Below are 56,701 nucleotides of genomic sequence, written 5' to 3' on the forward strand. Positions count from 1 at the left end.
ACGATTGGTGAGCGTATTTGGAATATGGAGCGCGACTTTAATAATCGTGCCGGCTTCACCAGCAAAGACGATAAATTACCGAAGCGCTTGATGACGGAAGCTGCAAAAACTGGGCCAGGCAAGGGCACTGTGAGCGGTTTGGATAAGATGCTGCCCGAGTACTATAAGATCCGTGGCTGGGATCCTGAGGGTCGTCCGAGTGCGGAAACACTTAAGCGTCTTGGACTGTAAGATCTTTTAGATGAAGCACGTTATTTTAGGAAATGGTCCTGCGGGCGTGATTGCCGCAGAGACTATTCGCAAACGCGCACCCTCTGATCAAATTATCATGATCGGCTCTGAGGATGTGCCGCCTTATTCGCGGATGGCAATTCCTTATTTATTAATGGGAAACATTCAAGAGTCAGGGACTTATTTACGCAAAGATCCTCACCATTTTGATAAGCTGAAGATTGAGCAGTTATATGGTCGCGTAGATGCTGTGGATTGCAAGACCAAGGAACTCATCATCCAAGGCGGAACTCGGATTTCTTTTGACAAGCTACTGATTGCAACTGGCTCTGTGCCAGTGCAGCCGCCTATTCCAGGCATTCAATTACCGGGAGTGCACTCTTGTTGGACTATGGCGGATGCCCGATCTATTGCATCTATTGCCAAGCCAGGAACCCGCGTATTACAGATGGGCGCCGGTTTTATTGGTTGCATTATTTTGGAGGCCTTAGCTAGTCGTGATGTGCAGTTGACAGTAGTAGAAATGGGTGACCGAATGGTGCCCAGAATGATGACTGAGCTTGCTGGCGGCATGATTAAGGAGTGGGTTCAGTCTCAAGGGATTGATGTGTTTACTGGCACCCGAGTAGAGGAAATTAGCTCATCTGGATCTGCTCTGAGCGTTAAGCTTTCGAATGGAAAAGTCCTAGAGGTAGATCTTGTCATTTCGGCAACGGGAGTAAAACCAAATATTGAATGCCTTCAAAATTCAGGACTCGAGATTCATAATGGCGTTCTGGTAAATGAGCATATGCAAACATCACATCCAGATATTTATGCCGCAGGTGATGTTGCTGAGGGGATTGATTTTTCAACTGGGAATCGAATTGTGAATGCAATTCAGCCCAATGCTGCCGATCAAGCTCGAATTGCAGGTATTGCGATGATGGGTGGTGATGCCCAAAGTCTTGGAGCCCTTCAAATCAATGTACTAGATACGCTAGGATTGATTTCGTCCTCATTCGGTTTATGGTCTGGTGCCAAAGACGGTGATCATGTGGAGATTGTTGATCGAGAGCATTTCAAGTATCTCCGTTTGGAATTCTTGGGTGATATTTTGATTGGGGCTACTTGCGTTGGGACGACCGATCATATTGGGGTATTACGAGGCCTTATTCAATCCAAGACCCGATTAGGCGAATGGAAGTCGCATTTATTACGTGATCCGACACAAGCAATGGAAGCTTACCTGGCAAAAGGGCAAGCACAATCTGCTTGGATGAATTAAGCTTTAAGTATGCAAATTACCTTGAAGTTGTTTGCCAGTCTGGCAAGTTATCTTCCGCCCTCAAAAAAGAATGGGATTGAAGCTGATATCGTGGTTCCTGAAGGAAGTACTATTGGGGACATGATTGAGCTGTACAAAATTCCTAGTAAGTCAGCCCACTTGGTGATGGTTAATGGGGTTTATGTAAATCCAGATCAGCGTCTCTCTTATATCCTTAAGGAGAACGACGCCTTAGCCATCTGCCCCCCAGTTGCAGGTGGTTAATTCTTTGTTAGGCGGTGCTGTTTTTGAGGTCAAGCGAGTGATGGGGTGCACTCCGGAAGATCTAGTTCGCTGGCTACCAGAAGCTTTGAGTGATCTATACCAGCAAACCTCCCTCGTAATTGACGATCGCGAACTTCTTCTTGGAACCCATTCTCGGATTACGATGTGTGGGACTACTTTAAAAAGTCGCAAAATTGCACTTTTAAGCATCCCAGTGCTGGAGTTGGTTATCACGTTTGATGCATTTTTTTCTGCCGAGCAAATTCAGGCCATCTTAGATCGCTTTGATCTTTATACTCGGAGAGGCGGCGGATAGCCCTTTCCTATTAATCCCCTTGTTTTAGAAGCATATATGACTGTCAACTTACCACTCCCTCAAAAAGACCAACTAAAGCCTGTGAAGGGTTTTCAGATGGGTATCGCTGAAGCTGGAATCAAAAAAGCTAATCGCAAAGACTTATTGGTAATGACCTTAGCACCTGGCTCCCAAGTTGCTGGTGTTTTTACTTTAAATCGATTTTGTGCTGCACCAGTTCAAGTTTGCAAAGAGCATTTAGCCTTGGATAGTGCAAAGGGTGGGATTCGCGCTTTGGTAGTGAATACAGGTAATGCGAATGCGGGAACTGGTGAGCGGGGCATGAAGGATGCCCTATCCACTTGTGCTGAATTAGCAAAAGAACTTAAGCTCAATCCAGAACAAATTTTGCCGTTTTCAACTGGTGTGATTCTGGAACCACTGCCGATCGACAGATTAATTGCTGGATTGCCTAAAGCAGTTGCTAGCCTAGGCGAAGACCATTGGCTTGATGCTGCAGAAGCCATCATGACTACAGATACTCAACCTAAAGCTGCGTCCATGACAGTAGAAACTCCATCTGGGCTGGTAACCATTACCGGTATTTGTAAGGGTGCCGGCATGATTCATCCTAATATGGCAACAATGTTGGGGTTTATTGCAACTGATGCTGGTTTTGCTCCAGGTCTACTTAATCAACTGACGCGTGAGATTGCTGATCTTTCATTTAATGCGATCACAATTGATGGCGATACTTCTACCAATGACTCATTCATCATCATGGCGACTGGCCAGTCAGCGGTACAGATTCAATCAACTAGTGATGCTAGTTATAACTTAGTTCGAGCCGCATTAATCGATCTCGCCCGTAAGCTTGCCCAAATGATTGTGAGAGATGGTGAAGGGGCGACTAAATTTATTACGATTGATGTGCAAGGTGGTAAGACGGAGGAGGAGTGCCGTTTAGTAGCAGAGGCGGTCGCCCATTCACCATTAGTAAAGACGGCTTTCTTTGCTAGCGACCCCAATCTAGGTCGCATTCTTGCGGCGATTGGTTACGCTGGAATCACTGACCTCGACGTGAACCAAGTGCAAATGTGGCTTGGAGATGTTTGGGTTGCTAAGAATGGTGGCCGACATCCTGATTACCAAGAAGCTGATGGTCAGAGAGTGATGCAGGCTGAAGAAATTACCGTCAAGATTGACTTGGGTCGTGGATCGGCACAGCAGACGATGTGGACTTGTGATTTGTCACATGACTACGTTTCCATTAATGCTGATTACCGCTCATAGGAATTCGTGAAATGAATGAAAAATTGGAGCAACTCCTCAGTCATCTCGAAACGTTTTTGCCTAAAGCATTGACGGAAGAGCAGTGGAAATCTTCAACTGCTTTTAGGTGGCGTCGTCGCGATAGTATCTTTGGAAGTATTGGTTTTTTGCAGCCAGTCAAGCATGTTTCGGACATCACCTTTGAAGATCTAAAAAATATCGATCGTCAACGTGATGCAATTCGTGACAACACCAAAAACTTTATTCAGGGCAAGCCTGCTAATAATATTTTATTAACGGGTGCACGTGGCACAGGAAAGTCCTCACTCATTAAAGCAAGCTTGCATGAGTTTGCTAGCCAGGGCTTACGTTTGGTCGAAGTTGAAAAAGAGCATTTAGCGGACTTAGCTGACATTACGGATTTATTAGCTGACCGCCCAGAGCGCTTCATTATTTTTTGCGATGACCTCTCATTTGAAGATGGGGAATCTGGCTATAAGGCTATGAAGTCTGCTTTGGATGGCTCTGTATCAGCACAAGTCGACAATATTTTGATTTATGCCACCTCTAACCGACGCCACCTCTTGCCTGAATATATGAAGGACAACGAAGGTTACGTTCATGGGGATGATGGAGAAATTCATCCGGGTGAAGTGGTTGAGGAAAAGATTTCTCTCTCGGAGCGTTTTGGTTTATGGCTTTCTTTCTACCCACCAAAGCAAGATGAGTATCTAGAAATTGTTGCCCATTGGTTGCGCCATTTTGGTTTAAGTGACGCGCAGATTGAGGGTGCTAGAGCTGAAGCATTAGTTTGGGCATTAGAGCGGGGTTCGCGTTCTGGTCGTGTTGCTTGGCAGTTTGCTAAGCATTGGGCTGGCTCGCACGCTGCTTAATCATTCCATGAGTGACTCTAACCGCCCTGTGACGGAAGTTGCTGCTGGGATTTTATTGGATCCAGAGGGACGCTATCTTTTGGGTCAGCGTCCAGAAGGCAAGCCTTATGCTGGCTACTGGGAAGTTCCCGGTGGAAAAATTGAAGCTGGCGAATCAGTATTCACAGCACTAAAACGTGAATTACAAGAAGAGCTCGGGATTAATATTGAGTCTAGCGAAGAGCTGGTTGTCTTGGAGCATGACTATCCACATGCTTATGTTCGTTTGCATGTCAGCATTATTCGAAAATGGAGTGGAACGCCTAGGGGGTGTGAGGGTCAAGCGCTCTCTTGGCAATTGGTTGGCAATGCGCTTCCGACGGTAGAGCCTTTATTGCCAGCTGCCTGGCCCATGCTGGAAAAGTTAAAGCTACTAAAGACTTAGAGCTGGCAGAGGGTCAGCCTAAAAGACACATCCTCATTCAGGATCTGCGGTTTTTTATCTTGATCAATTTTCAGAAAGCGAATCGATAAAAGATATTTATTGGCGCTGATTTCTGAAAAGAGGCTGTCATCTTCTACAGCGATACGCATCAATTGATAAACCTTACCAGAAGGTGCTTGTTGATATGCGCCTTGATGTGCAACAACATCTTTTGCTTCTCCAGATTGACGGAGCAATCTTAAGAAAATTTGGCAAGCTTCATGCCATGGCAAAAGTGGGTGAATATATTTTTCTAATAACTCCCTGCGCTGAGTCGAGGGGGTATTTTTCCAAGCATGGTAACTTGGCAAATCAATCGGACTTGTTCCACCTGGAATATTTAATCGGGTACGAATAGCATTTAGCCATTCACTCTCAGTAATTGCAGAATTTGGCTTACCCATCGATTGATTGATATTCAGTGCAGCTTTATCAATCTCTGAAAGCGTTTGCGTTAACGCTTCTTGATCTACCTTTTGCGAAGACTTTAGACCATTTAGGGCATATTTTTGACGCTCAAATTCTTTTAGCAATAAGGATTTGATATCACCTCGTGAACCAATATCGCCCAAGTCAAACAACATCGCAATTGCATTGTGATGTAGCTCTGGATCATCAGAACGGAGGAAGTGATTGAAGCGGGCGAATAAATACTCCAGCCGAAGCATGCTTCGAACTAATTCATTGAAAGGGTATTCGTAGACAATCACAAGCCTATATTCTATGACGAACTTAGAGGCTTCTTCTTAAATTTTGAGCAATTCTTGGTGCAATCTCAGAACCTCTGATTTGAGCTCATCTAGACTGCCTTGATTTTCAATAACGGCGTTAGCTGCTGCTAGACGGACTTTGCGGCTTGTTTGCGCTTTGAGAATACTCTCCACATCTAAGCGGGTCATATTGCTGCGGTGCATCACTCTTTGGATTTGGGTCTCTTCTGGACAATCAACTACGATGAGGTAGTCAATCAGATTTACCCAAGACCCTGACTCAATGAGCAGTGGGACTACAAAAACAAGATAGGGGGCTCCAGATTTGGCCAACTCAAATGCTTGTTTGGCGGTTTCTTGCTGAATTAAGGGGTGGGTTATTTTCTCCAAAGCTTGACGGGCATTTGAATCTGCAAAGACTAGGGCCCGCATTTTGGGTCGATCCAGGGCTCCCTGGGGGTCTATGAAGTCAGCCCCAAATTCTTTGGTAATCAATGGAATCGCTTTTCCGCCGGGTGCAGTAATTTGATGAGAAATCAAGTCTGTATCAATCACCCCGGCCCCGAGCTTATCTAGCAAATCGCTCACCGCCGTCTTGCCAGAACCAATGCCGCCGGTTAAGCCAATGCAAGGTATTTCCCCCTTTAAGGCTTTTAGATCAGCTTGGGCAGAATCAAAGTTGGAATGAGTTGAGGCCATAACAGCTCAATGATGCCAGCAATAACTAAAAAAGGGCCAAAAGGAAAGGCTTGCTGCAACTGATGTCCGCGTAACTGAAGCCAGACGAGGCCGCCCACAATTCCAGTGGCAGAGGCAATAAGAAGAACGCTAGGCAGAGCACCCCAGCCCAACCAGGCACCCAGCGCTGCTAAGAGTTTGGCATCACCCATACCAATTCCATTGCGGTTTTTCAGAAGACGATAGCCAGCATTTAAAGCCCAAAGTGAGGTATATCCTAGAAGTGCTCCGATTAATGCCGAGCTTAGAGTGGTCAGGTATAGGCCTGAGATTGAGTTAAAAGTAATACCTAAAAAAATTAAGGGCAATGTGATGGCATTCGGTAGACGCAAGGTCCGCCAATCAATATAGGCCAAGTAAAGCAAAGCCAGTGCTAGTAGGGATTTGACTATCCAGATGCTTACCATGGGATCCACTAAACAATTTGCCCTAAATTAAATATGGGTAGATAAAGGATTATGACCAAACTGCCAATAATGGCGCCAACAAAAAGAATGAGTGCTGGTTCCAAGCTTTGGCTCAGTGTGTTTAGTTGACTACTTAGCTGAGATCCTAATGTAGTGGCACGCTTATTTAGCATCTCGGCTAATGCGCCACTTTCAGCCCCGATATGAAGTAGTAGTAATGTCTCTATATCTAGAAGTCGTGATTTAGGGTCTGCTCTTTTGAGCGATTCCCCCAATGGCCAGCCACGAGTGAGGTGTTTAAATATCTCGGCACTAAAGTCATGGCTCACCCAATGATTTGAAGATTGTGCGGTGACTCTCAGAGCATCTGGAAGTGGTAAACCAGTTTCTAGTAAATGCCCCAAGGTTCGACACCAATGACTGAGTGTTGCCAGTCTAAATAGATTGCCAAAAAATGGTATGTGTAATAAGAGGCCGTCACAATATTTTTGGAGGGCACTAGATTTGAGCCAGGCATACATAAAGCCTGTGGCTATTAAGAGTGCGCTGAGCAAGATTTCCAGAAAGTAATTTTGGATCTCTGTGGAAATAGAAATCAGAATTTTGGTTGGTGCCGGTAGCTCAGCCTGAAAGTTCGCAAAGACCTCTTTAAATACAGGTACAACCCAAATCATCATCACTAGCACCAATAGGAAGGAGGTAGCAAGGGTAATTACAGGATAAGTCAGTGATTGCTGAACTTTTCTTCTCAGCTCAATCTGGGCTTCTAGTTGCTGTGAAATTGTCCTGAGCGCCAAGCTGAGATCACCTGTTCTCTCGCTAACTCTAATAAGATTAAAAAACTCTGGAGAAAATTTGCCACCTTGTGCGCTTAAGCAAAAAGAAAAGCTATTCCCTTTCTGTAGTAGGGCACGGATATTCTCTAACCAAATTTTCCAAGATGCGGGTGCAGACTGAATCAATAGCTGTATGGCATTGAGTAAGGGAAGGCCGGCCTGAAGAAGAGCGAGCATCTGTTGTGCAAAATGCAGTTGTTCAGATTGGCTGAGTTTTCTAGTTAAAAGTTTTTGCACTAATGCCAAGACCCAAGCTCCGCATCTAGGGATGCCTGATCTACTATGCCAGACTTCAGTAGTTGCGTACCTGCTGAGTAGATGTCCAGAACTTGGGCTGATGCAAATAATTGTTCACTTCCCAAAACTTCATGAACGCCAATGCGGCCGAAATAACCCGATCCTTTGCATAGATTGCAGGGCGTTTTGCTTTGCATTGAATTACATTCTTTGCAGCGTTTTCGAATTAACCTTTGAGAACTGACACAACGAAGACAGGATTCAATAGACTCTTGATCTATGCCTAGGCTTTTGAGTCTTGCTAAAGCACCAATAGCATTGCGCGTATGTAGCGTGCTTAAAACTAAATGACCTGTTTGGGCTGCCTGGATGGCAAGTTGTGCGCTGGCCGAATCACGTATTTCACCAATCATGATGACATCCGGATCTTGGCGTAGAAGGGCGCGAATAATGCTTGGAAAGTCTAAGCCTGCTTTTGGGTGGTAGGCCACCTGATTTACTCCTGGAAGCCGAATTTCAATAGGATCTTCAACAGAGCAAATATTGCGTTGCACTTGGTTCAGTGCGCTCAAGCAGCTATATAAAGTACGTGTCTTGCCACTCCCTGTGGGGCCTGTTACCAGAATCAATCCATTGGTTTGATTAATTGCACCTCGGACTATTTCAAGTTGTCCTGGCAGTAAGCCAAGTTGATCTAGCGCTAACTCCTCTAGACAACTAGGTAAGATGCGAACAACAGCTTTTTCACCATGTAGGGTCGGAAGAATAGATACCCGGCAATCAATGTTCGGATAGCTAAAGTCATGGCCAATCAGGAGGCGTCCATCTTGAGGTAAACGCTTTTCTGCGATATCTAGACGCGACAAGATTTTGATCCGCGTGATTAATCGCTCATGCAAATCAATAGGGTATTGGTTTTGTAGAGTGAGGCGACCATCTATTCTCGTGCGTATGATGGTTTCTTGAGATCTCGCCTCAATATGAATATCCGTTGCCCGATTATTTAATGCATTAACAGCAATGTCATGCCAGGTCCGAATAATGTGGGAGTCATGCAGTAGCTCGCTCAATCTTGGGTCGGTTGGATGAGTGGTTGGTATAGCTTGACTGTTTTTACTCCATGCTCATCAAACTGAACAATTTCCATTACTACGCCAGCAATCCGAATGCTGACATCGTAGTCCGGAATTGCTTCAAGCTTTTCTAAAATGAGACCATTTAAAGTGCGCGGTCCGTCAAGTGGCAACTCTAGTTTTAGAAGACGATTTAAATCTCGCAATGATGCGCCACCGCTAGCAAGATAAGTTCCATCGGCTAACCAATGAGGATCATTAGAAAGATTTGAGAATGAAGTGGTGAACTCACCAATCAGCTCTTCAACTATGTCTTCAAAGGTTACTAGACCGAGCACTTCACCATATTCGTTTACAACCAAACTCAAGCGCTGTTGATTGTCCTGAAAAAATTTCATCTGTTGAAGAACGGGCGTCCCGCTTGGGATGAAATAAGGCTCATTTAGTAATGACCTAAAGTCTTCATGGTGAAGCTCTGCATTACCTAGCAAGGAGAGTGCTTTTTTAACCGAGAGAATCCCAACGATGCGCTCAGAGTCGCCATCACAAACTGGGAGCTTGTTGTGATAACAAGTTTCTAATTGCTCAATCACCTCATCAATCGGTCTTGAGAGATCTAATATCTCAATCTTAGATCGGGGCGTCATCACATCATCAACCAAGATATTTTCAAGGTTAAAAAGATTAAGCAAGATATTACGATGGTGAGCTGAAACAAAACGATTGGATTCGAGTACTAGGCTGCGTAACTCTTCTTTACTCATTACTCGATTTTCATTCGAAGTTTGAAGGCCAAAAACCTTCATCAAGCTAGACACAAAACTATTGATAAACCAGAGCAGGGGTTTAAGTATGAAAGTGAGGGGCAGAATAAACCAGCCAACATTGCTGGCAATTTTCTCTGGGAAGGCTGCACCAATAACTTTTGGGGTGATTTCGCTAAAAATAATGATTAGTAGCGCAACGACTAAGGTAGCTATCGACAGCACTAGGCCGCTATCACCAAAAATATGTAGAGCAATGCCGGTAACTAAGATTGGCAGGATGGTATTGATGAGGTTGTTGGAAATCAACAGCACTGATAGCAGAGAATCAATACGCTTTAATAATCTTTCAGCAAGAGCTGCTCCAGCATTGCCACTGTTGGCCATGGCGCGTAGGCGATGGCGATTGGAAGAGAGCATGCTAGTTTCGGCCATGGAAAATAAGCCAGAGAGGGCAAGCAGGAAGATGACTAATGCGACTTGACCAATAAAAGGCCAATCATCAAAAAAAGTGTCCATCAGTGATGTCCGCAAAGAATAAGGAATATCCAATATAGCAAAGTGCTACTTCACTAGCTACAGCCTTATTGGAATCCTGCGTGAATTTTTACCTCAATGTGTGTCAGAATCTTCAGCATGGCCATCTCTACATCAGCCGATTATTGCGTGATATCTGCCCCTTTTGGGTGCCTGGGGGTGCAAACAGAGTTGGTAGACGGTAGTTTGATGATCTCCAAAATTGATTATTTGCCTCCAGGTACTGCGCTCATTTCCCCCAAAAATGCTTTGGCTAAGTCATTTTCAAAACAATGCACACAGTATTTCAAGCATGCCTCCTCAGTGTTTGACGTTCCCCTAAAACCTACGGGAACACCACATCAGCAAAAGGTGTGGAATGCGACACTAGGTATTGGAGTGGGAAAGACTAGCACTTATGGTGAGATTGCCAAAAAGATTAAAAGTGGACCTCGTGCCGTCGGGACTGCTTGCGGTGCTAATCCCTATCCTTTGGTCACTCCTTGTCATAGAGTAGTTTCTGCCAAAGGTCTTGGAGGTTTTATGAAAGAAGATACTCCAGGTTTTTATCGCCAGATCAAAATTTGGCTTTTAAAGCATGAGGGTGTGCTCTAAGGTTTCTTTGCAGACAGTTTCCTGAGTTGGCTAGATGCTGCAAAAAAGAATGCTTTCATCAAGAAGGTATTACTAGCGGCAAGCTTGGTAAATGCATAAAAAATCCAAACGGAATTTCTAGACAACTTGACTTCCGATTTGTTGCTAAATTCTTTTCTGTTAGCAATTTTTTCAAGCGTCATGACTGCAAGACCGAAAGCAAGAAAGCAGAAGCGTCTGATACCAACTTCATTTTCTGGAATCAGGAGAATATAGCTCATGGAGTCTTGCAGTTTTTTGTAAGCAATATTCAGTAGCGCTGTTTGACTCATGCCTACTGGTTTCCAAGAAACGCCACGTGCACGATCTTCTGGTGAGTCCTTCAAAATATTGGTCATTTGTAAAGCCTGACCAAAGGCGATAGCCAATTGCTCATGCCCTTCGATCTGCTTCGTAAATCCGGAAGAGTAGTTGCTAAAGATGGTTGTCAGTAGCTCTCCTACGACACCAGCCACTACATAGCAATACTCCTCAAATTCTGCGAGATCTTTTAGCCCTTCTTGCGTTTGCCTTCCATGGAAATGGGACATGCCATCGGACATGATTGAAACGCAACGGCTAATCGCAGCCTGATCTATATCGGGAAAGGTGTGCAGAATTCTGAGGACGGTTGGGGTGTGTGCGATTAAATCGAGCTCATCAACATTGGAGTAGCCTTTTAATGCCTCTAGGCAGGGGCTTACAAATGCCTCCACCGAAATAGTGCCCAAAACTGCTTCTAAAAATAGCCTAGATAAGCGCTGCTTCTCTGTTGGACTCAGTTCAGTCGCATCCTCAATTGTGTCGACAATCCGACACAGTAAGTAGGTGTTTCCGACCACTACCTCAATTGCTGGGGGGAGTAGGGGGATAGTGAGTGCAAAAGTGCGCGATACGGAACCCAAAATCGCCTTTTGATAGGCTAGATCGCTATTGGGGTTCTCTGTCGGTTGTATGGCGGAATTCACCCATGAATTATGTCAGACCAGCTGACTCAAATTTGGCTCTGATTGATTAAATGTCATAAGTGACAAGGCCATATAATTTGAGCAAATTCTGAAGGAGTAATTGGGCGATGTTGATTTGGTTTGTCATCATCTACTGGGTGGTATCTGTAGGTATCGGTCTTTGGGCTGCGCTACGGGTCAAAAACACAGCTGACTTTGCTGCAGCAGGCCATAGCCTTCCTTTGCCTATCGTCACCGCTACAGTCTTTGCTACCTGGTTTGGCTCCGAAGCAGTATTAGGCATCCCAGCCACCTTCCTTAAGGAGGGGCTTGGCGGAATTGTTTCCGATCCTTTCGGATCTTCCCTGTGTCTGATCTTAGTCGGACTTTTTTTTGCTCGCCATCTCTACAACCGCCGCATGCTCACTATTGGTGATTTCTTTCGAGAAAAATATGGCCGCACTGTAGAGGTTTTGGTAACGCTCTGTATTGTGGTTTCTTATTTGGGATGGGTAGCCGCGCAGATTAAAGCGCTGGGCCTTGTTTTTAATGTTGTGTCTGAAGGTGGCATTACACAAACAGCCGGCATGTTAATTGGCGCTGGTAGCGTTCTGATTTATACACTTTTTGGTGGCATGTGGTCGGTGGCAATTACCGACTTCATTCAGATGATCATCATTGTGGTGGGCATGCTTTATATCGGTGGCGAGATAACAGCCCAAACTGGTGGTGTTGGTGTAGTTTTTGAGCATGCAGTTGCTGCCGGCCAGTTTTCCAATTTCTGGCCTGATATGAATCTCGCTTCTATCCTTGGCTTTACAGCCGCCTTATGCACAATGATGTTGGGCTCTATTCCACAGCAAGATGTGTTTCAGCGAATTACATCGTCTAAGAATGTGAACATTGCAGTTCAAGCCGCTTTGTTAGGAGGAGTGCTGTACTTTGTCTTCGCGTTTGTTCCGCTGTATTTGGCTTACTCTGCAACCATTATTAGTCCAGATCTAGTGAAGCAGTATTTATATACAGATCCACAAATGATCTTGCCAAAACTGATTTTGAACCATGCCCCACTGATCGCGCAGGTGATGTTTTTTGGTGCCCTACTGTCAGCTATCAAGAGTTGTGCCAGCGCTACATTGCTCGCGCCATCCGTCACTTTTGCGGAGAACATTGTGCGTGGCTTTTTTAAGCATCTATCAGATCAGGATTTGCTAAAAGTCATGCGCATTACGGTTCTCTGTTTTACAGCGGTAGTTACCTTTTTTGCTATCAACTCGAATTTATCAATTTTTAAGATGGTTGAGAATGCCTACAAAGTGACTTTAGTTGCGGCTTTTGTACCACTGGCTTTTGGGGTCTACTGGTCCAGGGCAAATTCTTTAGGTGGTTTGTTATCAGTGGTCTGCGGTCTTGTTGTTTGGATCAGCTGCGAAGTACTTGCCCCTGAAGCTATTCTCCCCCCTCAATTAGCAGGGCTTTTAGCTAGTATTGTCGGCATGCTTTTGGGTGGAATGGTTCCCAGGGCTAAATTGATTGCAAGTTGACCTAAGTTGCTTAAATATTAGGCACAATATCCTGTTGCACCGCAAAATGTTCACCTCTAAAATGGCACCAATTCAAAATTTTTTATCTTTATGGAGTTTTTATGAAAATCTGTGTGATCGGTGGAGGGGGCGCGATTGGCGGTTACCTTGCTGTCATGTTGGCGCGAGCCGGCAATGATGTCACGGTAGTTGCGCGTGGCGCCACTTTGGCGGCAATTAAAGAGCGTGGCCTTGCATTAATTATGGATGACCAACCTGAGCCTTTGGTGGCACAGGTGAAAGCGGTTGAAAAAATTCGTGATGCAGAGGCTCCAGATGTTGTGATTTTGGCAGTGAAGGCGCACCAAGTTGAGCCGATCATCGATGATCTCGCGGCAATCATGGGCCCAGAAACGATTTTGATTCCAATGCAAAACGGCATTCCTTGGTGGTACTTCCAGAAGCTGGGTGGCGACTATCAAGATCATTCTGTCGAAACAGTTGACGCTGGTGGTGTTGCGAAGAATGCAATTAATCCAAACAACATCATTGGATGCGTGGTCTATCCGGCAACCTTTACTCAGGCGCCTGGTGTGATTCGTCACGTTGAAGGCAATCGCTTCCCATTGGGCGAGTTAGATGGCAAACAGACTGAGCGTATTCAGAAGATGTCAGAAATGATGTCTGCAGCTGGATTTAAGTCACCAATCCTGGAAGACATTCGCTCTGAGATTTGGTTGAAGTTGTGGGGCAATATGACTTTCAATCCAATCAGCTCTTTGACTCATGGAACTTTAGAGGGCATTTGCCAGTATCCACTGACTAAAGAGTTGGCTCGCAATATGATGGCTGAAGCGCAAACGATTGCCGAGAAGTTGGGTGTCACTTTCCGTGTGGATATTGAGCGTCGTATTGCTGGTGCTGAAAAAGTCGGTAAGCATAAAACATCGATGTTGCAGGACTTGGAGGCGGGTCGTAGCTTAGAGATCGATGCTCTATTGGGTTCCGTAATTGAGCTTGGAAAGATTACCGAAACACCAACACCTTGCCTCAATACCGTCTTTGCTTTAACAAAGTACCTTGATGAAAACGTTCAGGCCTCTAAAGGTAGCTTGGCGTTGCCATCTGTTTCTGGTTACTAAGCCTCTACAGAAATAGGTAGATTCAACACCTAAAGTAATTGAGTATTAAAAAACCCTCACCACTAAACATGGTGAGGGTTTTTGTTTTGGGGTGTTGGGATTAGACCAACAACCTTAATGACCTATTCGAAGCGATTATCTAAGCGTCCAACACCATCAATGATGATGCTGACATTACTGCCGGGCTTCATTGAACCAACCCCAACAGAAGTTCCGCAAGCAATGATGTCGCCAGCTTGCAGTGGGACATCTTGTGAGATCAGGCTAACCAATTTTGCTGGTGGGAAAATTATATCGGCGATGGGGTAGTTCTGACGCTCTTGATCATTCAATATAGTTTTAATTGTTAACTTGCTTGGATCTACATCGGTGGTGATGTAAGGGCCAAAGACTCCAAAAGTATTGAAGCTCTTAGAGCGTGTCCACTGCGCATATCCAGGATCGCGATTCAAAATCTCAATTGCAGTGACATCGTTAATGCAGGTGTAACCAAAAATGGCAGCGGCCGCTTGCGCTTCATCTACTTCATGACAGGCTTTCCCGATGACGATGCCGAGCTCGCCCTCATAAACGACTTTTCCAGAGTAAGACTTTGGAGTGCGAATAACTTGATTGGCTGCCAAGAAAGAGTTATTGCCTTTCAGAAAATACAAAGGCTCTGCCGGCACGGCATGCTCCAGTTTGGTAACCAGCGCATGAAAGTTATCCACCATGGCAACCATTTTGGATGGAGTGCATGGGATATCGATAGTGACATCGGATAGCTTTAATGTCTCTCCAGTAGCTTGGGGATTGTTAAATAGATCGCCTGTGTACACGGCAATCTGATCCCCTTGAACTTGTCCTAAGCCGGATTTGCCTTGATGTTGAAATCTGAGCCATTGAGCCATAATGAATTCTCCTGATAGTTAATATTTGATAAGCAATATCTTACAGGGATCAATTGATGACTAAGAATTCTGAACTGCAATTTGCACCTGAATTGGACCAGCCAGTTCGTTATATTGAGCGTACCCGCAATTACTATTTAGGTTTGGGATATGAAACACCCTATGTTTGGGCCCACTACATTGAGGTGCCTTTTGCCCTACTGCAAAAGCCACTTAAACATTCAACTCTAGGTTTAGTTACTACTGCAGTCCCGTTTGATGCCAGTAAAGGCCCTCAAGGACCTGGTGCCCCCTATAACGCAGCCGCTAAGTTTTATGACCCCTACACTCGCTCAATTGATGAGGATGCAGACTTGCGTATTGCCCATGTCGGGGTTGATAGGCGCAATGCCGACATGCAGGATAGTAATTGCTGGTTTCCACTGGGCGCAGCGAAGCGCGCTGCTGCAAACGCACGCATTCAGTCCCTGTCGAAACATTTTTATGGGCTACCCACCAATCGCAGTCAACGTCATACCTTGGAGATTGATGCGCCCTTGATTCTGAGTAAGCTGCGCGAAGATCATGTTGATGTTGCAGTGCTGATTCCCAATTGCCCTATTTGCCATCAGAGCCAAAGTTTATTGGCGCGATATTTGGAGGCTGCTGGTATTCCCACGGTAATCATGGGTGTGGCAAAAGATATTGTGGAATATTGCGGTGTCCCCCGTCTGCTCTTTAGTGACTTTCCCTTAGGCAATGCTGCAGCTCTTCCCAACAATATTCAATCGCAAGACTCTAATTTTGAATTGGCTCTTCGCTTGTTAGAGGGTGCTCCAGCAGGCCGAACAACGGTGCAATCCCCTTTGGTTTGGGCTTCAGACCCTTCGTGGAAATTGGACTATTCCAATTTAGAGCGACTCAGTGCAGAGGAAATTTTGCGCTTACATGATGAGGCAGAAAAGGCCCGTATCACTGCACGCGATATCAGAGTAAAAAGCGTTGGAGCCTAGGTTTGCCTAGATAACGAGTATTTGCACAGAGCGTGTAACGCTGTTGTTGATTCGTTTTGAGGAAAGTCTTTGAGACATTCGAGCGCAAGATCTACTTCTCGTTTTGCGGCCGCTTGGGTGTAATCCAAAGCCCCAGAATTTTGTACTGCGCTCAGAATCTGCTGGAAGACGTCATCAGGTAAGTCTTGATTTTGCTCGATCGCTGCGCGAACCAGTAATTGCTCTTCAGTACTGCCGTTTTCAAGAAGATAAATGAGCGGCAGCGTAGGTTTTCCTTCTCTCAAATCATCGCCAGCATTTTTCCCCATTTGGGATGCGTCAGCCGTGTAATCCAATAGATCATCCATTAATTGGAAGGCGGTACCAATGTGGCGACCAAAAGCAGCAGCCTGCTCTCGATAACCATCCGATGCTTGCGCCAAAATTGCCCCAAGCTCTGTGGATGCTTCGAATAATTTGGCGGTTTTATAGCGAATCACCCGTAAATAACTCTCTTCATCTACTTCGGGGTCATTCATATTGAGGAGCTGTAAAACCTCCCCCTCAGCAATCGTATTGGTTGCATCGGACAGGATTTCCATGACTCTTAGGTCATTTGGCCCCACCATCATCTGAAAAGCTCTGGAATAGAGAAAATCGCCGACTAGCACGCTCGCAGCATTGCCAAAAGCGGCATTGGCAGTCTCGCGACCCCTTCTTAGAGTAGATTCATCGACGACATCATCATGGAGTAGGGTGGCTGTGTGGATAAATTCCACTACGGCTGCCAGCTCTAAGGCATGGGGAGTTTCTTTACCATTAGCTAAGGCCTTGCTGACTAGTAGCAAAAGGGCTGGTCGGACCCGTTTTCCGCCTGCTTGGATGATGTAACTGGAGATTTGGTCAATTAAGGCTACTTTTGAGGCTAATCGCAGGCGAATTACTTCATCTAAGGCCTTGAAATCTAAGGCAATAGGAGCCAAAATTTGGCTTAATTCATTGGTTTTGACAGTGCTCGTCATGCAAGATATAATAATGGGCTTAGCTCATCCAGGGTGGATTAGCTTAAATGTAGATATTAATTGAGGTTTCAAACCATGTACGCGGTCATAAAAACCGGTGGCAAACAGTATAAAGTTGCTGCAGGCGAAAAATTGAAAATAGAACAGATACCAGCGGAAATCGGCAGCGAAATCACTCTTGACCAAGTCTTAGCCGTAGGCGAAGGCGCTTCACTCAAATTGGGTGATCCATTGGTTAATGGTGCAGCTGTGATGGCCACTGTCGTCTCCCAGGGACGTCACGATAAAGTGACAATCTTTAAGATGCGCCGTCGCAAGCATTATCAAAAGCACCAAGGCCATCGTCAGAATTACACAGAAATTCTGATTAACACGATCAAAGCCTAATTTAGGCTAACGGCTAAATAGCAGGAGAAAGATATGGCACAGAAAAAAGGCGGCGGCTCGACACGAAATGGCCGCGACTCAGAATCGAAACGCTTAGGCGTTAAAGTTTTTGGCGGCGAGCAAATCAACGCTGGCAGCATCATCATTCGTCAACGTGGTACACGAGTACATCCGGGTATGAACGTTGGTATTGGTAAAGATCACACTTTGTTTGCCTTAGTTGACGGACAAGTGGAATTTGGCGTTAAGGGTGCTTTGAAGAAGGCCCAGGTTTCAGTTCTCCCGCGTTCATAAGGCGCCTGACTGAGACACGTTTGATTCAGATTTATTCCGAATTTAACTCTTAGGAACAGGCCTCGCTAAGCGAGGCCTTTTTTATTCATGAAATTTATAGACGAAGCTCGTATTGAAGTCATAGCTGGCCAAGGTGGCGCCGGGAGTGCCTCCATGCGCCGCGAAAAGTTTATTGAATTCGGTGGTCCTGATGGTGGCGATGGCGGTAAAGGCGGAAGCGTATGGGCAACCGCAGATCGCAACATCAATACGCTGATTGACTATCGTTACGCCAAAACGCACACTGCAAAAAATGGTGAGCCTGGTCGTGGCGCCGACTGTTATGGTCGCGCAGGTGACGATATTGAGTTGCGTATGCCAGTTGGAACCATCATTTCTGATTATGAAACTGGTGAACCGATTGCCGACTTAACCACGCACGGTGAGCGCCTTTGTTTGGCGCAGGGCGGTGTTGGGGGATGGGGAAATATTCACTTTAAGAGTAGTACGAACCGCGCTCCTCGCCAAAAGACGAATGGCAAAGAGGGTGAGCGTCGTAAACTCAAGCTTGAATTAAAAGTATTGGCTGATGTTGGTTTATTAGGCATGCCCAATGCTGGTAAATCCACTTTGATCACCGCTGTGTCTAACGCGCGACCAAAGATTGCGGACTATCCGTTTACAACCTTACATCCAAATTTGGGTGTGGTGCGCGTAGGCGCTGAGCGCAGCTTTGTGATTGCAGATATTCCGGGATTGATTGAAGGTGCCGCGGAAGGTGCTGGCTTGGGGCATCGCTTCTTAAGGCACTTGCAGCGCACTGGAGTGCTCTTGCATTTAGTCGATATTGCTCCATTTGATGAGAATATTGATCCAGTGGCAGATGCTGTTGCTATCGTGAATGAATTGCGTAAGTACGATGAAGCCTTGGTTGAGAAGCCGCGCTGGTTAGTGCTGAACAAAGTCGACATGATTCCTGAAGAAGATCGCAAGAAGGTGGTTGCGGACTTTATTAAGCGTTTTAAGTGGAAGGGACCTGTATTTGAGATCTCCGCTTTAACTGGATTGGGCTGCGATAAGTTGTGCTATTCATTGCAAGACTATTTGGACTCTATTCGTAAAGATAGAGATGATGAAGATGAGCGTGCTGCTGATCCACGTTATCAAGAACAAGCTCAGCCAGAAGATAAAACTCCAGATTAAGCAGTAGTCATTTGAGACCTGAATTTGATATGAGCACTCAGAAAGCGAAACGAATCGTAGTAAAAGTAGGTTCAAGCCTAGTCACTAATAATGGTGAGGGTTTGGATCGCGCTGCAATCGGCATGTGGGCAGAGCAAATGGCCGCCTTGTTGGCTTCTGGTCATGAGGTGTTGATGGTCAGTTCCGGCGCGATTGCTGAAGGCATGCAACGTCTTGGCTGGAGTAAGCGTCCACAGGAAATTCATCAACTACAGGCTGCAGCTGCCGTTGGTCAAATGGGCTTGGTGCAGGTCTATGAAAGTTGTTTTGCACGCTTCAATTTACGTAGTGCGCAAGTATTGCTGACGAATGCAGATTTGGCGCATGCTGAACGCAATGCCAATGCCAAGGCGACGTTAGATACTTTGCTAAAGCTTGGTGTTGTCCCTATCATTAATGAAAACGATACGGTTGTTACTGATGAAATTAAATTTGGTGATAACGATAGCTTGGCCGCATTAGTCACGAATTTAATTCATGCGGACTTACTAGTGATCTTGACTGATCAAGGCGGATTGTTTACTGCTGATCCGCGTCAAGATGCTACCGCCACTCTTTTGAGTGATGCTACTGCTGGTGATCCTGCGTTAGAAAAGATGGCTGGTGGTGCTGCAAGTGAGCTGAGTAAGGGTGGCATGTTGACCAAAGTGTTGGCTGCGAAAGTTGCCGCTCAAACAGGGGCTGCAACTATCATTGCCTCAGGGCGCGAGCCTCAAGTTCTCACTCGCCTGCTAAATGGTGAAAAAATTGGTACTTACCTGACTGCTGCTTAAGCGTCAAAACCCAAGCAATGCTTTTTAATTAATCACGCCAAACGAGTTAGTGGGTTTTGTACCGCCAGTAAATCCATTAGGGTTCAGTGACTGAATAATGTTTTTGATGCTCTTTTCTTGAGTGTTGAAGTTGCAAAATGCCCCTTGAGCTAAAGCAGCTTGATAACGATTTGGTGTGTGGTCTTTGATTGGATTCCAGCTAGAAAGAGGGTTTTCTTTCCAAGTATTGGATTCAAAGGTGCCATAGAGTCGCCATTGGAAAGAGTCGCAACGAATACCTTCGTATTGGACTTGGCTGTTTCCATTGGGGCTAGTCAAAATAACGATGTATCTCGTGATGCCATCGTTGCCGATCAAAATCGAGTCAGTATCGATTGCAAACTTGAAAATTGTCTGCTGTGAGACGTAAAAGGGTTGAATGGTTGATTTATTGGGAGGGTTCAATGGCATTGCTGTTGCGCCTTCTTTGAAGACCATTGGTGCAAAAGGATCGACCCCGCTCTCCAGTGGATCGCCTGCACATCCTGCTAGGACTAAGCTGATAGCTAAGCCAAGGGTTGAGAGTCTCAGACTGCGAATGGATGATTTCATCATGGCTTATCAGTAGGTTTTACTTCTTTGGGCTCATCTTCTTCGCCCCCATACAGGGATTGAAATAAATCGAGCGGAGATCCCCAGGCAAGTTGCTGCATACGTATACCGCGGGACAAGTAGCGCGCTAGCTCGGAGAGGGCTAGTTGATAGACTTCGCGTTTGAAGTCAATGACGGTGTCTAGTTGAATCCAAAACGGAACCCACCTCCAAGCATCAAATTCCGGATGTTCCGAAGCGCGCAGCTGAATATCGGTATCTAAACCCACTAAGCGCAGCAAAAACCAGATTTGTTTTTGACCGCGATAGCTGGCTCGATGCGTTTTAGAGGCATGTTGACGACGCAGGAACTCCTCTGGGACGTCGTAACGAAGCCAGTCCCTAGTACGTCCAATAATTTGGACATGTTCTGGCATTAAGCCCACTTCCTCATGCAATTCGCGGTACATGGCCTGCTCTGGGCTTTCACCATGCTGAATCCCGCCCTGCGGGAACTGCCACGAATGCTGCCCAACGCGTTTTCCCCAGAAAACCTCGTTATGGCTGTTGAGGAGGACTATGCCGACATTGGGTCGATACCCTTCACGGTCAAGCATGAGATCGTGCCTCAAATCCTTTAAAATCAATGATTTGATTATATCCATACATGAAAGCTTCACAGTCATTTCTCGCCACACTAAAAGAAGCCCCTTCCGACGCTGAGGTGGTTTCGCACAAACTCATGGTGCGTGCTGGTTTAATTCGTAAGCTCAGCGCGGGCATCTACAACTATTTGCCTCTGGGATTGAAGTCCATTCGCAAGGTGGAAAACATCATCCGTGAAGAAATGAATCGCGCTGGCGCAATCGAATTGCTGATGCCAATGATTCAGCCTGCAGAGTTGTGGCAAGAGACGGGCCGCTGGGAAAAGATGGGGCCAGAGTTGCTTCGCATCAAGGATCGTCATGATCGTGACTTTTTAATTCAGCCGACCTCAGAAGAGGTGGTGACTGATTTAGCGCGTAATGAAATTAAGAGTTACAAACAGCTGCCGGTGAACTTTTACCAAATTCAGACTAAGTTCCGTGATGAGCGTCGCCCACGCTTTGGAATCATGCGTGGTCGTGAGTTCAGCATGAAGGATGCTTACTCCTTTGATCGCGATACTGAGGGATTGAAGAAGTCTTATCAAATTATGTTTGATGCTTACACTCGTATCTTCAAGCGTATGGGCTTGAAGTTTCGTGCAGTAACGGCAGATAACGGTGCTATTGGCGGATCAGGTAGTCAAGAGTTTCATGTGATTGCAGATACTGGTGAAGATGCCATTGTGTATTGCCCAAATTCTGATTACGCTGCCAACCTTGAGGCTGCTGAGTCAGTCTCATTAATTGCGGTACGCGGTGCCGCAACTCAGGAGCTGACTAAAGTTGCGACACCAAATCAAACAAACTGCACTGAGGTTGCCAAGTTTTTAAACCTGCCGCTAGAGCAGACTGTGAAGTCATTATTGTTTGCCGCTGATCAAGAAGAGGGCCCAGCTAAATTATTTATGCTGTTAGTGCGCGGTGATCATGAGCTAAATGAAATCAAGGCGAGCAAGATTCCTGGAATGGCAGAGTCACGTTTTGCCAGTGAAGCTGAAATTGCGCAGGCATGTAATGCACCAGCGGGCTATTTAGGGCCAGTTGGAATTGCTGCTGATGTGACCGTAGTCGCAGATCGTACTGTTGCCAATATGGCTGATTTTGTGTGCGGCGCTAATGATGCTGGCCATCACTTAACAGGCGTGAATTGGGGTCGTGATTTACCGGAGCCTTTAGTGATGGATTTGCGTAATGCCGTAATCGGTGATCCGTCCCCTGATGGTAAGGGTGTTGTGGATATCTGCCGCGGTATTGAAGTGGGCCATGTATTTCAATTGGGCACACGCTACTCTGAAGCAATGGGCTGCACCTATCTTGATCAACAAGGCAAAGCACAGCCTATGGTGATGGGTTGTTACGGTATTGGTGTAACTCGTTTATTGGGCGCTGCAATCGAGCAGGGTAATGATGAGCGCGGAATTATTTGGCCGATTTCGATGGCACCATTTGAAGTAGTAATTTGTCCAATGGGTTACGACAAATCAGAGGCAGTGAAAGTTGCTGCTGATCAATTACATGATGAGTTGATTGCTGCTGGAGTCGATGTGGTGTTGGATGACCGAGGTGAAAGACCGGGTGCAATGTTTGCTGACTGGGAATTAATTGGTGTTCCGTTCCGCGTTGTGATCGGTGATCGTGGTCTTGCAGATGCTCAAGTCGAATTCAAGGGCCGCACCGATGCTGAATCAGAAAATATCCCGCTATCAGAAATTAAAGCAAAAGTGATTGCTGCAATTGAGTCTGCTAAGAAACTCGTTTCTTAAGCCAAACAGTTTTTAAGTATTATTTTTTAAAGAGTCCGCCAATACCCTTGGCGGCTCCTTTGGCTGCCATGGATGCCATAGTGCGCGCCATCTTGCCACCCTTGAACTGTTTCATCATGGTTTGCATTTGTTCAAACTGTGCAAGCAGACGATTCACTTCTTGAACCTCAACGCCTGCGCCCGCTGCAATTCGACGTTTGCGAGTGGCTTTCAATAACTCCGGTTTTGCACGCTCTTTGGGTGTCATGCTGTCGATGATTCCGCGCATGCGCTTGGTTTGTTTATCGGCGGCGCTTAAATTGGTTTTGGAGGCGGCTTGCGCCATATGGCTTGGTAGCTTATCCATCAAACTAGCCATACCTCCCATCTGTTGCATCTGCACCAGTTGATCGCGGAAGTCGCCTAGATCAAACCCGCCTTTAGAAATCTTACTCGCTAACTTTTCTGCTTTGGCAACGTCAACGTTTTGTTGGGCTTGTTCAACCAGTGCAAGAATGTCGCCCATACCTAAGATACGGGTTGCCATGCGGTCAGCATCGAATGCTTCGAGGCCATCCATTTTTTCAGCAACACCAATGAACTTGAGTGGCACACCAGTAACTTGACGTACAGAGAGTGCGGCACCACCTCGTGAGTCACCATCGAGTTTGGTGAGGATTACACCAGTGAGTGGGAGTGCCTCATGGAATGCTTTGGCTGTATTAACAGCATCTTGACCCAACATCGCATCAACAACAAACAAGGTCTCGATCGGATTGAGATTGGCGTGCAAGGTTTTAATTTCTTGCATTAGCGCTTCATCAATACCAAGTCGACCAGCCGTATCTACCAAGAGCACATCAAAATAATGGCGGCGAGCCCAATCAAGAGCAGCAGCAGCAATTTCACTCGGCTTTTGATTGATATTGCTTGGGAAAAATTCAGCGCCAACTTGTTTAGTGACGGTTTCTAGCTGTTCGATGGCTGCAGGGCGATAGACGTCACAAGAAACAGTTAAAACCTTCTTTTTCTTCTTTTCTTCTAGAAACTTGGCTAACTTACCTACCGAGGTAGTTTTACCGGCACCCTGTAAGCCAGCCATCAGAATGACTGCTGGAGGTTGAGTAGCTAGATTCAGTTCACCACTTTGCGCGGTATCTCCACGCATGACTTGGGCTAGCTCACGTTGCACCACCCCAACAAGCGCTTGGCCGGGACTAAGGCTTCCAACCACTTCTTCGCCAAGGGCTTTAAATTTAATTTGCTCGAGTAAAGATTTAACGACTGGAAGTGCAACGTCCGCCTCCAGCAAGGCTAGCCGGATCTCCCGCAGCATTTCTGCGGTGTTTTCTTCGGTAAGGCGAGCTTGGCCCCGCATTGTTTTCACAACACGAGATAGACGGTCGGTGAGATTCTCTAGCATTTATCGATTAGACTTTCCAGATGGATATTTTAGGTTACTCAGGCTCGGGATGGCTCCCATCTGCACTTTATTTGCTGCTTTTGGTCTTTTTAAGTTCGCGACCAAAGGGAAAAATTGAATCTCCAGCTTTTACAGGCTTGGTTCAGGCATTCATCTTATTGATTTTGCTGGTACATGGAGTTGTGCTGCACGACTCGGTCTTTACCCCTGAGGGATTTGTTTTTGGTTTTGCCCAGGATTTGTCACTAATCGCTTGGGTTGGCCTCGCTTTTTATTGGTTTCAGTCTTGGTTTTTGCCTATCTCTAGCTTGCGTTGGCTAGTTTTGTGTTTTGCACTGATCTGCTCGGTATTGCCCGCCCTTTTCTCAGGCACCTTAATTTCTCCAAAGGCCGTCTCTGATCCTTGGTTTAAAGGGCATTTTATTGTGGCTACGATCTCAGTTGGATTATTGAGTTTGGCGGCGATGCATGCCATGTTGATGAGTATTCAGGACCGAGCATTGCATCGTCAGTTAGCCATTCTCCCCAATAGTCGTATAGCCCACTGGCTTGAGGATTTGCCGCCCTTGATGACAATGGAAAGTTTGTTGTTTAACTTACTGTATGTGGGTGTTGCACTTCTGAGTTTGACTGTATTTTCAGGTCTACTTTTTTCACAAGCATTATTTGGTAAGCCGCTTGTTTTTGATCACAAGACCATCTTTGCATTGATTTCCTGGCTCTTGTTTTCTGGACTTCTCATAGCCCGTTGGCGTGTTGGTTTACGTGGGCGTGTGGCCGTTCGTTGGGTCTTGAGTGCTTATGTCGTTTTACTACTGGCTTATGTTGGCAGTAGATTTGTGTTGGAAGTAATTCTTCAGAGAGTATGACGTTTTGATTAAGTGGCTTTTACTAATTGCTGGCGCAGGCGCTTTGTACCTTTGGATAAAAGGAAAAAAACAAACAAAGCTCAATAGCGATGAGGCTGCCAGGATAAAGGCTGAGCGAAACAAAGTTGTTGAGCCAGAAGTGATTGTCCAGTGCCGCCATTGTTCAGTTCACCTTCCAAGGCCCGAGGCGATTAGGCAAGAGGATCGTTACTATTGTTCTCAAGAACATCTTGATAGCCTAGACGATCAGGGTTGGCTGGGTTATGCCGCTTGGCGAATTTCACCAAATCAGGATATTCGGCCAGAAGGTGTCGCTCCTGATTTAGTGGTGATTCATCACATCAGTCTTCCGCCCGGCGGTTTTGCAGATCGAAACTCAACGCAATTCATTGTGGATTTTTTCCAAAATAGGCTTGATTCATCGCTTCACCCTTATTTTGAAGAAATTGCTGATCAAAAGGTGTCGAGCCATTTTCTGATTGCACGTAATGGTGAGGTCTATCAGTTTGTCTCTACTCAGAAGAAAGCCTGGCACGCCGGTGTTTCATCTTTTTTAGGTCGCGAGAAGTGCAATGATTTCTCTATTGGAATTGAGTTGGAGGGTGATGATGAACATCCTTTTGAAGATATTCAGTATTCCATCCTGGCTAAATTAAGCGCTCAACTAAGTTCTGCCTACCCTAATCTGCAATTTGCTGGCCATAGCGATATTGCCCCCGGCAGAAAAACAGACCCTGGTATTCAATTTAGTTGGCAAAAGTTCCAAGCCAAAACCGGCATTTCAGCTAAAAAAATACCCTTTGGTTTGGACCCTCGCTAGAGCTCCTAAGTAGTATGTGAGCACATGCTCACTTTATTGCCCTTTAGTTAAAAAGGACTGCTAATTTTGCACCAAAATAGCCCTTAAATTCCTGGGATGCCTAGGAAAAATACTTATAAATATTCGTCAGAAATATCTTACCAAATTCCAAATATTTCCCTATACTTAGTGTCAAATGCACTTCGAGACACTAGATGTAGTGTTTGAATTCGGCAATACCCTATTGTTTTTTAACGATTTTTTGTCCAAATAACTATATATAAGTAGGAAAAATATGACATACGCTAACCCCCAGACAGCAGGACAGACTGCCGGCACAAATAATCCAGGGATGCACCCTTCGGAATCCATGAATCAAACCCCGTCTGCTGGCTTTGTAGCTGGCGGAGTTGGCGGTGGTCAAGCTACTCAATTGTCTGACTACAAAATCATTCGCCGAAATGGCTCAGTAGTGGCATTTGAGCCATCAAAGATTGCGATTGCGGTGACTAAAGCTTTTCTGGCGGTTAATGGGGGTCAGGGCGCAGCATCTGCACGTGTTCGTGAGCAAGTAGAGCAATTAACTCACTCAGTAGTGCGTGCCTTGTTGCGTAGTCGTCCGAATGGCGGCACATTCCATATTGAAGATATTCAAGATCAGGTTGAGTTGGCGTTGATGCGCAGCGGTGAACACAATGTTGCCCGTGCGTATGTGCTCTACCGTGAGAAGCGCAATCAAGAGCGTGCAACACAACAGGGTATCGCACAAGAAACGCAGGCTGCTACTCAAGCTGGTGAATCTGGCCTGAAGGTTACGGACGATGGGGTAGAGAAGTGGCTAGATATGGCTGCTTTGCGCACCATTATTGAGGCAGCATGTGAAGGGCTTGGTAATAATATTGATGCAAGCCCAATCATTACTGAAACTATCAAGAATTTGTACGATGGTGTGCCGATGGCACAGGTGTATGACTCAGCGATTTTGGCGTCACGCACTTTGATTGAAAAAGATCCTGCATACAGTCAAGTCACTGCACGCATCTTAATGCACGTGATTCGTAAAGAAATTTTAGGTCGCGAAGTACTGCAAGGCGATATGCAGGCTGAGTACGCCACCTACTTTGCTAAGTACATCAATGAAGGTATTTCTGCTGAACTCTTAGATCCACGCATGCGCGAGTTTGATCTACCAAGATTAGCGGCTGCCTTGAATGCAAGTCGTGACTTGCAGTTCAATTACCTTGGTTTGCAGACTTTGTATGACCGCTATTTCTTGCATATTGAAGACCGTCGTATTGAGATGCCACAGGCTTTCTTCATGCGCGTTGCAATGGGCTTGTCTTTGAATGAGTTGGATCGCGAGCGTCGTGCAATCGAGTTCTATGAAATTCTCTCTACATTTGATTTCATGTCCAGTACGCCAACATTGTTTAACTCAGCGACAACACGTCCTCAGTTATCAAGCTGCTACTTGACAACGGTGGATGATGATTTGGACGGCATCTATGAAGCATTGAAAGAAAATGCACTCTTGTCTAAGTTTGCTGGCGGTTTAGGTAATGACTGGACAAACGTGCGCGCCTTGGGAAGTCATATCAAAGGCACTAACGGTAAGTCACAAGGTGTGGTGCCATTCTTAAAAGTGGTGAACGACACAGCAGTTGCGGTGAACCAAGGTGGTAAGCGTAAGGGTGCAGTTTGTGCTTACCTAGAGACATGGCACTTAGATATTGAAGAGTTCCTCGAGTTGCGTAAGAACACCGGTGATGACCGTCGCCGTACGCATGATATGAATACGTCTAACTGGATTCCAGACTTGTTCATGAAGCGTGTAATGGAGGGTGGTGAGTGGACACTGTTCTCGCCTTCAAATACGCCTGACTTGCATGATAAATATGGCAAGGCTTTTGAAGAGGCCTATGTTGCCTATGAGAAAAAAGCGGATGCTGGTGAATTGAAACCATTCCGCCGCATTCCTGCGCAGCAATTATGGCGCAAGATGTTGGGCATGCTGTTTGAAACTGGTCACCCATGGATTACATTTAAAGATCCCTGCAATATTCGTAGCCCACAACAGCATATTGGTGTGGTCCACTCTTCTAATTTGTGTACTGAGATTACTCTGAACACAAACGAAAGCGAGATTGCTGTGTGTAACTTGGGTTCAGTGAACTTAACAGCCCATATGACTACCGATGCATCTGGCAAGATGATTTTGGATCACGAGAAGCTCCAGAAAACAATTCGTACTGCAATGCGCATGTTGGATAACGTCATTGATATCAACTATTACGCTGTTGCTAAAGCCCGTAACTCCAACTTGAAGCATCGTCCTGTTGGTATGGGCATCATGGGCTTCCAGGATTGCTTGCATATGCAACGCATTCCTTATGCTAGCGATGAAGCGGTGAAATTTGCTGATTCCTCTATGGAGGCAGTGTGCTACTACGCCTATCAAGCATCCAATGAGTTAGCTGAAGAGCGTGGCGTTTACAGCACTTACAAAGGATCTTTGTGGGATCGCGGCATTCTTCCGCAAGACTCAGTAGCTTTGTTGGCAGCAGAGCGTGGCGGTTACCTTGAAGTCGATAGCTCATCTACGATGAACTGGGATGGTTTGCGTGCCCGCATCAAGCAGCACGGTATGCGCAACTCCAACTGTGTAGCAATTGCACCGACAGCAACGATTTCCAACATCATTGGCGTTTCAGCCTGTATTGAGCCTACATTCCAGAACTTGTTCGTGAAATCTAACCTTTCGGGCGAGTTCACTGTAGTAAATGAGTATTTGGTGCGTGATTTGAAGGATCGCGGCCTTTGGGATGAAGTGATGATTGCCGATTTGAAGTACTTTGACGGTACTTTGTCTAAGATTGATCGTGTTCCACAAGATTTACGTGACTTGTATGCCACTGCATTTGAGGTAGAGCCAAGCTGGTTGGTTGAGGCAGCTTCACGTCGTCAGAAGTGGATTGACCAAGCGCAGTCACTCAATATCTACATGGGCGGTGCATCAGGTAAGAAATTAGATGACACTTACAAGCTGGCTTGGTTGCGTGGTCTAAAAACTACGTATTACCTCCGCACAATGGCTGCAACTCACGTTGAGAAGTCTACTGTTTCAAGTGGTCAGTTAAATGCAGTTTCCAGCGGTGGTGGTGTGAATGGTACAGATGCATCAGCAGCGCAAGAATTGGATGGCCCAGCATGCACAATGCGCCCGGGCGATGCTGGATTTGAAGAATGTGAAGCTTGTCAGTAAGCATTTGATTGCTGATCTATAAAAGAAAAGAATTTAGGAGATTGTTATGTTGAATTGGGAAGAAGAAGTTGCGCCGGCACTAGCAAGAGCAGGTCTCGCACAGCAACCAGTTGTGGCAGAACCACAGCGCCCACAAGCAGACGAAGTCGCAATTGCGCCTCAAGTCGCCGCGCCTACACAAGCCGCTTCATTAGGCGGTGGCGCAGCTTTACGTGTCAATGCTGCTGATAAGCGTGTAATTAATGCAAAGACTGACGTAAATCAGCTGGTTCCGTTTAAATATAAGTGGGCTTGGGAGAAATATCTTGCTGGTTGTGCAAACCATTGGATGCCGCAAGAGATTAATATGAATCGCGATATCGCGCTTTGGAAGGATCCTAATGGCTTAACTGAAGATGAGCGTCGCATTATCAAGCGCAATCTTGGTTTCTTCACGACAGCAGATTCTCTGGCGGCAAATAATATTGTTTTGGGTACTTATCGCCACATCACTGCCCCAGAATGCCGTCAATATCTATTGCGTCAAGCGTTTGAGGAGGCAATTCATACTCATGCCTATCAATATATTGTGGAATCTTTAGGTTTAGACCAGAGCGAAATCTTTAATGCGTACAACGAGATTGAGTCCATTCGCGCTAAAGATGAGTTCTTGATTCCTTACATTGACGTATTAACTAACCCAAATTTCAAAACTGGAACATTAGAAACCGACCAAACTTTGCTGCGATCACTCATTGTTTTTGCATGCGTGATGGAAGGTTTGTTCTTTTATGTTGGTTTTACGCAAATACTTGCGATGGGTCGTCAAAACAAAATGACGGGTGCTGCTGAGCAGTATCAATACATCCTTCGTGACGAGTCTATGCACTGCAATTTTGGTATTGATTTAATTAATCAAATCAAGCTGGAGAACCCGCAGTTATGGACTTCTGCGTTCAAAGATGAGATCAAATCTATCTTCGAAAAAGCAGTGGAATTAGAGTACCGTTATGCAGAGGATACGATGCCTCGCGGAGTGCTCGGATTGAACGCGCCGATGTTCAAAGGTTACCTAAGATACATCTGTAATCGCAGATGTTTGCAAATAGGACTTGACGCAATGTTCCCAAATGAAGAGAATCCATTCCCATGGATGTCAGAAATGATTGATCTGAAAAAAGAGAGAAACTTTTTTGAGACACGCGTTATTGAGTATCAAACTGGCGGTGCGCTAAGTTGGGAATAGTAGTCAGGTAGAAAGCGCATAGCCGGCTAAATAGGAGATTAGACGGTTGGATAGTTTTAAAAGTCAGCAAAACCAGACTCAAATCCGAAAACCCTTGTCCAAGGGTGTCTGGTCTACTCTCCCTATTTTTTCCAGCAAATTTAAGAAGCCGTTGTCCTTTGGGGCCACGGCTTTTTTTCCAGGATTCATTAGCGTGCAGCACTTAGCATCAAGCCGCGCGCCGATGAATGGCTCGCTCGTCGGCTCCAATCGGTTGCAAAACCAAGCGGAAATGAATTGGTCGGGTCTTCTTAATCGGTAGTTTGTACTAATCCTCACGTGAAGGAGCATTACTATGGCAATCGCCAAGAAAAAAGTTGCTGCAAAGAAACCTGCTGCTAAAAAGCCTGCTGCTAAAAAAGTAGCTGCTAAGAAGCGTCCTGCTGCTAAAAAAGCTGCTGCTAAAAAGCCTGCTGCTAAAAAAGTAGCTGCTAAGAAGCGTCCTGCTGCTAAAAAAGCTGCTGCTAAGAAGCCTGCTGCTAAAAAAGTAGCTAAGAAGAAGCCTGCTGCTAAAAAAGCTGCTGCTAAAAAAGTAGCACGTAAAGTAGCAAAAAAAAAGTAAGTAAGCCTGCTGCGAAGAAAGCGGGCAAGGCTGCAAAAAAGCCCGTGGCTAACAAAGCTGCTACTTCAACTGCGTTGAATCCAGCTGCTGCTTGGCCCTTCCCAACTGGCACGCGCCCATAAGCTCTGCTTGTAGGCGGGTGAAGTTCAAAGGGATCTCTCACGAGATCCCTTTTTTATTAGCTCTTTTGAGAAGATTTTTATCTAGAAGGTAAATCCGAACGCGGATTTGAACTGAGCGGCGATTTCATCTTTGCTCATTTGGTGATTTTGTGGTCCCTGATGGGTAATTTTGATTGAGCCCATCAAACTGGCTAAGCGGCCAGTAGTTTCCCAATCCATGCCATTTTCCAATCCAAATAGCAATCCACCTCGGAATGCATCACCGCAACCGGTTGGATCAACTACTTTTGCTGCAGGTACTGGCGGAATTGCGATGCACTTACCTTCAAAGTAAATATCTGCACCTTCGGCACCCTTGGTCACGATTAATGCTTTCACCCTTTCGGCTACTTTGGCCAGACTCAAACCTGTCCTTTGAGAAAGCATTTCGCCCTCATAGTCATTTACAGCGAGAAAACTCGCAATATCCACCAGCTCTAATAGTTCTGGACCATTGAACATTGGCAAACCCTGGCCTGGATCGAATACAAATGGGATACCTGCTTCAGCTAATTGATGGCAGTGTTCCCACATTCCTTGACGACCGTCTGGGGCGACAATGCCGAACTTTGCTGCGTCTTTAGTATTCTTTTTGCGCTCTGCCACTACTGCAGAAACTTGGTTTAGATGGGATTCGCCCATTGCACCGGGATGAAAAGCAGTAATTTGATTATTAGCTTGATCAGTTGTGATCATGGCTTGGGCAGTAAATGCCTGCTCAATCTGCCGAATATGTGTCGCATCAATCTTTAGTTGCGTAAGGCGATCAAAGTAAGGGGCGGCATCACCACCTACTGTTGCCATAATGATTGGGTCGCCACCGAGAAGACTGAGGTTATAGGCAATATTGCCTGCACAACCACCAAATTCACGGCGCATTGTAGGGACCAAGAATGCAACGTTAAGGATGTGAATTTGCTCAGGCAGGATTTGATCGGCAAATTTGCCTTCAAAGTTCATGATGGTGTCGTAAGCGATGGAACCGCAGATCAAGCTGGCCATAAATAATTACTTTCTAATAAAAATCAATTGAAATGAGTGTGAAGTGGAATCTGGAGCCTACTTTTCAGGGTAAAAAATTCTAACGCGATAGCCTGCAGCATTTTGTGGAAGAGAAATTGGGAGTTCAGAAGAAAAAATTTCACCAGAAGGCGCACCTTGGTTTAAAAAATCAGTATGTGATTCTTGCCAAGCGCTTGGTAACCATTCTTGCGGTGTAAATTGAATCGATTTAATCTCGGATTCCTCTGCATCTGTGAGTGTAATTTCTAAATTTGGAAATAAAACTGATAATGCGAGACGATTTTGCAACTGAACTTGCATTACAAATTGATTTAAATCGTTTTTAAGGCCCTCTCGCGCGTTTTCAGGCGAAAGAGTGACAGAAGTTATTTTCCATGCAGCAAAATCGCTTACAGAGCGATTTACGCACCTTAGTGCGCGGCACAATTGTTCGTCCAACTTCTGTAAAAGAGAAAAAGCACTGCTTGCTATCGGAGAAGAGCTGCCATCGACACGTGTTGCTAATGCCGGCAACAAAGAATTTCTAGAAAGATGCTCACCAAAAACAATGAGCAAGATTAAAAATAGGCTGAGAAGAATTAACTTAAGACTTTTTTTTTGAGCCGGCACAGAGGCATCTGTGTTTTTGCTGGTCAAATTTTCTGTATTGCCCTTTTCAGGAAGGGTGCCGTGCAAACAGACCCAACCTTCACTTTCTTTCCAGACGGAAAGGTTTAACCATTGGCTATAGGTGGCTATGACTTCTTCTGCTTGACGAGCTAGCACCCCAGACAACACAATTTTTCCACCCGGACGCATTTTATTTACCAAGGCTGGGGCTAAAACTTGTAGCGGATTGGCCAAAATATTAGCCATGACGATATCGTATTTAGTTTCTGCAGCAAGTTCTGGCGCATTTTCATTGGGCAGAACAAAACGAATCACCGTATTGTTGATTTCTGCATTGCTACGTGCCGCAACCATGGCTTGTGGATCAATGTCGGTTCCAACAACGGGATTGCAGCCCAGTTTTGCAGCAGCGATTGCCAGAATTCCAGATCCGCAACCGTAATCCAAGAGACTTTGGTTATGTAGTTGTGTATTTTGTTCCAACCAAAGAAGGCAGAGATGGGTTGTTGGGTGACTGCCAGTGCCAAATGCTAGGCCTGGATCTACCGCTAAGCAAATTGCATTCGGGTCAGTAGGCGCAACATGCCAGGAAGGTACTACCCAAATACGCTCGCCAATCTGAATTGGGGTAAATTGGCTCTGGGTTAAGCGGACCCAGTCCTGCTCCTCAACAATCTTTTGTTCAGGAGTGGGAAGATTGAATCCCGCTTCCTTGAGGGATGCAAGGAGCTCAGGAATGAAATTCACCGCTCCTGAGTCGTCTAACTCAGGATTAAACAGCGCGGTGACTGAAGAGCGATCCCAGGCTTGAACCTCTGGTGAGAGTCCTGGTTCTCCATAAAGCGGGTTTTCATCATAGCCACCCGCAGCATCGTCTTCAACGGTGACAGAGAGTGCACCCACTTCCAGCAATGCATCACCCAAAGGTTCAGCAATTTCTGCAGGTACCGTGAAAACAAGTTCACGATAAGACATGCTTACTCCACATCAACATCACTTAACGGCGGCTTATGGCTTGCCGCGACTAGCGGCTTGCTCTTCTAGGCGGTGCTCCAGATAGTGAATGCTGGTTCCGCCCTCTATAAAGTTTGGATCGAGCATGAGTTCGCGATGGAGTGGCACATTAGTCGTAATCCCATCAATCACCATCTCAGAAAGCGCAATCTGCATACGACGAATCGCTTGTTCGCGAGTATTGCCGTAAGAAATCAATTTACCAATCATCGAATCGTAATTGGATGGCACTACATAGCCACTGTAGGCATGTGAGTCGACACGAATGCCAGGACCACCTGGCATATGGAATGAACCAATTTTGCCTGGGCTTGGTGTGAACTTGAATGGATCTTCCGCATTGAGACGGCATTCGATAGCGTGACCACGGAAAACGATATCTTTCTGGCGATAGCTGAGTTTTAAGCCAGCAGCGATGCGAATTTGCTCTTGGACGATATCGACGCCAGTAATCATTTCAGTAACTGGATGCTCAACTTGAACACGGGTATTCATCTCGATAAAGAAGAATTCACCGTCTTCATACAAGAATTCAAAAGTACCAGCACCGCGATAACCAATTTTTCTACAAGCTTCTGCACAGCGTTCGCCAATCTTAGCAATTAAGCGGCGATCAATGCCAGGTGCTGGAGCTTCTTCAATGACTTTTTGATGGCGACGTTGCATCGAGCAATCACGCTCACCTAACCAAATGGCATTTCCATGGGTATCAGCCAAAATCTGAATCTCTACGTGGCGAGGTTTTTCTAAAAACTTCTCCATATAGACTTCTGGGTTGCCAAAAGCACGGCCAGCCTCTTCTTTGGTCATATTGACCGCATTCAGAAGAGCGGCTTCGGTATGTACTACGCGCATACCGCGGCCACCACCACCGCCAGCGGCTTTAATGATGACTGGATAGCCAACACGTTTTGCCGTAGTAATAATTTCTTTTGGATTGTCTGGCAATGCGCCTTCTGATCCAGGAACGCAAGGAACGCCTGCTTTGATCATGGCGCGCTTAGCTGAAACCTTATCGCCCATGAGGCGAATTGAAGCGGCAGTTGGGCCAATAAATGCAAAACCGGATTTTTCAACGCGCTCAGCAAAGTCAGCATTCTCAGACAGAAAGCCGTAGCCAGGGTGAATCGCTTCAGCATCTGTCACTTCGGCTGCTGAAATGATGGCAGGCATATTGAGGTAGCTCAGCGGTGACGGGGCCGGTCCAATGCAGACTGCTTCATCTGCAAGCTTCACGTATTTAGCTTCTTTATCTGCGGTTGAGTAGACCACCACAGTTTTAATTCCCAACTCGCGGCATGCGCGTTGGATACGGAGAGCAATTTCTCCGCGATTGGCAATCAGAATCTTATCGAACATGTCGGCTCTGAGTTAAGTAACGGTGGATTGGAATAGATCTAAAAGAGATCTATTAAGCGATGATGAACAGAGGCTGGTCAAACTCAACACCTTGGCCGTTCTCACACAGAATTTGCTTGATAACACCGGCTTGCTCGGATTCGATCTCATTGAGTAGTTTCATCGCTTCAATGATGCACAGCGTTTGCCCTACTTTGACTGTATCGCCAACTTTGACAAAGTCAGGAGACTCAGGATTTGGTGCGCGATAGAAGGTTCCTACCATTGGTGAGCGAGCTACAAAACCAGTTTCAGCAGGCGCTTCTTCGGCAGTCAATGCAGTAACTGCTGGCGCTGCGGCAGGAGCAGCTTGCATTACCTGAGCTGGGGCTGGATTGGCGTAAACCACTTGACCGGCTGGAGCTGGAGATCCGGCATTCACAATGCGAACACGATCTTCACCTTCATTCACTTCTAGTTCAGAAATTCCTGATTCAGAAACAAGGTCGATTAGGGTTTTCAGTTTTCTCAGATCCATGGAAGGACTTCCTCTCTTGTAATTCTTAATTAATCTTTATTTTTGTAAACGTACGATTGCTGCTTGCAAGGCCAATTCGTATCCAATTGCCCCTAGTCCGCAGATCACGCCAGTGGCGATATCCGATAGATAGGAATGTTTGCGGAATTCTTCACGCTGGTGAATATTGGACAGGTGTACTTCTGTGAATGGGATGGCTACTCCAGCCAAGGCATCACGTAAGGCAACGCTAGTATGGGTAAAGGCGCCTGGATTAATGATGATGAAATCCACCCCATCTTGTTTGGCTTTTTGAACTCGGTCAATGAGCTCGCCTTCGTGATTGCTTTGGAAGGTTGTTAAATCGACTGAGTGGGACTTGGCGATTGTGCCAAGCTTCGTATGAATATCTTCTAGAGTAGTTTTGCCATAAACCTCTGGCTCACGGGTGCCCAATAAGTTGAGATTGGGGCCTTGAATAACAAGAATTGAAGTATTTTTCGACATAGATCGATATTTTTAGAGGCAGTTAGGTTTAATTACGTAAATACAGCTTTTCTCTAAAACTGCTTACTTCATGAAGAATCCCCCTCATGTAGCACAGGCAAAGTATACCCCTAGAGCTCGATGATCAGTTCAAAAAATAGGGCAAAAATGAGCTATTTTTGGTGATTTTAAGAGCAAATATTGAAAAATATGAATAGAAAATGCCTAATTCCTGCCCGAATCTTATTTGGTAACAGTAATTAAAAAACCTTATAAAGCGGATTTAATTGATTTTCTGAGCTCTTCTTCGCTTATCTTCCCTAATTTACTGCTAGTGGACTTACCTTGACTGTTGATGATGATGGTGTAGGGTAAGGCGCCCTGAGAGTTGCCCATTTGCTTGGATAGATTGCTGCCTTCTAGTCCACCAATCACAATGGGATAGGAAACTGGGGTCATTTCTAGGAATTGGCGAATATTGGAGGGTGAATCGATGCCGATGCCGACAAATAAGACATTTTGAGTCTTAAACTCGGCTTGTAATTTGTCTAAAGTGGGCATTTCTTCAACACAAGGAGGACACCAAGAGGCCCAAAAGTTGACTACAAGTACTTTTCCTTGCCATTGCGCCGTGTCAACTGGTTTGCCATCAGCTGTTTGCCATGGGTTGGCAAAAAAGGCTTTGATAGCTGGGTCACTTGCCAAGCCAGTTTTGTAAATCCATTGCGAAGTCAATACTCCTGCAAGGAGGGCTACAAGACTAATTCCGGCGATGCTAATCCACTGTCTTCGGTTCATTGCTACTCCTTAGCTAAAATTCCCCAATGCATATTCATATCTTGGGCATTTGCGGTACTTTCATGGGCGGCATTGCCGCAATCGCTCGGCAGGCCGGGCATCGCGTAACTGGCTGTGATGCCAACGTCTATCCACCAATGAGCACGCAACTTGAGGCTCAGGGTATTGAGCTCATTGAGGGATTCTCGCCCGACCAATTATTACAGTTTGAGACTATGCCTGATTTATTTGTAATCGGTAACGTCGTTTCTCGTGGCAATCCGCTGATGGAGGCCATCCTGAATCAAGGGCTTCCTTACACATCTGGACCCCAGTGGCTTGGTGAGCAAGTATTGTTTGAAAGGCATGTATTGGCTGTTGCTGGCACTCACGGTAAAACGACTACCTCTGCCATGTTGGCCTGGATCTTAGAATTTAATGACTATAAGCCAGGCTATTTAATTGGCGGAGTGCCATTGAATTTCACGGTATCTGCTCGTCTGGGTGAGAGCAAATACTTTGTGATCGAGGCAGATGAATACGACACCGCCTTTTTTGATAAACGCAGTAAGTTTGTCCACTATCGTCCGCGCACCGCTTTATTAAACAATCTTGAGTTTGATCACGCCGATATTTTTGCTGACCTGGCTGCAATCGAAACGCAGTTTCATCATTTAGTCCGTACGGTGCCGGGAAATGGTCTTGTGGTTGTGAATGGTGAAGAGCCTGCGCTAGAGAGAGTGATTACTCGAGGTGCTTGGGCGCCTGTTGAAAAGTTTGGTCAAGATAAACACAATGCTTGGTCTCTGATTTCTCAAGCGGCAGATGGCTTCGTTGTTTTGCAGGATGGTAAAGAAGTTGCAGCGGTGACCTGGGCCCCAGACTCTGGTGTCATGGGTCGACATAATCAACTCAATGCATTGGCAGCGATTGCTTCTGCAAACCATATTGGCATTGCTCCAACTGATGCAGCACGTGCTCTTGCTGAGTTTAAGAATGTGAAACGTCGCTTAGAAACGATTGGCGTAGCAAATGAGGTGACGGTCTACGATGATTTTGCGCATCACCCAACTGCAATTATTACTACAGTAGATGGCTTGCGTCGTCGCGTAGGGCAGTCTCGAATTTTGGCAGTATTAGAACCGCGTTCTAATACGATGAAACTCGGCGTCATGAAAGCCCAACTACCTAATAGCTTAGAGGCGGCTGATAAGATTTTTGCTTATGGTGCTAACGCTGGTAAAGATTCTTTGGGTTGGGATTTAAACGAAGTTTTAGCCCCATTAAATGTCAAAGAAAAAGCTCGTGCCTTGGCCTTTGATGATTTAAGTGCGTTGGTAGATGCAGTGGCAAAAGAAGCAAAGCCTGGTGATCACATTTTGGTGATGAGTAATGGCGGTTTTGGTGGTGTGCATCAAAAAATATTGACCGCAATACAAGAGAAAGCAAAGTAATGAGTATGAGACTAAAAGATAAAGTAGCCATCATTACTGGGGCCGCAAAAGGGATTGGCTTTGCAACGGCAAAGCGCTTTGCACAAGAGGGTGCAAAAGTCATGATCACGGATGTGAACCCTGATGCAGTGAAGGCTGCAGTTGATCTCATTCCTGGCTCGGAAGCTTTTGTCATGAACGTGACTGATCGTGCAAGTATTGAAGCAGCTGTTGATCAAATCATGCAGCGTCACGGGCGCATAGATATTTTAATTAACAATGCTGGCATCACACAAGATGCACGCTTAGTCAAAATGACGGAAGCGCAATTTGATACGGTGATTGATATCAATCTCAAGGGTGTATTCAATTGCACACAATTGGTTGTACCGCACATGTTGGAGGCAGGCAAAGGAGCCGTCGTTAATGCCTCTAGTGTTGTGGGTATTTATGGAAACTTTGGACAGACAAACTATTCAGCAACGAAGTTTGGTGTGATTGGATTCACTAAAACTTGGGCGCGTGAATTAGGTCCAAAAGGTATTCGGGTTAATGCAGTGTGCCCAGGCTTTATTGCGACTGAGATGGTCAAAGCCATGCCAGAAAACATCCTAAAAGATATTGAAAGACGCAGCTGGCTGGGTCGCCTAGGTACTCCCGAAGAAATGGCGAACGTGTATTTATTCTTGGCGAGCGATGAAGCTAGTTATGTCAATGGCGTTGCACTTGAGGCCAGCGGCGGGATCTCTCTCTAAGCATGCATCTTTTATATGAAGAGGGTGGTGACATCAAAGTCGCCACAGTCCAGTCCACCTCGGGCGCCGGAGACGCTGAATCTTGGCAAGCAACCAGTCTTTCCGGTAAGAAGATTAAGTTAAAGACTAAAGAAGTTTGGCTTCGTTTTGAAAAGCCAGAACCACAAGCATTAATGGATGAGGCGAACACCTTATCTAAAGAAATTGATCTACAGTTCCTATGGGATTGTGCACCTGATGAAGAGTTTGGTTTAGTGGATGTTGCACAAGAGTACTTTGGTGCTCAAGCAAGTATCCCGCAACAAACGGCACTAGCCATTGCCTTGCAAGGTGCGCCGGTATTTTTCCGTCGCAAAGGTCGGGGACGTTTTCAGAGGGCGCCGTTAGAACAGCTGCAAGCTGGTCTGGCCGCTTTGGAACGTAAGCAAAAGGAATTAGAGCGGCAGGCTGCGTGGCAAAAAGAGCTTGTAGCTGGCGTGTTTCCAGAGACGCTCAAGTCTCAAGCAAATCAACTCTTGTTTTCTCCCGATAAAAATACCTCAGCTTACAAAGCATTAATTGCTGCTTGCACTGAGGCAGGAGAATCTCCTGCCCAATTGATGATCCGCTGTGGCGCGATTGATTCACCCTTGCAATATCACCAAGGCATGTTTTTAAAAGCCCATTTCCCTCAGGGTGCTGCACATGATCCAAGCTTGGTAGTGGACCAGTCTGTATTGGACGTCATCATTTCAGAGTTACCTTTAGCTGAAGTGACTGCTTTCTCGATTGATGATTCGGGTACTACTGAGATTGATGATGCTTTATCGGTTACTGCACTTGAGGGTGGCGGACATCGCATTGGTATTCATATCGCTGCCCCTGGTTTGGTGATCGCTAAGGATGATGCTTTGGATAAGGTCGCACGCACGCGTATGTCGACCGTGTACTTTCCTGGCGACAAAATTACGATGTTGCCCGATGCGGTGATTGCCCTGTTCTCATTGGATGAGGGTGCCGCTCGACCAGCTTTATCGATTTATGTGGATATCGATTCGACTGGAATCCTGGATAAGGAATCTTTGCAATTACGTGCTGAGATGGTTCCCATGGGATCAAATCTTCGTCTAGAAAATTTAGAGCATTTGGTGACGGAGGAAAGTCTGACTGATGAATCATCTGACTATGCGTATCGTCAAGAGCTCAGTGTGTTGTGGACCGCAGCAAAGTTATTGCATGCAGGGCGTCAAGAGCAGCGCGTCGCCAATGGATTGCGTGCTGAGCAATTAGGAGTTTTGGATCCTAACGCTTTAGCAAGAGACTTTCATTTTCAAATCAAAGAAGTCGATGGTACGCAGCGAGTTGGGATTACGCCTCGTCAGCGCGGTTCCATCCTCGATACCATCGTTGCCGAGTGGATGATTTATTGCAATAGTGCCTCAGGGCGCTTACTGGCAGATCATGGGGTGCCTGGTTTGTTCCGCACCCAAAAGGGTTGGGGCCCGTTGCGTACACGCATGCAGACGACACCTGGTCCTCATGAAGGGCTGGGTTTGGAGTATTACGCTTGGTGTACATCGCCATTGCGTCGCTATTCCGATTTGGTGAATCAGTGGCAGTTAATTGCGATAGCTAAGCATGGCATCACCGCCAAGATGGTAGCGCCATTCCCGCCGCGAGATGCCGCCTTAATGGGTATTGCTGCCGACTTTGAAGCTTGCTATTCAGCCTATGGTGAATACCAAGGCCGTCTTGAGAAGTATTGGTGCTTACGTTGGGTTTCTCAGGATGAAGTTCCTAAGCAGGTATTCGTAAGGCACCTTAAAGAAGGAATGTCGCGTGTTGAACCTATTCCACTGCATTTACCAATCCCAGAATTGGCTACCTACCCGCGTATGACCAGAGCCGAAGTGAGTATTGCTGACGTAGATCTCCTACAACTCACTGCTGGGGTACGAGTGCTTCATGTTGAGACACCAGAAGTTCCTGAGAGTGATGCAAGTCCAACCTAAGTTTGCTCAGTTAGTGGCGCGCTTAGATGGGGGTTGGTATCGCTATCCATTTGCTTATGCGCTAGGCCTCTCTATTCTGGCTCACCTTATCTTTTTATCTTTTCGCTGGGGCATTGGAGAAATAGAAAATCGTCGTTTAAATACACCGCTGAGCGTTGTTTTGGTGAATGCTAGCAATCAAGTGGCGCCCAAGGAGGCCAATAAATTGGCGCAAGCGAATTTACATGGAGGGGGCAATACTGCTAATCAAGATGCCAGTGCGCTTCATCGCGCAAGACTTGGTGCAGATGCTCGCCTAGAGGTTTTAGAGAAACAACAAAAACAAATGCTAGCTAAGCTTGAAGCAGAGCGAGCACTAGCAGGTGGTCGTAAAAGTGGAGATGAGCAAAAAGCAGTATCCCAGTTGAACTCTTTAGAAGCTGAGCTGGCCAAGCGTTTGCAGGCGAATGGCCGCGAACCCCGACGCAAGGTCTTGACTGGAGCTAGCACCAAGACGGTTGTATTTGCGCAGTATTACGATGCTATGCGTCAAAAAATCGAGGCCTATGGGAGTGCATTTTTCCCACGAGCAAACGGGCGCCCTCTATACGGCAGTTTGGTGATTGTGGTGAGTGTCGATGCCCAGGGGCGGATTGCTAATAATGCTCAGGGCAAAGATGGTCTGAGTATTGGACGAAGCTCTGGCAATCCCGAGTTAGATCGTCAGGCCTTAGCAATTGTGCGTGCTTCTGCCCCCTTTGGAATTTTCTCTACAGAAATGCGCAATCAGATTGATATCTTGGACTGGGTATCTACTTTTGATTTCACAAGAGATGGATCTGATCGCTTAGATCTGCGCCCGTAATTCAGTAGACGCCACTCAATTTCGCTTATCCTGTAGTCACTATGATTCAAGCTACTTCCGCCGATTTGCAAATCAATCCTACCGACTTTCCCGGAGTGGATGTTTATGCGGTCGCGGGTAATCCAATTTCGCACAGTAAATCACCCGTCATCCATAAGCGGTTTGCTGAGCAGTCAAATCAAAAAATACACTACGGTCGTTTGCAGCCTGCACTTGATGAATTCAAAATCGCTGCGCAAGCCTTCTTTGCCGCTGGTGGTAAAGGTATGAATGTCACTGTGCCATTTAAATTAGATGCTCAGGCTCTTGCAGATGCATTAACACCTCGTGCGCAGCTCGCTGGCGCTGTAAATACTCTACGCATTGAAGATGGAAAAATTTTTGGTGACAATACTGATGGCGCTGGTTTAGTTAGGGACTTATTGGCGCAGGGTATTCAGATTAAAGGAGCTCGAATCCTATTATTGGGGGCGGGCGGCGCTTCTCGCGGAGTGCTTGGCCCATTGCTAGAGCAGTCTCCCAAAGAGTTGATCATTGCCAATCGATCAAATACTAAGGCCGATGAACTGGTTCACTTGTTTAGTGATGTAGCTGGCTCCTTTAATGTTGCGCTACAAGCAGTCTCATTAAGTGATCTTGAGGATGCTGGTAGGACTACATCTCCTTTTGATCTTATTATTAACGCTACTGCAGCAGGCTTATCCGATGCATCGCCGATTAGCGATGGGGCAGCAAGTAATATTTTTACTCCAAAATCTTTCGCCTACGATATGGTCTACGGCAAGGTCACCGCCTTTATGCAGCAAGCATTACATCGCGGCGCACGGGTAAGCGATGGCTTGGGCATGCTGGTAGAGCAGGCTGCTGACGCCTTCTTAATTTGGCGTGGTGCTACGCTTGCTAATGCGATTAATCCTCGCGTCGTATTGGCAGAACTTCGTACTTCCTAGTTTTTAGCTGAGCTTCGATGCGCTGGCTTTCTTACCTTCTGAAATGCTTGCTGGGTAGTTTTATTGCCATGCAAATGTACTTTGTCATTCAGATTGGTTTGTGGGCAGCGCTGGACCCAGACAGTACTGCATTTCAGAGGGCAGAGCGATGGCGCCTTTGCGGTCTGTCTTGGTCTTGCCCTGTGCAGTCAAGCTGGGTTCCTTACGACAAAATCTCTGCCAATCTCAAGCGTGCTGTTTTAGTGAGCGAAGATGACATCTTCTTTCAGCATTCGGGTGTGCGGGTGGAGGATATGAAAAAAGCTTGGACTAAGAACTCACAGCTTAATCAGCAGGGTGGTAAATCCAAAACCGCTTTACGTGGTGGTTCCACAATCACACAGCAACTAGCGAAGAATCTTTTTCTCTCTTCCGAACAGAATTATTTTCGCAAAGCGCAAGAGCTGATTATTACGGGACTACTTGAGGTTATGCTATCTAAGCAGAGGTTGTTCGAGATTTATCTAAATTCAGTAGAGTGGGGCGAGGGCATCTTTGGTATTGGTGCCGCTTCTCAACATTACTATGGAATAAAACCGGCATTACTGAATCGCGAACAGGCGGCAGCCTTAGCCTCTGCATTACCAGCCCCAAAATGTTTCGACAAAGCGCAGTATTGCCGCAAAGCCAATATTCATTTCCCTACAAGACAAGACTTTATTTTGGAAAATATGGATAGAGTAGCTCTGGCACCAACTCCAAAACCAAAGACGCGTTAGGTCTGCTGTAGGTCGACACGACTTCTTTTATTTAATGGCTGCCGCTCTTAATGCATCTCTCGTAGTGATGGCTACTTTTCTGGCTGCTTCAGCAAAATCATTGCCTGAGCTTGCATACAAGATTGCTCTGGAGGAGTTGATCATCATCCCTATGCCTGGTTTGTTGGGGATTTTTCCAGCCTGAACAGTAGCATCGATATCGCCACCTTGAGCACCAATACCTGGAATAAGCAAAGGCATCTCGCCCACAATCGCTCGCACCTTGGCGATTTCCTCTGGGAAGGTTGCGCCAACCACGAGACTGATTTGGCCTGAGGTATTCCATTTCTGTGCGGCTAGCTTGGCGACGTGTAAATAAAGCGGTTCACCATTCGGGGCCACATTCAAGAACTGAAGGTCTGACCCCCCCGGATTGGAAGTGCGACATAAAACAATCACGCCCTTGCTGGCATGTTTTAAATAAGGCTCTATTGTGTCAAAGCCCATATAGGGATTGACAGTAACCGCATCTGCACCATAACGTTCAAAAGCCTCTAAGGCATAGTGGTCGGCAGTGCTGCCGATGTCACCACGCTTAGAGTCCAAGATGACTGGAATATGGGGGTACTTATCTTTCAGGTATCTAGTCAGCTTTTCTAGTTGGGCTTCAGCTCTTTGCGAAGCGAAGTAGGCAAATTGGGGCTTAAAGGAGCAGGCGGTATCCGCAGTAGCATCAGCGATCTCGCGGCAGAACTCAAAAATCCCTTCAGGCTTACCCTGAAGTACAGTGGGTAAGCGCTTCGGATCTGGATCAAAGCCCACGCACAACATGCTGCCTTGGGAAGCCCATGCGGACTGGAGTTGTTGGCTAAAGGTATTTGGGCTAGAGTTCATTGGAATTGAGCTTATTTTAGTGAAACTGTCATGATCTATAGGATAAACTAGCGACCATTCCTTAGGAGTTCACCATGATCAACTTGTTCGTCCTGCAAAATGGCCGCCTCTCTCAAGAGCAAGTGGAAGATCGCAATGAATTGTTGCAATACTCCAACCCTATCTGGATCGATGTGGTTGACCCTGAAGAGGAAGAGCTCCTGTGGATTAAAGAGGCTTTTGGCGTTCTTTTGCCTGAATTAGATGATTTGGGTGACTTAGAAGCTTCTGCGCGGTATTTCGAAGCTGATGACGGCCATCTTCATATTCGTACCGACTTCTTGTTGGATGAGGAAGAAACTTCTCGCAACGTGCGAGTCGCTTTCGTGATGACCAAGCAAGTCTTGTTCTCTATTCATGATGAAGATTTACCAGTTTTCCGCTTGGTGCGTTTGCGTGCTCGTTTACGCCCAGGTTCAGTGAGTAATGCAAAAGACGTTTTGCTGGATTTGTATTCCACTGATGCTGAATATTCTGCCGATGCTTTGGAAGAGGTTTATGAAAACCTCGAGCAAGCCGGAAAGCGTGTTTTGCAAGATGACATCACTGATAACGATGCAGAAGAAGTGCTCGAAACGATTGCTAAGGAAGAGGATACCAACGGACGTATTCGTCGCAATGTGATGGATACCCGCCGGGCATTATCTTTTTTAATGCGTAGCAAATTATTGTCTGATGAGCAGCAAGAAGAAGCGCGTCAGATTTTGCGAGATATTGATTCACTAGAAAACCATACTGCGTTCTTGTTCGATAAGATTAACTTCTTAATGGATGCGACAGTTGGTTTTATTAATTTGAACCAAAGTAAGATCATCAAGATCTTCTCGGTGGTATCCGTCGCCTTAATGCCTCCCACACTCTTGGCTAGCGTATGGGGTATGAACTTCCGCTACATGCCTGAACTAGAGCAGACCTGGGGTTATCCAGTTGCCATTATTTCTATGGTGATCTCTGCGATGATTCCATTGGGCTACTTCCGCCATAAGGGCTGGCTAAGCTCACGCTAATTCTGTAGTGCTGCCTTATTAGGCGTTTTTGGGTTTTAGTATTTCCAAGAATTGAGATAAGGCAAAATCACGCGCTTGTTCACGTATGATTTGACGATCACCCTTGAAGTGTTTAGTCAGTGTGGCGGTATTGATGACATCATTTCCAATACTCTCTTTAATTGCCCAGCCAAAGCACACGGTACCAACTGGTTTTTCTGGTGAGCCACCTGTTGGTCCAGCAATGCCAGTAATAGAGATAGCGGCATTGACATGTGCATTGTGTAGAGCTCCCTCAGCCATCGCTCTAGCAACTTGCTCGCTGACCGCGCCAAAGGATTCAATCGTTTCTATTGGAACGTCTAAGCATTCAGATTTTGCGGCATTGCTATAGGTGATGTAGCCTCGCTCAAGCCAATCGCTGGAACCGGCTAAATCCGTTAGGGTAGCGCAGACCAGGCCACCGGTGCAGGATTCAGCTAAGGCAATTTTCCAACCTCGGCTTATTAAGGTAAGCGCAACAGCTCTCGCTAGTTCATGCTGGGGATCGTTATTATTTTTCATAAGATATAGCTCAATCCAATATGTAAAAGCGTCAGGGTGATGAGAGTGAAAAATGCTGCAGCCAAATCATCAGCAATAATTCCGAAGCCGCGCCACAGTATTAAGCCAACACTTGATGGAGAGGAGTTATCTCCACCTTCTAAATGTTTAAAGTGACGATCAATCATTCCAATCGGACCTGGCTTGACGGCATCAAAAAATCGGAAGAGTGCAAATGCCACAATTTGCACCCATAGGCTTGCCGGCATGATGAAAATCAATACTAGCCAGAAGGCAACAACTTCATCCCAGACAATTCCACCAAAATCTTTTTTACCCAACTCTTCGCTAACTTGTCCGCAGATCCAGCAACCCAGAGCAATTCCTATGCCAATGGTCCACAGCCAGGCTTCGGTAGATAGAAAATACTCACCCACTAAGAATGCGGCCCAGGCCCACAGGGTTCCTGCGGTACCAGGTGCAAAAGGCGCTAAACCGCTGCCCATGCCAAATGCCAGGGCGCGGCTGGGTTTGCTAAACACCCACTTAAAACTGGGAATGAATGTGGAAGCACTGGGTGTATTGGCTTGAGTATTCATGCAAAGTGATCAAAGGACTTCATGAGTAAATTGGCTTCTTGAGTATCCAACTCTTTTGAATCCTTATCGATGATGCGTATCTCAGTTGTTGCGTGTTGCATGGATTTGATGTTGCCAATTTGTGTGAGTGGAAGATTGAGGTCGGCACTGATTTGGGTAATGACATCCCGTTTGCTAATTGGGGCGGTGAAGCACAGCTCGTAATCATCCCCTCCATTTGCAGCACATTGGTTTTGGATGGCATGTGATTGCTTGAGAAGCGTGCTGGATTTTGGAATCCGGTCTAAAAAGATTTCAGCGCTTTTTCCAGACTCTTCCAGGATGTGTTTGAGATCGCCCAATAGGCCATCAGAGACATCCAAAGCAGAATTGGCTAAACCTCTTAAGGCAATGCCTAAATCCAGTCTAGGAGTTGGGCGATGCATGTGTGCTTCAATTTTCTCCAAATCTTCTTTTGCTAATTCAATTTCATGACGCAGTGCAGCAAGAGTAAGTCGGGCATCACCTACAGCTCCTGAAACCCAAATGTCATCGCTTTCTAATGCCCCCGATCTACAAATGGCTTTGCCTTTTGGGACGCTGCCAAAGGCGGTGATGCAAATCGTGAGTGGACCAGCAGTGGTGTCACCACCAATCAATGGACAGTTATATTGATTTGCAATAGCAAATAAGCCCTTGCTAAAGGCTTCTAGCCAGGCTGAATCAGGCCCTGGTAAGGCTAGTGCCAAAGTGAAGCCCAAAGGCTTGGCGCCCATGGCTGCTAGGTCTGAGAGGTTGACGGCTAGGGCTTTCCAGCCTAGCCACTCTGGATTGGTGTCAGGGAAAAAGTGTCGTCCTGAGACCAGCATGTCGCTGGTGATAGCAATTTCTTCAGTAGGGTCGATTTTGAGTAGCGCACAGTCATCACCAATTCCCAATTTCACCGAGCCGGGATTGTTCGCAAGCATGAGTTCTGACTGTGTTTTAAAGAAACGCCGAATCAGGTCAAATTCGCCAAGTCGAGAGATTTGAGATTGCATGCCCCATTTTATGGCTCTTGGGACTCTTTCATCTGAGAGGAATAGAATTAGAAGCTTGAATACGTCTGATAGATGAGTGAACTGATGAGCAAACCAAGCAATAGCAGCAAAGAACAACAAATAGCGGATTTAAGAGCGGCCGCCCTCCACTATCACGAGTTTCCTGTTCCCGGAAAAATCGAAATTGCTCCAACTAAGCAGTTAACTAATCAGCGAGACTTAGCACTTGCCTACACCCCTGGTGTTGCAGCAGCCTGCGAAGAAATTGCTAAGGATCCTGCCAATGCATTTCGTTACACAGCACGCGGAAATTTAGTCGGCGTAATTACGAACGGTACCGCAGTATTAGGTTTGGGAAATATTGGACCATTGGCAAGTAAGCCAGTGATGGAAGGTAAAGCAGTTCTCTTTAAGAAATTTGCTGGCATTGATGTTTTCGATATCGAGGTTAATGAAAACGATCCAGATAAATTAGTTGAGATCATTGCTGCACTTGAGCCTACTTTTGGCGGTATCAATTTAGAGGACATCAAAGCACCAGATTGTTTTGTAGTTGAGCGCAAATTACAGGCTCGCATGAAGATCCCAGTCTTTCATGATGACCAACACGGAACTGCGATTGTGGTCGCTGCCGCAATTCTGAATGGCTTGAAAGTAGTTGGTAAAGATGTGGCTAGCGTGAAGCTAGTTACCTCAGGTGCTGGTGCTGCTGCATTAGCTTGCTTGGATTTGCTGGTTGACCTTGGCATTCCTCGTAAAAATATTTGGGTTACTGATTTGGCTGGTGTTGCTTATAAAGGTCGCAAAGAACTCATGGATCCGGAGAAAGAGCCATTCTGTCAAGAGACAGATTTGCGCACTTTAGATCAAGTGATTGAAGGCGCTGATATTTTCTTAGGTCTTTCTGCTGGTGGTGTATTAAAGCAAGACATGGTTAAAAAGATGGCTAATAAGCCATTGATTTATGCCCTAGCAAATCCAACGCCTGAGATTCTTCCTGAGGAAGTTAAAGAAGTTCGTCCTGATGCAGTGATGGCAACTGGCCGTACTGATTATCCGAACCAAGTGAATAACGTATTGTGCTTTCCATTCATCTTCCGCGGTGCACTGGATGTTGGTGCTACCACTATCACGCGTGGCATGGAAGTCGCGGCAGTTAAGGCTGTGGCGGAGTTAGCGCAAGCAGAGCAAAGCGAAGTAGTGACCTCTGTGTATGGTATTGAGAACTTGTCTTTTGGCCCAGAATATTTGATTCCGAAGCCATTTGACCCACGTTTGATAACGGTCATTGCACCTGCGGTTGCTAAGGCGGCGATGGATGATGGCGTTGCTCAACGTCCGATTAAAGACTTTGACGCTTATCGTAATCAGTTGCAACAATTTGTGTACCACTCTGGTACTTTGATGAAGCCGCTATTTAGTATTGCTAAGGGTGTTCCTGCCGCACAAAAACGTATCGTGTTTGCTGAGGGTGAAGATGAGCGTGTATTACGTGCAGTACAAATCATCATTGATGAGCATTTAGCGACGCCAATTTTGATCGGACGCCCCGCAGTAATTGAGCACCGCATTGGCAAGTTTGGGTTGCGTATTAAAGCTGGTGAAGATTTTGAGATCGTCAATCCTGAGAACGATCCACGCTATCGTGATTTTTGGCAAACCTATTTAGGTTTAACGGAGCGCAAAGGCGTTACTGAATCTTTCGCTAAGTTAGAAATGCGTCGTCGCAACAGCCTAATTGGCTCGGTCATGATTACCAAAGGTATGGCCGATGGCATGATTTGTGGAACTGTTGGTAATTTAGCTACGCATTTGAAGTATGTGGATGAAGTAGTGGGTCATGAAGTAGGTGCGAATGTTTATGGCGCCATGTCTGGATTGATTTTGCCGGGACGCCAAGTATTTTTGGTTGATACCCATGTCAATATCGATCCAAGTGCAGAGCAGTTGGCTGAATTGACCTTGATGGCTGCATGCGAAATGCGTAAATTAGGTCTAGCGCCTAAAGTTGCACTATTGTCACACTCCAATTTTGGTTCAAGCAGTGCGCCTTCCGCAGTGAAGATGCGTGAAGTGTTGGCATTGATTCAAAAAGCAGATCCAACCCTTGAGGTTGATGGTGAAATGCATGGTGATAGCGCTTTGGATGAAACTATTCGTGCCAGCGCCGTTACTTCATCCCCATTAAAGGGTGATGCTAATTTGCTGGTGTTGCCAAATATTGATGCTGCAAACATTTCTTACAACTTGCTAAAGACTGCAGCTGGTAACGGCATTGCAATCGGACCATTACTCCTAGGTGCCGCTAAGCCGATTCATATCCTGACGCCATCCGCTACTGTGCGTCGTATCGTCAATGTCACTACTTTGGCGGTAGTTGAAGCGGCAAGTAACGCCAGGGGCGTGGCTTAAGAAGTAAGAGTAAGCTTTTATTTATGTTAGTTAGCGGTAACTAACATAAATAATTATTATATAAATCAATGGTTTATGTAAAATGTGCTGTAATTGGGCTTGATTTGATGGCGTGTTAAGGGTAACCTAGCACCCATCATGAATAATCGCTCTGAAAACGGCACTACAGTAAGCTTCGACGAACACAGTCGCGCTGAAAGTTGGGATAGTAATGATCGACTTGAAACCGAGTCTTCTGCTGCCAATATATATGCCGAGGGTGGCTTATCTCGTTTACAAACCTATGCAGCAAATCAAGTTTCGGGGAAAAAAGTGACAGCTTCTTGGCGTGCCGCTTTGGCCGTTCGCGATGCCGGACCGCCGGCAATGTTGCGCAGTGTGCGCCCTAATATCGTGCAATCTATCCGTGCTTTCCGTACTCCTGACCTCCAGGAGGCTGCTACAGAGCTTGGTCAACACTTCATTTACGCCAATTGCGCAAATGCAATGACTAAAGGCGAAGTATTGGAAGCGATTGCTATTGCGTATACATTTACCAAGCAACAAGCGAAGAATTTCGATCCTTTGTTAGATGCTTTGACAACTACGGTTGATAAGTCTGGTCCACAACCAGGTTTCGTTGTGGTGCTCGAAGGCCTGCCTTGTACACAGAAGTTCGATAAAGAGGCTCGCGAGACACTGTTAGATGTGTTCCGTGATGCTGTGGACTTCTGGTCTGAGCGTCGCACACCTTATCGCGTGTTCTACTCTTTTGCCTAAATTACTAACTCAGTAATTATTTAGGCTGAGCACTAAGAAAACAGCATAAATCGCCTCTATTTGAGGCGATTTTGCATTTCTGGATCCCAAATACTGTGAACGGCAGTGATCGCCACAATTCCAGCAGTCTCAGTTCTCAATACCCGATCCCCTAGAGAAACAATTTGATATCCAGCAGCTTGAGCTTGAGCCTCTTCCTCTGGAGAATGCCCACCCTCGGGCCCAATCATCAAAATAACATCCTGCGGTTGACTTTCAATTAATACTGAGTACAGGCTTTTGTCAGTATCTGGGCTTAAAAGTAGTTTAAGTTTCGCTTTTTGTGGCTTTTGTAGGTAACTCTCAAAACTTTGAACGGGTTCTACTGAAGCTAAAACAGTGCGATCACATTGTTCGCAGGCCGCCTGAACAATACCCTCCCAGTGGAGGAGGCGTTTTTGCGCCCGCTCGGCATCGCTAGAGCGCATCAATTTAATCACTGAGCGCTCGCACTGCAGCGGTGCAATCACTTGAGCGCCGGTCTCTATGGCTTTCTCAACAACCCAATCCATCTTGTCACCACCAGCCAGACCTTGTGCCAATGTAATGGCATAAGGGCTCTCACGATGGGTATCTAGGCGAATATCACTCAACTCTGCTTCCCCAGATTTATTGCTCAGGGAAAGGAGTTTGGCCTTAGCAACATGGCCTTCCCCATCAAAGATGGGGAAGAATTCACCGACCTGGATACGGCGGACACGCAAGTGATGGGCGAGCTCAGGGGTGAGGGTATTTGGCTTTTGGGTTTCCCATGGCCCGGGAAGATAAAATTGAGGCATTACTGAAATATAGCTAATTAATTTTCCAGAGACCTAATTTACGATGTCAAACCTTCAAATTCGTATGGCAAACGCCATTCGTGCTTTATCCATGGATGCAGTTCAACAAGCCAATTCTGGTCACCCTGGAATGCCTATGGGTATGGCTGATATTGCGGTTGGTCTTTGGAATGAGCATTTGCAACATAACCCAACAGATCCACATTGGATGAATCGCGATCGCTTTGTTTTATCAAACGGTCATGGCTCCATGTTGTTGTATTCCTTACTGCACCTCACGGGTTACGACTTGCCGATGAGCGAGTTAAAAAATTTCCGTCAATTGCATAGTAAAACTGCTGGCCATCCTGAATATGGAATTACGCCTGGAGTAGAAACCACTACCGGACCATTAGGTCAGGGTATTTCAAACGCAGTGGGTATGGCGCTGGCAGAGAAATTATTGGCAGAAGAATTTAATCGCCCTGGCCATGACATTGTTGATCACTTCACCTATGTATTTTTAGGTGACGGTTGTTTGATGGAGGGCATCAGTCATGAAGTCTGTTCACTAGCCGGTACCCTCAAGTTAAGCAAGCTTATTGCACTATGGGATGACAACGGCATTTCGATTGATGGCAAGGTCGTTTCTTGGTTTAACGAAGATACGCCAAAGCGTTTTGAGGCATACGGTTGGAATGTGATTCGTGATGTGGATGGTCATGATGCAGAGGCTGTATCTACCGCAATCGCTAAAGCGAAGAAGAGTGACAAACCAACCTTAATCTGTTGCAAGACAGCGATTGGTCAAGGCTCGCCGAATATGGCTGGCAGTGATAAGGTGCATGGCTCCCCATTAGGCTCAGCTGAAATAGCGGCAACTCGTGTTGCCTTGAACTGGCCGTATGCTCCGTTCGAAATTCCAAATGATATTTATGAATCCTGGGATTTCAAGAAGCGTGGACAAGCTGCTGAGCATGAGTGGAATAAAGAATTCCAAGCGTACAAAAATAAATATCCAGAGTTGGCCTCTGAATTACAGCGCCGTATGCAAGGCGACTTATCTCAAGACTTCTCTAAAACTTTAGATGCTTACTTAAAGACCTGTGAAACCAAAGCAGAAACGATTGCTACTCGCAAAGCAAGTCAGAATGCTATCGAAGCGCTAGCACCAGCCTTACCAGAATTTATGGGCGGCTCTGCTGACTTAACAGGTTCTAACTTAACTAACTGGTCTGCATGCAAAGCTGTGCGTGCTGACCAATGGGGTAACCACATCAACTACGGTGTTCGTGAATTTGGTATGAGCGCCATCATGAACGGTATCGCTTTGCATGGTGGCTACATCCCATTCGGCGGCACCTTCCTAACCTTCTCGGATTACAGTCGCAATGCCTTGCGCATGGCTGCATTGATGAAGTTGCGCAGCATCTTTGTCTTTACGCATGACTCGATTGGCTTGGGTGAAGATGGCCCAACACACCAGTCTGTTGAGCACGTAGCAAGCTTGCGCCTTATTCCGAATTTAATGGTTTGGCGCCCATGTGACACCACGGAGAGTGCAGTTGCCTGGGGGGCAGCCATTGAGCGTAAGCATGGCCCTAGTGCTTTGATCTTCAGTCGTCAAAACTGCCCATTTGTATCGCGCAATAGCCAACAAGTAAAAGATATTGCACGTGGTGGATATGTTTTGCGTGACCCCAAGAAATCCAAGATCGATGCAGTGATTATTGCTACGGGATCAGAGATTGCTTTGGCACTACAAACTGCGGAGCGTTTAGAGGGTGAAGGTTTTGGCATTCGCGTAGTGTCAATCCCATCAACAACGGTATTTGATCAACAAGATGCCGCTTACAAAGCAAAAGTCTTGCCGGCTGATATTCCACGTATTGCTGTTGAAGCTGGGGTGAGTGATTTCTGGTGGAAGTATGGTTGTGCGGCGGTGCACGGTGTTGATACTTTTGGTGAGTCAGCGCCAGCGCCAGTGCTTTATGAATATTTTGGCTTGACCGTGGATCAGATCGCTAAAACAGTAAAGCAATGCATTGCCAAGAAATAAAAAAGATCAGAAGCAGAGTATTTATTTAAGAATTCAAAATTAGTAAGGGGAATGGAATGACAATTCGTGTCGCAATTAATGGTTATGGTCGCATTGGTCGCATGGTCTTGCGTGCCTTTTATGAAGATCAAGTCAATGGCAAGCCAAGACGTGATATCAAAATCGTCGCAATTAACGCGATGGGTGATATCGATATCAATGCACACTTAACGCAATATGATTCTGCGCACGGTCGTTTTCCTGCTGAAGTAAAAGTAGATGGTGATTGCATGGTAGTTAATGGCGATCGCATCAAAATGTTTTCGACTCGCAATCCTTTAGAAACACCTTGGGGTGAGTTGGGAGTGGACTTAGTGCTCGAGTGCTCCGGCAAGTTCACCTCAAAAGAAAAAGCCATGGTGCATATCTCTCAGGGCGCGAAGAAAGTATTGATCTCTGCTCCCGGTGAAAAAGATGTGGATGCCACAATTGTTTACGGTGTAAATCAGCAAGTGCTTAAACCAAGCGACGTCGTGGTTTCTAATGCGAGCTGTACGACTAACTGTTTAGCGCCTTTGGTTAAGCCATTGCTGGAAAAAATTGGCATCGAGTCTGGCTTGATGACAACGATCCATGCATTTACAAACGACCAGGTTCTGACTGACGTGTATCACAAGGATATGCGCCGTGCCCGTTCTGCTGTGAGCAGCATGATTCCAACGAAGACGGGTGCTGCAAAAGCGGTTGGTTTGGTGTTGCCAGCTTTGGCAGGACGCTTTGATGGTTTTGCAATGCGCGTGCCCGTTATTAACGTTTCTGTCGTGGATTTAACCTTTGCTGCCAGCCGCGCTACTAGCGTGGACGAAGTGAACTCTATCCTCAAAACAGCGAGCGAGGGCGAATTGAAGGGTATTTTGGGTTTTAATACTTTGCCTTTGGTATCTATCGATTTCAATCATGATCCACGCCCCAGTATTTATGACGCTTCCCAGACTCGCGTGTCGGCAGACGGCAAGTTGGTCAAAGTCTTGGCTTGGTACGACAACGAATGGGGCTATTCAGTCCAAATGCTCAATGCTGCTGAAGCATTGATGGCTGTAAGGTAAGTAATTGATGGGGTTTTAAGGCTAAAAGAGCTTAAAATCTTATTTTGTAGTTAAAAAAGACCTCAATTGAGGTCTTTTTTCATTATCTGTGCTTATCTTCCCAAATTAGGATTTTGGCTTCTTTCGGCAATTCTTCTTTTGGCAGTGGCCATACATGGCTAAAGAGTGCTCTTGGAGCTTAAAACCGAGGTTTTTGGCAATATCACGTTGCCTTTTTTCAATGGCCTCATCCACAAACTCTTCTACATGCCCGCAATCCAAGCAAACCAAGTGGTCATGGTGCTGGCCCTCATTAAGCTCATAAATAGCTCTTCCGTCACCCTTACTGGACTCAAAATGACTGCGGAGTAGGAGTCCTGCTTGTTCAAACTGGGTGAGGACCCGATAAACCGTGGCCAAACCAATTTCTTTGTCTTTCTTGGCTAGGGCCATAAAGACATCTTCAGCGCTGAAGTGGGTACCGCTATTTTGATGAAAAAAGTCCAAGATTTTCATGCGTGGACCAGTAGCTTTGAGGCCAATGTCACGCAAATCCGCTGGAGTTGGGTTTTGGTTCATATTCATGGGTTTGGGAGCTAAAATCAATGTCTTAATGATACGGCCTGCCATGCAAAATTGCCTTCAACTGTTTACCCGTCTATTGAACTCCATTTTTGGGGCTCTTGACCTTGCTCGATCAGGGCTGGTTATTGTTGCTGTGAGTTCAGTAATGATCGCTACAGGCTGCACCAGCGCCGTTGATGACACGCAACGCGCCTGGATGAATAAAGTCTTTAGACCTTATGTTCCTGATGTGGTGCAAGGCAACTTTATTTCTAGCGAGCAATACGCCAAGCTCTCAGTGGGCCAAAGTCGCGAACAAGTCCGTCAAATTTTGGGCACACCTTTACTGGCTAGTTATTTCCATGCCAATCGCTGGGACTACGTTTTTGAATTTAAGCGTGCTGGTCAGCAAATGAGTAAAGAGCGTCGTGTCACTGTATTTTTCGAGGGTGATAAATTAGTGAGGTTCCAAGGCGATGCCTTACCAACCGAGGTTGAATTGGTTGCTGAGATTGATGGCTACGCAAAAACCAAGCGCTCATTCTGGGATGTCATGACGGGCTCGAATAAGCCTCCAGTAACTCCGCCGTTGCAGCAACCTGAGTTGCTAGTGCCAAGCCCAACCAATAATTTGCCGGCTGGGGCGCCAGTACCTGCGGCTCCTGCAAGTAGTTCTTTTTGGGACTTTTTTAGTTTTTCAAAAAAATCGTCAGATACCCAGCCTGAGCCCCAACCCTTAGGCCCAGGTGCTCTCAATATTCCGCAGGCTACTGAAGCGAAGTAAAGATAAAGTTGTATTGATGTCGAATGATTTTTTCGACAACCTTGAATAAGAAACGAAGATACAAATGATGAAAATCGCAATCGCTGGTGCAACCGGCCGCATGGGAAAAATGTTGATTGAGGCTGTGCTCAATTGCGCAGATACTGAGCTGGTGGGCGCGCTTGAGCATGAGTCTTGCCCGATGCTGGGTGAAGATGCTGGTGCGTTCTTGGGTAAAAACACTGGCGTAGCCATTACATCGGATATTGCAAAGGCTTTGACTGGTGCTGAATTCTTAATTGACTTCACACGACCAGAAGGCACGATGGCTCACTTAGCTGTGGCGCAAATGACTGGTAGCAAAATGATTATTGGTACTACTGGTTTGAGCTCAGATCAAATTGATAGTCTGAAAAAAGCTTCTGCCAATTTAGCTATCGTATTTGCGCCAAATATGAGTGTGGGTGTCAATGCGACATTTAAGTTGCTAGAGATTGCTGCCAAGATGTTGAACGAGGGTTACGACATTGAAATCGTTGAAGCGCACCATCGCCATAAGGTAGATGCCCCTTCAGGTACTGCACTGCGAATGGGTGAAGTGATTGCAGATGCGCTTGGTGAGAAATTAGATGATGTGGCTGTGTATGCTCGCGAAGGCCAT

56 protein-coding genes and 3 pseudogenes (2 of these 59 only partly in view) are annotated in these 56,701 nt (G+C 46.1%); 34 read left to right on the forward strand and 25 right to left on the reverse strand.

Annotated elements, in window-relative coordinates; genetic code table 11:
- The 7 genes in view from FD975_RS00945 to FD975_RS00975 are tightly spaced (at most 36 nt apart) and all read left to right on the forward strand, a layout consistent with a single transcriptional unit that may run on beyond the window.
- Nucleotides 1-231, forward strand: partial view of an aldehyde ferredoxin oxidoreductase family protein gene (locus tag FD975_RS00945; RefSeq protein WP_215302434.1) — the final stretch only. It extends 1,617 nt beyond the left edge of the window; the window shows 231 of its 1,848 coding nt (coding positions 1,618-1,848); the start codon falls outside the window, past its left edge; its stop codon occupies nt 229-231.
- A 10-nt stretch (nt 232-241) separates the two neighbouring features.
- Nucleotides 242-1,498, forward strand: coding sequence for an NAD(P)/FAD-dependent oxidoreductase (locus tag FD975_RS00950; RefSeq protein ID WP_215302435.1), 1,257 nt, complete (start codon nt 242-244; stop codon nt 1,496-1,498).
- A gap of 9 nt (nt 1,499-1,507) precedes the next feature.
- Nucleotides 1,508-1,762 carry a MoaD/ThiS family protein gene (locus FD975_RS00955; protein ID WP_215302436.1) on the forward strand — a complete coding sequence of 85 codons (255 nt, stop codon included), beginning with the start codon at nt 1,508-1,510 and terminating at the stop codon, nt 1,760-1,762.
- Entirely contained in the window at nt 1,755-2,078 is a 324-nt protein-coding gene (locus FD975_RS00960) for a hypothetical protein (RefSeq protein WP_215302437.1), read from the forward strand. Before FD975_RS00955 ends, FD975_RS00960 begins: the two co-directional genes overlap by 8 nt.
- A 36-nt stretch (nt 2,079-2,114) precedes the next feature.
- Nucleotides 2,115-3,350, forward strand: a complete 1,236-nt coding sequence (gene argJ, locus FD975_RS00965; protein WP_215302438.1) for a bifunctional glutamate N-acetyltransferase/amino-acid acetyltransferase ArgJ — start codon at nt 2,115-2,117, stop codon at nt 3,348-3,350.
- Nucleotides 3,351-3,361: 11 nt separating this feature from the next.
- Nucleotides 3,362-4,222 carry an ATP-binding protein gene (locus tag FD975_RS00970; protein ID WP_215302439.1) on the forward strand — a complete coding sequence of 287 codons (861 nt, stop codon included), beginning with the start codon at nt 3,362-3,364 and terminating at the stop codon, nt 4,220-4,222.
- 7 nt (nt 4,223-4,229) lie between these two features.
- Nucleotides 4,230-4,646, forward strand: a complete 417-nt coding sequence (locus tag FD975_RS00975) for an NUDIX domain-containing protein (protein WP_215302440.1) — start codon at nt 4,230-4,232, stop codon at nt 4,644-4,646.
- Here FD975_RS00975 and zapD read toward each other — a convergent pair.
- Genes zapD through FD975_RS01005 form a run of 6 tightly spaced genes read right to left on the reverse strand, consistent with a single transcriptional unit; the run spans nt 4,643 to nt 9,969 of the window.
- Nucleotides 4,643-5,395 carry a cell division protein ZapD gene (gene zapD / locus FD975_RS00980; RefSeq protein ID WP_215302441.1) on the reverse strand — a complete coding sequence of 251 codons (753 nt, stop codon included), beginning with the start codon at nt 5,393-5,395 and terminating at the stop codon, nt 4,643-4,645. The two genes, FD975_RS00975 and zapD, sit on opposite strands and share 4 nt — an antisense overlap.
- A 36-nt stretch (nt 5,396-5,431) precedes the next feature.
- Nucleotides 5,432-6,031, reverse strand: a complete 600-nt coding sequence (coaE, locus tag FD975_RS00985; protein WP_215303713.1) for a dephospho-CoA kinase — start codon at nt 6,029-6,031, stop codon at nt 5,432-5,434.
- Between the two features lie 17 nt (nt 6,032-6,048).
- Nucleotides 6,049-6,540 (reverse strand): A24 family peptidase, encoded by a 492-nt coding sequence (locus tag FD975_RS00990; RefSeq protein WP_215303715.1) that lies wholly within the window; start codon nt 6,538-6,540, stop codon nt 6,049-6,051.
- A gap of 8 nt (nt 6,541-6,548) precedes the next feature.
- The gene (locus FD975_RS00995) at nt 6,549-7,613 is read right to left on the reverse strand and encodes a type II secretion system F family protein (RefSeq protein ID WP_251371435.1); all 1,065 of its coding nucleotides are present in this window, start codon (nt 7,611-7,613) and stop codon (nt 6,549-6,551) included.
- The gene (locus FD975_RS01000) at nt 7,613-8,683 is read right to left on the reverse strand and encodes a GspE/PulE family protein (protein ID WP_215302442.1); all 1,071 of its coding nucleotides are present in this window, start codon (nt 8,681-8,683) and stop codon (nt 7,613-7,615) included. Before FD975_RS01000 ends, FD975_RS00995 begins: the two co-directional genes overlap by 1 nt.
- Complete coding sequence (locus FD975_RS01005) at nt 8,680-9,969, reverse strand: HlyC/CorC family transporter (RefSeq protein WP_215302443.1); 1,290 nt, start codon at nt 9,967-9,969, stop codon at nt 8,680-8,682. The genes FD975_RS01000 and FD975_RS01005 overlap by 4 nt, the downstream gene beginning before the upstream one ends.
- A gap of 117 nt (nt 9,970-10,086) precedes the next feature.
- On the opposite strand from FD975_RS01005, the gene FD975_RS01010 reads away from it, so the two are divergent.
- Complete coding sequence (locus FD975_RS01010; RefSeq protein WP_215302444.1) at nt 10,087-10,581, forward strand: methylated-DNA--[protein]-cysteine S-methyltransferase; 495 nt, start codon at nt 10,087-10,089, stop codon at nt 10,579-10,581.
- Here the strand turns inward: FD975_RS01010 and FD975_RS01015 are convergent.
- Nucleotides 10,578-11,567 (reverse strand): squalene/phytoene synthase family protein, encoded by a 990-nt coding sequence (locus FD975_RS01015; protein WP_215302445.1) that lies wholly within the window; start codon nt 11,565-11,567, stop codon nt 10,578-10,580. The two genes, FD975_RS01010 and FD975_RS01015, sit on opposite strands and share 4 nt — an antisense overlap.
- Before the next feature lie 107 nt (nt 11,568-11,674).
- Between FD975_RS01015 and FD975_RS01020 the strand changes: the two genes are divergently transcribed.
- Both FD975_RS01020 and FD975_RS01025 read left to right on the forward strand, forming a co-directional pair.
- Entirely contained in the window at nt 11,675-13,090 is a 1,416-nt protein-coding gene (locus FD975_RS01020) for a sodium:solute symporter family protein (protein WP_215302446.1), read from the forward strand.
- 101 nt (nt 13,091-13,191) lie between these two features.
- Complete coding sequence (locus tag FD975_RS01025) at nt 13,192-14,211, forward strand: 2-dehydropantoate 2-reductase (RefSeq protein ID WP_215302447.1); 1,020 nt, start codon at nt 13,192-13,194, stop codon at nt 14,209-14,211.
- A 122-nt stretch (nt 14,212-14,333) separates the two neighbouring features.
- Here the strand turns inward: FD975_RS01025 and FD975_RS01030 are convergent, their stop codons facing one another.
- A complete protein-coding gene (locus FD975_RS01030) occupies nt 14,334-15,101 on the reverse strand; it encodes a fumarylacetoacetate hydrolase family protein (RefSeq protein ID WP_215302448.1) in 768 nt (255 codons plus the stop codon).
- Nucleotides 15,102-15,157: 56 nt separating this feature from the next.
- On the opposite strand from FD975_RS01030, the gene FD975_RS01035 reads away from it, so the two are divergent.
- Nucleotides 15,158-16,093 carry a reductase gene (locus FD975_RS01035; protein WP_215302449.1) on the forward strand — a complete coding sequence of 312 codons (936 nt, stop codon included), beginning with the start codon at nt 15,158-15,160 and terminating at the stop codon, nt 16,091-16,093.
- Here FD975_RS01035 and FD975_RS01040 read toward each other — a convergent pair.
- Nucleotides 16,090-17,094 (reverse strand): polyprenyl synthetase family protein, encoded by a 1,005-nt coding sequence (locus FD975_RS01040; RefSeq protein WP_215302450.1) that lies wholly within the window; start codon nt 17,092-17,094, stop codon nt 16,090-16,092. The genes FD975_RS01035 and FD975_RS01040 overlap by 4 nt on opposite strands.
- Nucleotides 17,095-17,169: 75 nt before the next feature.
- Here FD975_RS01040 and rplU point away from each other — a divergent pair, with 75 nt between their 5' ends.
- The 4 genes and pseudogenes from rplU to proB form a co-directional block, all read left to right on the forward strand.
- Entirely contained in the window at nt 17,170-17,481 is a 312-nt protein-coding gene (gene rplU, locus FD975_RS01045) for a 50S ribosomal protein L21 (RefSeq protein ID WP_041484800.1), read from the forward strand.
- A gap of 33 nt (nt 17,482-17,514) precedes the next feature.
- Nucleotides 17,515-17,775, forward strand: coding sequence for a 50S ribosomal protein L27 (gene rpmA, locus FD975_RS01050; RefSeq protein WP_015420374.1), 261 nt, complete (start codon nt 17,515-17,517; stop codon nt 17,773-17,775).
- A gap of 87 nt (nt 17,776-17,862) precedes the next feature.
- Entirely contained in the window at nt 17,863-18,957 is a 1,095-nt protein-coding gene (gene obgE, locus FD975_RS01055; protein WP_215302451.1) for a GTPase ObgE, read from the forward strand.
- A gap of 29 nt (nt 18,958-18,986) precedes the next feature.
- Nucleotides 18,987-19,763: pseudogene (gene proB / locus FD975_RS01060) on the forward strand (glutamate 5-kinase); the annotation flags it as partial.
- Nucleotides 19,764-19,793: 30 nt separating this feature from the next.
- Here proB and FD975_RS01065 read toward each other — a convergent pair.
- On the reverse strand, nt 19,794-20,363 hold the full coding sequence (locus FD975_RS01065; protein ID WP_251371235.1) for a CNP1-like family protein: 570 nt from the start codon (nt 20,361-20,363) through the stop codon (nt 19,794-19,796).
- Nucleotides 20,360-20,956, reverse strand: a complete 597-nt coding sequence (locus FD975_RS01070) for an RNA pyrophosphohydrolase (protein ID WP_215302453.1) — start codon at nt 20,954-20,956, stop codon at nt 20,360-20,362. The genes FD975_RS01065 and FD975_RS01070 overlap by 4 nt, the downstream gene beginning before the upstream one ends.
- Before the next feature lie 50 nt (nt 20,957-21,006).
- Between FD975_RS01070 and FD975_RS01075 the strand changes: the two genes are divergently transcribed.
- Nucleotides 21,007-22,749, forward strand: coding sequence for a proline--tRNA ligase (locus FD975_RS01075; protein ID WP_215302454.1), 1,743 nt, complete (start codon nt 21,007-21,009; stop codon nt 22,747-22,749).
- A 19-nt stretch (nt 22,750-22,768) separates the two neighbouring features.
- Here FD975_RS01075 and ffh read toward each other — a convergent pair whose 3' ends face one another.
- A complete protein-coding gene (gene ffh, locus FD975_RS01080; protein ID WP_215302455.1) occupies nt 22,769-24,151 on the reverse strand; it encodes a signal recognition particle protein in 1,383 nt (460 codons plus the stop codon).
- A gap of 20 nt (nt 24,152-24,171) precedes the next feature.
- Here ffh and FD975_RS01085 point away from each other — a divergent pair, with 20 nt between their 5' ends.
- From FD975_RS01085 to FD975_RS01105, 5 genes and pseudogenes are all read left to right on the forward strand, one after another.
- A complete protein-coding gene (locus FD975_RS01085) occupies nt 24,172-25,020 on the forward strand; it encodes an inner membrane protein YpjD (protein ID WP_215302456.1) in 849 nt (282 codons plus the stop codon).
- Nucleotides 25,021-25,024: 4 nt separating this feature from the next.
- Nucleotides 25,025-25,840: a 1,6-anhydro-N-acetylmuramyl-L-alanine amidase AmpD gene (gene ampD / locus FD975_RS01090; RefSeq protein ID WP_251371243.1), complete on the forward strand. Its 816-nt coding sequence runs from the start codon at nt 25,025-25,027 to the stop codon at nt 25,838-25,840.
- Between the two features lie 274 nt (nt 25,841-26,114).
- A complete protein-coding gene (locus FD975_RS01095) occupies nt 26,115-29,081 on the forward strand; it encodes a ribonucleoside-diphosphate reductase subunit alpha (RefSeq protein WP_215302457.1) in 2,967 nt (988 codons plus the stop codon).
- A 46-nt stretch (nt 29,082-29,127) separates the two neighbouring features.
- Nucleotides 29,128-30,306, forward strand: a complete 1,179-nt coding sequence (locus FD975_RS01100) for a ribonucleotide-diphosphate reductase subunit beta (protein WP_215302458.1) — start codon at nt 29,128-29,130, stop codon at nt 30,304-30,306.
- 343 nt (nt 30,307-30,649) lie between these two features.
- Nucleotides 30,650-31,029 (forward strand): annotated as a pseudogene (locus FD975_RS01105) (histone); the annotation flags it as partial.
- 81 nt (nt 31,030-31,110) lie between these two features.
- Here the strand turns inward: FD975_RS01105 and FD975_RS01110 are convergent.
- The 7 genes and pseudogenes from FD975_RS01110 to FD975_RS01135 form a co-directional block, all read right to left on the reverse strand.
- Nucleotides 31,111-32,070, reverse strand: a complete 960-nt coding sequence (locus FD975_RS01110; RefSeq protein ID WP_215302459.1) for a carbohydrate kinase family protein — start codon at nt 32,068-32,070, stop codon at nt 31,111-31,113.
- Nucleotides 32,071-32,127: 57 nt separating this feature from the next.
- Nucleotides 32,128-32,700 (reverse strand): DUF3426 domain-containing protein, encoded by a 573-nt coding sequence (locus FD975_RS10440; RefSeq protein ID WP_251371436.1) that lies wholly within the window; start codon nt 32,698-32,700, stop codon nt 32,128-32,130.
- 45 nt (nt 32,701-32,745) lie between these two features.
- A pseudogene (prmA, locus tag FD975_RS10445) lies at nt 32,746-33,675 on the reverse strand (50S ribosomal protein L11 methyltransferase); the annotation flags it as partial.
- Between the two features lie 33 nt (nt 33,676-33,708).
- Nucleotides 33,709-35,073 (reverse strand): acetyl-CoA carboxylase biotin carboxylase subunit, encoded by a 1,365-nt coding sequence (gene accC / locus FD975_RS01120; protein WP_215302461.1) that lies wholly within the window; start codon nt 35,071-35,073, stop codon nt 33,709-33,711.
- A 52-nt stretch (nt 35,074-35,125) separates the two neighbouring features.
- Nucleotides 35,126-35,590, reverse strand: coding sequence for an acetyl-CoA carboxylase biotin carboxyl carrier protein (gene accB, locus FD975_RS01125; RefSeq protein ID WP_215302462.1), 465 nt, complete (start codon nt 35,588-35,590; stop codon nt 35,126-35,128).
- 36 nt (nt 35,591-35,626) lie between these two features.
- Nucleotides 35,627-36,076 (reverse strand): type II 3-dehydroquinate dehydratase, encoded by a 450-nt coding sequence (aroQ, locus tag FD975_RS01130; protein ID WP_215302463.1) that lies wholly within the window; start codon nt 36,074-36,076, stop codon nt 35,627-35,629.
- A 249-nt stretch (nt 36,077-36,325) separates the two neighbouring features.
- Entirely contained in the window at nt 36,326-36,853 is a 528-nt protein-coding gene (locus FD975_RS01135) for a TlpA disulfide reductase family protein (protein ID WP_215302464.1), read from the reverse strand.
- 26 nt (nt 36,854-36,879) lie between these two features.
- On the opposite strand from FD975_RS01135, the gene mpl reads away from it, so the two are divergent.
- Genes mpl through mtgA form a run of 6 tightly spaced genes read left to right on the forward strand, consistent with a single transcriptional unit; the run spans nt 36,880 to nt 43,563 of the window.
- Nucleotides 36,880-38,286: a UDP-N-acetylmuramate:L-alanyl-gamma-D-glutamyl-meso-diaminopimelate ligase gene (gene mpl / locus FD975_RS01140; RefSeq protein WP_215302465.1), complete on the forward strand. Its 1,407-nt coding sequence runs from the start codon at nt 36,880-36,882 to the stop codon at nt 38,284-38,286.
- Between the two features lie 5 nt (nt 38,287-38,291).
- The gene (gene fabG, locus FD975_RS01145) at nt 38,292-39,020 is read left to right on the forward strand and encodes a 3-oxoacyl-ACP reductase FabG (RefSeq protein ID WP_215303722.1); all 729 of its coding nucleotides are present in this window, start codon (nt 38,292-38,294) and stop codon (nt 39,018-39,020) included.
- A gap of 2 nt (nt 39,021-39,022) precedes the next feature.
- On the forward strand, nt 39,023-41,011 hold the full coding sequence (locus FD975_RS01150) for a ribonuclease catalytic domain-containing protein (protein WP_215302466.1): 1,989 nt from the start codon (nt 39,023-39,025) through the stop codon (nt 41,009-41,011).
- A complete protein-coding gene (locus FD975_RS01155) occupies nt 40,995-41,855 on the forward strand; it encodes an energy transducer TonB (protein WP_215302467.1) in 861 nt (286 codons plus the stop codon). The genes FD975_RS01150 and FD975_RS01155 overlap by 17 nt, the downstream gene beginning before the upstream one ends.
- A gap of 41 nt (nt 41,856-41,896) precedes the next feature.
- Nucleotides 41,897-42,805: a shikimate dehydrogenase gene (gene aroE / locus FD975_RS01160; RefSeq protein ID WP_215302468.1), complete on the forward strand. Its 909-nt coding sequence runs from the start codon at nt 41,897-41,899 to the stop codon at nt 42,803-42,805.
- 17 nt (nt 42,806-42,822) lie between these two features.
- Nucleotides 42,823-43,563, forward strand: a complete 741-nt coding sequence (gene mtgA / locus FD975_RS01165; RefSeq protein ID WP_215302469.1) for a monofunctional biosynthetic peptidoglycan transglycosylase — start codon at nt 42,823-42,825, stop codon at nt 43,561-43,563.
- A gap of 27 nt (nt 43,564-43,590) precedes the next feature.
- Here the strand turns inward: mtgA and pyrF are convergent, their stop codons facing one another.
- The gene (gene pyrF, locus FD975_RS01170) at nt 43,591-44,436 is read right to left on the reverse strand and encodes an orotidine-5'-phosphate decarboxylase (RefSeq protein WP_215302470.1); all 846 of its coding nucleotides are present in this window, start codon (nt 44,434-44,436) and stop codon (nt 43,591-43,593) included.
- A gap of 74 nt (nt 44,437-44,510) precedes the next feature.
- Here pyrF and corA point away from each other — a divergent pair, with 74 nt between their 5' ends.
- Nucleotides 44,511-45,482 carry a magnesium/cobalt transporter CorA gene (gene corA, locus FD975_RS01175; protein ID WP_015420400.1) on the forward strand — a complete coding sequence of 324 codons (972 nt, stop codon included), beginning with the start codon at nt 44,511-44,513 and terminating at the stop codon, nt 45,480-45,482.
- A gap of 18 nt (nt 45,483-45,500) precedes the next feature.
- Here corA and FD975_RS01180 read toward each other — a convergent pair whose 3' ends face one another.
- The 3 genes from FD975_RS01180 to thiL are packed head-to-tail and all read right to left on the reverse strand — an operon-like array spanning nt 45,501 to nt 47,622.
- Nucleotides 45,501-46,025: a CinA family protein gene (locus FD975_RS01180; RefSeq protein ID WP_215302471.1), complete on the reverse strand. Its 525-nt coding sequence runs from the start codon at nt 46,023-46,025 to the stop codon at nt 45,501-45,503.
- The gene (locus FD975_RS01185; protein WP_215302472.1) at nt 46,022-46,603 is read right to left on the reverse strand and encodes a phosphatidylglycerophosphatase A; all 582 of its coding nucleotides are present in this window, start codon (nt 46,601-46,603) and stop codon (nt 46,022-46,024) included. Before FD975_RS01185 ends, FD975_RS01180 begins: the two co-directional genes overlap by 4 nt.
- Nucleotides 46,600-47,622: a thiamine-phosphate kinase gene (thiL, locus tag FD975_RS01190; RefSeq protein WP_215302473.1), complete on the reverse strand. Its 1,023-nt coding sequence runs from the start codon at nt 47,620-47,622 to the stop codon at nt 46,600-46,602. The genes FD975_RS01185 and thiL overlap by 4 nt, the downstream gene beginning before the upstream one ends.
- A gap of 84 nt (nt 47,623-47,706) precedes the next feature.
- On the opposite strand from thiL, the gene FD975_RS01195 reads away from it, so the two are divergent.
- Nucleotides 47,707-50,034 (forward strand): NADP-dependent malic enzyme, encoded by a 2,328-nt coding sequence (locus tag FD975_RS01195; RefSeq protein WP_215303724.1) that lies wholly within the window; start codon nt 47,707-47,709, stop codon nt 50,032-50,034.
- Nucleotides 50,035-50,172: 138 nt separating this feature from the next.
- Nucleotides 50,173-50,793 (forward strand): barstar family protein, encoded by a 621-nt coding sequence (locus FD975_RS01200; RefSeq protein ID WP_215302474.1) that lies wholly within the window; start codon nt 50,173-50,175, stop codon nt 50,791-50,793.
- Nucleotides 50,794-50,849: 56 nt separating this feature from the next.
- Here the strand turns inward: FD975_RS01200 and FD975_RS01205 are convergent, their stop codons facing one another.
- Entirely contained in the window at nt 50,850-51,611 is a 762-nt protein-coding gene (locus FD975_RS01205; protein ID WP_215302475.1) for a 16S rRNA (uracil(1498)-N(3))-methyltransferase, read from the reverse strand.
- 43 nt (nt 51,612-51,654) lie between these two features.
- Between FD975_RS01205 and tkt the strand changes: the two genes are divergently transcribed.
- Complete coding sequence (tkt, locus tag FD975_RS01210) at nt 51,655-53,649, forward strand: transketolase (RefSeq protein ID WP_215302476.1); 1,995 nt, start codon at nt 51,655-51,657, stop codon at nt 53,647-53,649.
- A 56-nt stretch (nt 53,650-53,705) separates the two neighbouring features.
- Nucleotides 53,706-54,734 (forward strand): type I glyceraldehyde-3-phosphate dehydrogenase, encoded by a 1,029-nt coding sequence (gene gap, locus FD975_RS01215; protein ID WP_215302477.1) that lies wholly within the window; start codon nt 53,706-53,708, stop codon nt 54,732-54,734.
- A gap of 105 nt (nt 54,735-54,839) precedes the next feature.
- Here the strand turns inward: gap and fur are convergent, their stop codons facing one another.
- Nucleotides 54,840-55,298 carry a ferric iron uptake transcriptional regulator gene (gene fur / locus FD975_RS01220; RefSeq protein WP_215303726.1) on the reverse strand — a complete coding sequence of 153 codons (459 nt, stop codon included), beginning with the start codon at nt 55,296-55,298 and terminating at the stop codon, nt 54,840-54,842.
- A gap of 43 nt (nt 55,299-55,341) precedes the next feature.
- On the opposite strand from fur, the gene FD975_RS01225 reads away from it, so the two are divergent.
- Together FD975_RS01225 and dapB are read left to right on the forward strand one after the other, a co-directional pair.
- Nucleotides 55,342-56,061: an outer membrane protein assembly factor BamE gene (locus FD975_RS01225; protein WP_215302478.1), complete on the forward strand. Its 720-nt coding sequence runs from the start codon at nt 55,342-55,344 to the stop codon at nt 56,059-56,061.
- Nucleotides 56,062-56,128: 67 nt separating this feature from the next.
- Nucleotides 56,129-56,701 carry the 5' portion of a 4-hydroxy-tetrahydrodipicolinate reductase gene (gene dapB / locus FD975_RS01230; protein ID WP_215303727.1) on the forward strand. It continues 228 nt past the right edge of the window, so 573 of the gene's 801 nt are visible here — the first part of the coding sequence; the start codon lies at nt 56,129-56,131; its stop codon lies beyond the right edge, outside the window.

Source organism: Polynucleobacter sp. AP-Jannik-300A-C4 (genome assembly GCF_018688335.1).
In the GTDB taxonomy this organism is placed as follows: Bacteria; Pseudomonadota; Gammaproteobacteria; order Burkholderiales; family Burkholderiaceae; genus Polynucleobacter.

Excerpts from the sequence above, each read along its gene's own strand:
- FD975_RS01180 (WP_215302471.1), bottom strand. The coding sequence starts at position 46,025 with ATGAAAAATAATAACGATCCCCAGCATGAACTAGCGAGAGCTGTTGCG.
- rplU (WP_041484800.1), top strand. The coding sequence starts at position 17,170 with ATGTACGCGGTCATAAAAACCGGTGGCAAACAGTATAAAGTTGCTGCA.
- mpl (WP_215302465.1), top strand. The coding sequence starts at position 36,880 with ATGCATATTCATATCTTGGGCATTTGCGGTACTTTCATGGGCGGCATT.
- FD975_RS00990 (WP_215303715.1), bottom strand. The coding sequence starts at position 6,540 with ATGGTAAGCATCTGGATAGTCAAATCCCTACTAGCACTGGCTTTGCTT.
- FD975_RS01025 (WP_215302447.1), top strand. The coding sequence starts at position 13,192 with ATGAAAATCTGTGTGATCGGTGGAGGGGGCGCGATTGGCGGTTACCTT.
- FD975_RS01010 (WP_215302444.1), top strand. The coding sequence starts at position 10,087 with ATGGCCATCTCTACATCAGCCGATTATTGCGTGATATCTGCCCCTTTT.
- FD975_RS01005 (WP_215302443.1), bottom strand. The coding sequence starts at position 9,969 with ATGGACACTTTTTTTGATGATTGGCCTTTTATTGGTCAAGTCGCATTA.
- FD975_RS01205 (WP_215302475.1), bottom strand. The coding sequence starts at position 51,611 with ATGCCTCAATTTTATCTTCCCGGGCCATGGGAAACCCAAAAGCCAAAT.
- ffh (WP_215302455.1), bottom strand. The coding sequence starts at position 24,151 with ATGCTAGAGAATCTCACCGACCGTCTATCTCGTGTTGTGAAAACAATG.
- FD975_RS01225 (WP_215302478.1), top strand. The coding sequence starts at position 55,342 with ATGCAAAATTGCCTTCAACTGTTTACCCGTCTATTGAACTCCATTTTT.
- FD975_RS01135 (WP_215302464.1), bottom strand. The coding sequence starts at position 36,853 with ATGAACCGAAGACAGTGGATTAGCATCGCCGGAATTAGTCTTGTAGCC.
- FD975_RS01150 (WP_215302466.1), top strand. The coding sequence starts at position 39,023 with ATGCATCTTTTATATGAAGAGGGTGGTGACATCAAAGTCGCCACAGTC.
- FD975_RS00950 (WP_215302435.1), top strand. The coding sequence starts at position 242 with ATGAAGCACGTTATTTTAGGAAATGGTCCTGCGGGCGTGATTGCCGCA.
- argJ (WP_215302438.1), top strand. The coding sequence starts at position 2,115 with ATGACTGTCAACTTACCACTCCCTCAAAAAGACCAACTAAAGCCTGTG.
- FD975_RS01195 (WP_215303724.1), top strand. The coding sequence starts at position 47,707 with ATGAGCAAACCAAGCAATAGCAGCAAAGAACAACAAATAGCGGATTTA.
- FD975_RS01110 (WP_215302459.1), bottom strand. The coding sequence starts at position 32,070 with ATGGCCAGCTTGATCTGCGGTTCCATCGCTTACGACACCATCATGAAC.
- FD975_RS01065 (WP_251371235.1), bottom strand. The coding sequence starts at position 20,363 with ATGATGAAATCATCCATTCGCAGTCTGAGACTCTCAACCCTTGGCTTA.
- FD975_RS01040 (WP_215302450.1), bottom strand. The coding sequence starts at position 17,094 with ATGACGAGCACTGTCAAAACCAATGAATTAAGCCAAATTTTGGCTCCT.
- FD975_RS01030 (WP_215302448.1), bottom strand. The coding sequence starts at position 15,101 with ATGGCTCAATGGCTCAGATTTCAACATCAAGGCAAATCCGGCTTAGGA.
- accB (WP_215302462.1), bottom strand. The coding sequence starts at position 35,590 with ATGGATCTGAGAAAACTGAAAACCCTAATCGACCTTGTTTCTGAATCA.
- FD975_RS01155 (WP_215302467.1), top strand. The coding sequence starts at position 40,995 with ATGCAAGTCCAACCTAAGTTTGCTCAGTTAGTGGCGCGCTTAGATGGG.
- accC (WP_215302461.1), bottom strand. The coding sequence starts at position 35,073 with ATGTTCGATAAGATTCTGATTGCCAATCGCGGAGAAATTGCTCTCCGT.
- pyrF (WP_215302470.1), bottom strand. The coding sequence starts at position 44,436 with ATGAACTCTAGCCCAAATACCTTTAGCCAACAACTCCAGTCCGCATGG.
- FD975_RS00955 (WP_215302436.1), top strand. The coding sequence starts at position 1,508 with ATGCAAATTACCTTGAAGTTGTTTGCCAGTCTGGCAAGTTATCTTCCG.
- FD975_RS00975 (WP_215302440.1), top strand. The coding sequence starts at position 4,230 with ATGAGTGACTCTAACCGCCCTGTGACGGAAGTTGCTGCTGGGATTTTA.
- FD975_RS01085 (WP_215302456.1), top strand. The coding sequence starts at position 24,172 with ATGGATATTTTAGGTTACTCAGGCTCGGGATGGCTCCCATCTGCACTT.
- obgE (WP_215302451.1), top strand. The coding sequence starts at position 17,863 with ATGAAATTTATAGACGAAGCTCGTATTGAAGTCATAGCTGGCCAAGGT.
- mtgA (WP_215302469.1), top strand. The coding sequence starts at position 42,823 with ATGCGCTGGCTTTCTTACCTTCTGAAATGCTTGCTGGGTAGTTTTATT.
- aroE (WP_215302468.1), top strand. The coding sequence starts at position 41,897 with ATGATTCAAGCTACTTCCGCCGATTTGCAAATCAATCCTACCGACTTT.
- FD975_RS01185 (WP_215302472.1), bottom strand. The coding sequence starts at position 46,603 with ATGAATACTCAAGCCAATACACCCAGTGCTTCCACATTCATTCCCAGT.
- tkt (WP_215302476.1), top strand. The coding sequence starts at position 51,655 with ATGTCAAACCTTCAAATTCGTATGGCAAACGCCATTCGTGCTTTATCC.
- thiL (WP_215302473.1), bottom strand. The coding sequence starts at position 47,622 with ATGCAATCTCAAATCTCTCGACTTGGCGAATTTGACCTGATTCGGCGT.
- FD975_RS01200 (WP_215302474.1), top strand. The coding sequence starts at position 50,173 with ATGAATAATCGCTCTGAAAACGGCACTACAGTAAGCTTCGACGAACAC.
- FD975_RS01035 (WP_215302449.1), top strand. The coding sequence starts at position 15,158 with ATGACTAAGAATTCTGAACTGCAATTTGCACCTGAATTGGACCAGCCA.
- aroQ (WP_215302463.1), bottom strand. The coding sequence starts at position 36,076 with ATGTCGAAAAATACTTCAATTCTTGTTATTCAAGGCCCCAATCTCAAC.
- FD975_RS00970 (WP_215302439.1), top strand. The coding sequence starts at position 3,362 with ATGAATGAAAAATTGGAGCAACTCCTCAGTCATCTCGAAACGTTTTTG.
- gap (WP_215302477.1), top strand. The coding sequence starts at position 53,706 with ATGACAATTCGTGTCGCAATTAATGGTTATGGTCGCATTGGTCGCATG.
- corA (WP_015420400.1), top strand. The coding sequence starts at position 44,511 with ATGATCAACTTGTTCGTCCTGCAAAATGGCCGCCTCTCTCAAGAGCAA.
- FD975_RS01070 (WP_215302453.1), bottom strand. The coding sequence starts at position 20,956 with ATGCTTGACCGTGAAGGGTATCGACCCAATGTCGGCATAGTCCTCCTC.
- FD975_RS01020 (WP_215302446.1), top strand. The coding sequence starts at position 11,675 with ATGTTGATTTGGTTTGTCATCATCTACTGGGTGGTATCTGTAGGTATC.
- FD975_RS01095 (WP_215302457.1), top strand. The coding sequence starts at position 26,115 with ATGACATACGCTAACCCCCAGACAGCAGGACAGACTGCCGGCACAAAT.
- fur (WP_215303726.1), bottom strand. The coding sequence starts at position 55,298 with ATGAATATGAACCAAAACCCAACTCCAGCGGATTTGCGTGACATTGGC.
- rpmA (WP_015420374.1), top strand. The coding sequence starts at position 17,515 with ATGGCACAGAAAAAAGGCGGCGGCTCGACACGAAATGGCCGCGACTCA.
- FD975_RS01075 (WP_215302454.1), top strand. The coding sequence starts at position 21,007 with ATGAAAGCTTCACAGTCATTTCTCGCCACACTAAAAGAAGCCCCTTCC.
- fabG (WP_215303722.1), top strand. The coding sequence starts at position 38,292 with ATGAGACTAAAAGATAAAGTAGCCATCATTACTGGGGCCGCAAAAGGG.
- FD975_RS01100 (WP_215302458.1), top strand. The coding sequence starts at position 29,128 with ATGTTGAATTGGGAAGAAGAAGTTGCGCCGGCACTAGCAAGAGCAGGT.